The sequence below is a fragment of the Micromonospora yangpuensis genome, from assembly GCF_900091615.1.
GTDB lineage: Bacteria > Actinomycetota > Actinomycetes > Mycobacteriales > Micromonosporaceae > Micromonospora > Micromonospora yangpuensis.
In genome coordinates, this window is sequence record NZ_FMIA01000002.1 from 2799558 (window position 1) to 2857228 (window position 57671).

General features: G+C 70.1%; 47 protein-coding genes, 2 pseudogenes and 1 CRISPR repeat array (2 of these 50 cut by a window edge). Of the genes and pseudogenes, 39 read left to right on the forward strand and 10 right to left on the reverse strand.

Translation table 11 applies throughout. The annotated features are described in order from the left end of the window. From GA0070617_RS12800 to yicI, 10 genes are all read left to right on the forward strand, one after another. A protein-coding gene (locus GA0070617_RS12800) for an NAD-dependent succinate-semialdehyde dehydrogenase (RefSeq protein ID WP_091436774.1) crosses the window boundary here: on the forward strand, window positions 1-692 show its end. Its footprint begins 757 nt before the window's first position; the window shows 692 of its 1449 coding nt (coding positions 758-1449); its start codon lies beyond the left edge, outside the window; the stop codon is at window positions 690-692. Window positions 693-728: 36 nt separating this feature from the next. After that, window positions 729-1982: an iron-containing alcohol dehydrogenase gene (locus tag GA0070617_RS12805; protein ID WP_091436776.1), complete on the forward strand. Its 1254-nt coding sequence runs from the start codon at window positions 729-731 to the stop codon at window positions 1980-1982. After that, the gene (locus GA0070617_RS12810) at window positions 1963-2208 is read left to right on the forward strand and encodes a hypothetical protein (RefSeq protein ID WP_091436778.1); all 246 of its coding nucleotides are present in this window, start codon (window positions 1963-1965) and stop codon (window positions 2206-2208) included. Before GA0070617_RS12805 ends, GA0070617_RS12810 begins: the two co-directional genes overlap by 20 nt. Before the next feature lie 56 nt (window positions 2209-2264). Continuing rightward, complete coding sequence (locus tag GA0070617_RS12815; RefSeq protein ID WP_175440509.1) at window positions 2265-2738, forward strand: NUDIX hydrolase; 474 nt, start codon at window positions 2265-2267, stop codon at window positions 2736-2738. Window positions 2739-3193: 455 nt separating this feature from the next. Further along, a complete protein-coding gene (locus tag GA0070617_RS12820) occupies window positions 3194-4243 on the forward strand; it encodes a LacI family DNA-binding transcriptional regulator (RefSeq protein WP_091436784.1) in 1050 nt (349 codons plus the stop codon). Continuing rightward, the gene (locus tag GA0070617_RS12825; RefSeq protein ID WP_091436788.1) at window positions 4240-6345 is read left to right on the forward strand and encodes a beta-galactosidase; all 2106 of its coding nucleotides are present in this window, start codon (window positions 4240-4242) and stop codon (window positions 6343-6345) included. The genes GA0070617_RS12820 and GA0070617_RS12825 overlap by 4 nt, the downstream gene beginning before the upstream one ends. 112 nt (window positions 6346-6457) lie before the next feature. Further along, window positions 6458-7765 (forward strand): ABC transporter substrate-binding protein, encoded by a 1308-nt coding sequence (locus GA0070617_RS12830; protein WP_091436882.1) that lies wholly within the window; start codon window positions 6458-6460, stop codon window positions 7763-7765. 20 nt (window positions 7766-7785) lie between these two features. After that, window positions 7786-8724, forward strand: a complete 939-nt coding sequence (locus tag GA0070617_RS12835; protein ID WP_091436884.1) for a carbohydrate ABC transporter permease — start codon at window positions 7786-7788, stop codon at window positions 8722-8724. Beyond that, the gene (locus GA0070617_RS12840; protein WP_091436887.1) at window positions 8721-9701 is read left to right on the forward strand and encodes a carbohydrate ABC transporter permease; all 981 of its coding nucleotides are present in this window, start codon (window positions 8721-8723) and stop codon (window positions 9699-9701) included. The genes GA0070617_RS12835 and GA0070617_RS12840 overlap by 4 nt, the downstream gene beginning before the upstream one ends. A 33-nt stretch (window positions 9702-9734) precedes the next feature. Next, on the forward strand, window positions 9735-12095 hold the full coding sequence (gene yicI, locus GA0070617_RS12845) for an alpha-xylosidase (RefSeq protein ID WP_091436888.1): 2361 nt from the start codon (window positions 9735-9737) through the stop codon (window positions 12093-12095). A gap of 197 nt (window positions 12096-12292) precedes the next feature. On the opposite strand, the gene GA0070617_RS12850 is transcribed toward yicI, so the two are convergent. Next, window positions 12293-12517, reverse strand: coding sequence for a hypothetical protein (locus GA0070617_RS12850; protein WP_139135641.1), 225 nt, complete (start codon window positions 12515-12517; stop codon window positions 12293-12295). Window positions 12518-12683: 166 nt separating this feature from the next. On the opposite strand from GA0070617_RS12850, the gene GA0070617_RS12855 reads away from it, so the two are divergent. Then, window positions 12684-15386, forward strand: a complete 2703-nt coding sequence (locus GA0070617_RS12855) for an AAA family ATPase (protein ID WP_091436893.1) — start codon at window positions 12684-12686, stop codon at window positions 15384-15386. 81 nt (window positions 15387-15467) lie between these two features. On the opposite strand, the gene GA0070617_RS12860 is transcribed toward GA0070617_RS12855, so the two are convergent. Then, on the reverse strand, window positions 15468-16148 hold the full coding sequence (locus tag GA0070617_RS12860) for a S1 family peptidase (protein WP_091436895.1): 681 nt from the start codon (window positions 16146-16148) through the stop codon (window positions 15468-15470). Window positions 16149-16366: 218 nt separating this feature from the next. Here GA0070617_RS12860 and GA0070617_RS12865 point away from each other — a divergent pair, with 218 nt between their 5' ends. Continuing rightward, the gene (locus GA0070617_RS12865) at window positions 16367-17461 is read left to right on the forward strand and encodes an alkene reductase (RefSeq protein WP_091436897.1); all 1095 of its coding nucleotides are present in this window, start codon (window positions 16367-16369) and stop codon (window positions 17459-17461) included. Window positions 17462-17560: 99 nt separating this feature from the next. On the opposite strand, the gene GA0070617_RS12870 is transcribed toward GA0070617_RS12865, so the two are convergent. From GA0070617_RS12870 to GA0070617_RS12880, 3 genes are all read right to left on the reverse strand, one after another. Next, window positions 17561-21934 (reverse strand): glycoside hydrolase family 9 protein, encoded by a 4374-nt coding sequence (locus GA0070617_RS12870; RefSeq protein WP_139135642.1) that lies wholly within the window; start codon window positions 21932-21934, stop codon window positions 17561-17563. Window positions 21935-22096: 162 nt separating this feature from the next. Next, window positions 22097-22522 carry a hypothetical protein gene (locus GA0070617_RS12875; RefSeq protein ID WP_229688660.1) on the reverse strand — a complete coding sequence of 142 codons (426 nt, stop codon included), beginning with the start codon at window positions 22520-22522 and terminating at the stop codon, window positions 22097-22099. A 169-nt stretch (window positions 22523-22691) separates the two neighbouring features. Continuing rightward, entirely contained in the window at window positions 22692-23492 is an 801-nt protein-coding gene (locus GA0070617_RS12880; protein WP_091446327.1) for a helix-turn-helix transcriptional regulator, read from the reverse strand. Window positions 23493-23595: 103 nt separating this feature from the next. Between GA0070617_RS12880 and GA0070617_RS12885 the strand changes: the two genes are divergently transcribed. Together GA0070617_RS12885 and GA0070617_RS12890 are read left to right on the forward strand one after the other, a co-directional pair. Then, entirely contained in the window at window positions 23596-24063 is a 468-nt protein-coding gene (locus tag GA0070617_RS12885; protein WP_175440510.1) for a VOC family protein, read from the forward strand. Between the two features lie 222 nt (window positions 24064-24285). Beyond that, window positions 24286-25788, forward strand: coding sequence for a multicopper oxidase family protein (locus GA0070617_RS12890; RefSeq protein WP_091436906.1), 1503 nt, complete (start codon window positions 24286-24288; stop codon window positions 25786-25788). Here GA0070617_RS12890 and GA0070617_RS12895 read toward each other — a convergent pair whose 3' ends face one another. Together GA0070617_RS12895 and GA0070617_RS12900 are read right to left on the reverse strand one after the other, a co-directional pair. Then, entirely contained in the window at window positions 25789-26826 is a 1038-nt protein-coding gene (locus tag GA0070617_RS12895; RefSeq protein ID WP_091436909.1) for a medium chain dehydrogenase/reductase family protein, read from the reverse strand. A gap of 16 nt (window positions 26827-26842) precedes the next feature. Further along, window positions 26843-27283, reverse strand: a complete 441-nt coding sequence (locus GA0070617_RS12900) for a hypothetical protein (protein WP_139135643.1) — start codon at window positions 27281-27283, stop codon at window positions 26843-26845. 387 nt (window positions 27284-27670) lie between these two features. Here GA0070617_RS12900 and GA0070617_RS31040 point away from each other — a divergent pair, with 387 nt between their 5' ends. Beyond that, entirely contained in the window at window positions 27671-30475 is a 2805-nt protein-coding gene (locus GA0070617_RS31040; RefSeq protein WP_217628793.1) for an McrB family protein, read from the forward strand. A 76-nt stretch (window positions 30476-30551) separates the two neighbouring features. Next, window positions 30552-31667 (forward strand): McrC family protein, encoded by a 1116-nt coding sequence (locus tag GA0070617_RS12910; RefSeq protein ID WP_175440511.1) that lies wholly within the window; start codon window positions 30552-30554, stop codon window positions 31665-31667. Window positions 31668-31679: 12 nt separating this feature from the next. Here GA0070617_RS12910 and GA0070617_RS12915 read toward each other — a convergent pair. Continuing rightward, window positions 31680-31934 (reverse strand): annotated as a pseudogene (locus GA0070617_RS12915) (DUF4291 family protein); the annotation flags it as partial. Between the two features lie 378 nt (window positions 31935-32312). After that, on the reverse strand, window positions 32313-32918 hold the full coding sequence (locus GA0070617_RS12920) for an AAA family ATPase (protein ID WP_091436913.1): 606 nt from the start codon (window positions 32916-32918) through the stop codon (window positions 32313-32315). Window positions 32919-33526: 608 nt separating this feature from the next. Between GA0070617_RS12920 and GA0070617_RS12930 the strand changes: the two genes are divergently transcribed. After that, the gene (locus GA0070617_RS12930) at window positions 33527-34162 is read left to right on the forward strand and encodes a class IV adenylate cyclase (protein WP_229688661.1); all 636 of its coding nucleotides are present in this window, start codon (window positions 33527-33529) and stop codon (window positions 34160-34162) included. A gap of 551 nt (window positions 34163-34713) precedes the next feature. Continuing rightward, complete coding sequence (locus tag GA0070617_RS12935) at window positions 34714-35628, forward strand: IS5 family transposase (RefSeq protein WP_091436915.1); 915 nt, start codon at window positions 34714-34716, stop codon at window positions 35626-35628. Here the strand turns inward: GA0070617_RS12935 and GA0070617_RS12940 are convergent. Continuing rightward, window positions 35625-36149 carry a YfbM family protein gene (locus GA0070617_RS12940; RefSeq protein ID WP_091436917.1) on the reverse strand — a complete coding sequence of 175 codons (525 nt, stop codon included), beginning with the start codon at window positions 36147-36149 and terminating at the stop codon, window positions 35625-35627. The genes GA0070617_RS12935 and GA0070617_RS12940 overlap by 4 nt on opposite strands. A gap of 83 nt (window positions 36150-36232) precedes the next feature. On the opposite strand from GA0070617_RS12940, the pseudogene GA0070617_RS12945 reads away from it, so the two are divergent. The 21 genes and pseudogenes from GA0070617_RS12945 to GA0070617_RS13040 form a co-directional block, all read left to right on the forward strand. Further along, window positions 36233-37094, forward strand: a pseudogene (locus GA0070617_RS12945) (Mu transposase domain-containing protein); the annotation flags it as partial. Next, on the forward strand, window positions 37074-37331 hold the full coding sequence (locus tag GA0070617_RS30540) for a hypothetical protein (protein ID WP_175440380.1): 258 nt from the start codon (window positions 37074-37076) through the stop codon (window positions 37329-37331). The pseudogene GA0070617_RS12945 and the gene GA0070617_RS30540, both read left to right, overlap by 21 nt. A 499-nt stretch (window positions 37332-37830) precedes the next feature. After that, window positions 37831-38787 carry an ABC transporter permease gene (locus tag GA0070617_RS12950; protein ID WP_091436919.1) on the forward strand — a complete coding sequence of 319 codons (957 nt, stop codon included), beginning with the start codon at window positions 37831-37833 and terminating at the stop codon, window positions 38785-38787. Window positions 38788-38840: 53 nt separating this feature from the next. Then, entirely contained in the window at window positions 38841-39617 is a 777-nt protein-coding gene (locus GA0070617_RS12955; protein ID WP_373868379.1) for an ABC transporter ATP-binding protein, read from the forward strand. Continuing rightward, the gene (locus tag GA0070617_RS12960; RefSeq protein ID WP_091436923.1) at window positions 39614-40435 is read left to right on the forward strand and encodes an ABC transporter permease; all 822 of its coding nucleotides are present in this window, start codon (window positions 39614-39616) and stop codon (window positions 40433-40435) included. The genes GA0070617_RS12955 and GA0070617_RS12960 overlap by 4 nt, the downstream gene beginning before the upstream one ends. A 19-nt stretch (window positions 40436-40454) precedes the next feature. Further along, the gene (locus GA0070617_RS12965; protein WP_217628794.1) at window positions 40455-41633 is read left to right on the forward strand and encodes an ABC transporter substrate-binding protein; all 1179 of its coding nucleotides are present in this window, start codon (window positions 40455-40457) and stop codon (window positions 41631-41633) included. Between the two features lie 112 nt (window positions 41634-41745). Further along, window positions 41746-42537: an IclR family transcriptional regulator gene (locus GA0070617_RS12970; RefSeq protein WP_175440512.1), complete on the forward strand. Its 792-nt coding sequence runs from the start codon at window positions 41746-41748 to the stop codon at window positions 42535-42537. Between the two features lie 58 nt (window positions 42538-42595). Next, on the forward strand, window positions 42596-44080 hold the full coding sequence (locus GA0070617_RS12975) for an NAD-dependent succinate-semialdehyde dehydrogenase (RefSeq protein WP_091436928.1): 1485 nt from the start codon (window positions 42596-42598) through the stop codon (window positions 44078-44080). Continuing rightward, window positions 44074-44943, forward strand: coding sequence for a nitrilase family protein (locus tag GA0070617_RS12980; protein WP_091436930.1), 870 nt, complete (start codon window positions 44074-44076; stop codon window positions 44941-44943). The genes GA0070617_RS12975 and GA0070617_RS12980 overlap by 7 nt, the downstream gene beginning before the upstream one ends. 129 nt (window positions 44944-45072) lie before the next feature. Continuing rightward, the gene (locus GA0070617_RS12985) at window positions 45073-45636 is read left to right on the forward strand and encodes an amino acid synthesis family protein (protein WP_217628795.1); all 564 of its coding nucleotides are present in this window, start codon (window positions 45073-45075) and stop codon (window positions 45634-45636) included. Window positions 45637-45666: 30 nt separating this feature from the next. Next, window positions 45667-47028: an aminotransferase class III-fold pyridoxal phosphate-dependent enzyme gene (locus GA0070617_RS12990; protein WP_091436931.1), complete on the forward strand. Its 1362-nt coding sequence runs from the start codon at window positions 45667-45669 to the stop codon at window positions 47026-47028. 48 nt (window positions 47029-47076) lie between these two features. Further along, on the forward strand, window positions 47077-48492 hold the full coding sequence (hydA, locus tag GA0070617_RS12995; RefSeq protein WP_091436934.1) for a dihydropyrimidinase: 1416 nt from the start codon (window positions 47077-47079) through the stop codon (window positions 48490-48492). Between the two features lie 42 nt (window positions 48493-48534). Further along, on the forward strand, window positions 48535-49542 hold the full coding sequence (locus GA0070617_RS13000; protein WP_091436936.1) for an LLM class flavin-dependent oxidoreductase: 1008 nt from the start codon (window positions 48535-48537) through the stop codon (window positions 49540-49542). 4 nt (window positions 49543-49546) lie between these two features. Further along, entirely contained in the window at window positions 49547-50242 is a 696-nt protein-coding gene (npdG, locus tag GA0070617_RS13005; RefSeq protein WP_091436938.1) for an NADPH-dependent F420 reductase, read from the forward strand. Continuing rightward, a complete protein-coding gene (locus tag GA0070617_RS13010) occupies window positions 50239-51069 on the forward strand; it encodes a carbon-nitrogen hydrolase family protein (protein WP_091436941.1) in 831 nt (276 codons plus the stop codon). Before npdG ends, GA0070617_RS13010 begins: the two co-directional genes overlap by 4 nt. Continuing rightward, on the forward strand, window positions 51066-51764 hold the full coding sequence (cofC, locus tag GA0070617_RS13015) for a 2-phospho-L-lactate guanylyltransferase (protein WP_091436944.1): 699 nt from the start codon (window positions 51066-51068) through the stop codon (window positions 51762-51764). Before GA0070617_RS13010 ends, cofC begins: the two co-directional genes overlap by 4 nt. 69 nt (window positions 51765-51833) lie before the next feature. Next, complete coding sequence (locus GA0070617_RS13020; RefSeq protein WP_091436946.1) at window positions 51834-52826, forward strand: DMT family transporter; 993 nt, start codon at window positions 51834-51836, stop codon at window positions 52824-52826. Between the two features lie 157 nt (window positions 52827-52983). Further along, on the forward strand, window positions 52984-53268 hold the full coding sequence (locus GA0070617_RS13025) for a hypothetical protein (RefSeq protein WP_091436949.1): 285 nt from the start codon (window positions 52984-52986) through the stop codon (window positions 53266-53268). A gap of 148 nt (window positions 53269-53416) precedes the next feature. Beyond that, a complete protein-coding gene (locus GA0070617_RS32385) occupies window positions 53417-54592 on the forward strand; it encodes a metallophosphoesterase (protein ID WP_425312179.1) in 1176 nt (391 codons plus the stop codon). A 51-nt stretch (window positions 54593-54643) separates the two neighbouring features. Beyond that, window positions 54644-55203: direct repeats of the CRISPR family, unit length 30 nt; unit sequence GTTGCGATCCCTCCAGGGACGATGAGCGAC. Between the two features lie 590 nt (window positions 55204-55793). After that, window positions 55794-56372 carry a metallophosphoesterase family protein gene (locus tag GA0070617_RS13035; RefSeq protein ID WP_091446338.1) on the forward strand — a complete coding sequence of 193 codons (579 nt, stop codon included), beginning with the start codon at window positions 55794-55796 and terminating at the stop codon, window positions 56370-56372. Further along, on the forward strand, window positions 56257-57671 hold the 5' portion of the coding sequence (locus tag GA0070617_RS13040; RefSeq protein WP_091436952.1) for an RHS repeat-associated core domain-containing protein. The gene runs 796 nt beyond the window's last position; 1415 of the gene's 2211 nt are visible here — the first part of the coding sequence; it begins with the start codon at window positions 56257-56259; its stop codon lies beyond the right edge, outside the window. The genes GA0070617_RS13035 and GA0070617_RS13040 overlap by 116 nt, the downstream gene beginning before the upstream one ends.

Below are 57671 nucleotides of genomic sequence, written 5' to 3' on the forward strand. Positions count from 1 at the left end.
TGGAACTGGGCGGCAACGCGGCCCTGATCGTGTGCGCCGACGCCGACCCGGACGTCGCGCTCGACGGTGCCCTGGTGGCCAAGATGCGCAACATCGGGCAGTCCTGCGTCGCCGCCAACCGGATCTACGTCGAGGAACCGGTGCGCGAGGAGTTCGCGGCGCGTGTCGCCGAGCGGATGGGCGCGCTGTCGGTGGGCCACGGCCTCGACGACGGCGTGGACGTCGGGGCGTTGATCGACGAGGCCTCGGTCACCAGGCTCGACGAGCTCGTCGCCGACGCGGTCGACCGCGGCGCCCGGGTCCTGGTGGGCGGCGCGCGTGCGGACGGGCCGGGCCACTTCTATTCCCCCACGGTCCTCGTCGACGTGCCCGAGGATGCGCGGCTGCTGAAGACGGAGATCTTCGGCCCGGTGGCGCCGATCATCTCGTTCACCTCCGACGACGAGGTGCTCGCGAAGGCCAACGACACCGAACACGGCCTGGCCGCCTACGTCTTCACCCGTGACCTGCGGCGGGCGCTCCGCTTCGCCGAGGGGCTGGATACCGGGATGCTCGGCATCAACCGTGGTCTGATCTCGGACCCGTCGGCGCCGTTCGGGGGCGTGAAGCAGTCCGGGATCGGCAAGGAGGGGGCGCACGAGGGCATCCTCGAGTACCTCGACCTCACCTACGCCGCGATCGACCTGCCGTGAGACGGCCCGCCGCCGACGTGCCAAGGAGGCACCGACATGCTTGAGACCGTCCGCGGGCCACGCCAGCTGATAGTGGGCGAAGGGGTCGCGCAGAACATCTCCCGCGTGGTGGCCGAGAGCGGCTCGCGGGTCCTCGTCGTGACCGACCGGGTGCTGCTGCGGCAGCCGGGCGTGGCCGAGATCGTGGCCGCCGTACGGGAGAAGGCCGAGGCCGTCGAGGTCTTCGCCGACGCGACCCCAGACGTGCCACTGACCGATGTCGCCCTGGCCGTCTCGGCCGCCGCCGAGGTGGACGCCGACGTGATCCTCGCCGTCGGCGGTGGCACGGTGATCGACCTCGCCAAGATCGTCGGCGTCATCCGGCGCCATGGTGGGACGCCGCGCGACTTCTACGGCGAGTCGAAGGTGCCGGGGCCGACGATGCCGCTCGTCGCGGTGCCGACGACGGCCGGCACCGGCTCCGAACTCACCCCCGTCTCGGTGCTGACCGACCCGGACCGCGAGCTGAAGGTGGGGGTCTCCAGCGTCCACATCGTGCCCGACTTCGCCATCGTCGACCCCGAACTCACCTACACCTGCCCGGCGACCGTCACCGCCCACTCCGGCATCGACGCGTTCTGCCACGCGGTGGAGAGCTACACGGCACGACCCCGGGCCCACGGCCCACGCGACCCGGTGGAACAGGTCTTCCTCGGCCGCAATTCGATCACCGACCACTACGCGCTGCGGGCCGCGCAGCGGATCGCCGGTAGCCTGCGGCGTGCGGTCAGCGACGGCGGCGACCAGGACGCCCGCGCGGACATGTCCTACGGGTCCATGTTGGCCGGGATCGCGTTCTCCCACGCGGGCAACGCGGCCCCGCACGCTCTCCAGTACCCCATCGGCGCGGCCACCCACACGCCGCACGGCCTGGGCGTCGGGCTGCTCCTGCCCTATGCGCTGGACGCGGCCAGGGATGCCGTCGGCGACCGGCTGGCCATCCTCGCCGGAGTGTGCGGGCTCGACGTGACCGACGCCTCGGAGGCCGAGGCCGCGGAGGCGTTCCTCACCTGGCTCGACGGGCTCCTCGCCGACATCGGCATCCCCGCCAGCCTGGCGGAGATCGGTGTGGCCCGCGCCGACCTCCCGCGTTTCGCGGAGCTGGCCGGTGGCGTCACCCGCCTGATCCAGAACCATCCGGGCCCGACCGACACCGCCAGCCTGACCGCGATCCTCGAAGCGGCCTGGGCGGGGGAACGGGCCCGACCCGTCCCGACGCCGCCCAGCGACAGTGACCGGCCTTCGCGATGATCTCCGCCAGCGGCCGGGCTGGCAACGGACCGACACCACCATCGTCGAGGCGGCGGCCCGTGGGCTCGATCGGTCGTCTCCTGGGCTGCCGGCGGAGGACGTCGCCGTGGTCGGCGCCCACCTCGAGAAGGTGGCCGCCCGGTTCGCCGCCGCGCTCGGCCGCGACGCCTCGGCCGGTGTCGTCCACGGTGACTTCATCGGGCAAAACCTGGTCCCTCTACCGTAGGTCAGGGCCGGCTCGGTCGGTCGCCCCGGCGACTGAGGTGTGCGAAAGGGAGTGACGTGGACGAGAACGACATCGCCTGGACGGGTGCGCCGGGATCGTTCAAGTATCGGGCGGCAGCGGCGGTACGGGACGGTGATCGACTGCTCGTGTGCGCGGTGGACCAGGTCGACGGCTGGTTCCTGCCGGGCGGCAAGGTTCATTTCGGGGAGGGCTCGGCGGCTGCGTTGGCGCGTGAGCTGCGCGAGGAGCTCACCGTGGAGTGTGCCGTTCCCGCGGTGCCGATGCTGATCGCCGAGGGCATCCGCGACGGCGACGGATCACCCTGTCAGGAGGTCTGCTTCTATTACTCGGTTGCCTGGCCGCAGGACGTCCCGCCCGAGCTGGTCGATGGTCTGGAAGGCCACCGCTTCCGATGGGTCCGCCTGGCCGAGCTGGCCGGGGTGGACTTCGTACCGCCGGAGATCGTCAAGATCCTGATGGCCGAGACCCCTGGGGTCCGTCACCTCGTCTTCGATCGCCGTCGGCCTTGACGAGCGGACACCGCGCGCACGAGGGCCCGGCCTCGGCTGCTGGGTAGGCGACGTCTCGTAGGCGGATGGTGGGGTGTTCGCGTCCGCTGGGCGTCGTCGCGGACCTCAAGTGCTGCCGCGCATGCGGCGCGACGCCCGGGGTGGGCGGAGTGCGGCGGAGCAGCTGAGCGCGGACGTTGCGGTCCGGAACGTCCGCGTTCATCAATCTATTGGACGAGGCGGTGCCAGGACGACCGACCCCGGCGGTTCCATGGTGGGATCAGGTTCTCCGGTCGGGCTGGCTGATTACTCTCTGTATGCATATCTCTGGTATCCGGTTGTCGTCGCAACCTTCTGGAAGTCCTTTCGCAACACCCTTGACATCTCAGTCCAGGCAGCTCTAGCGTTTGCGAAACGTTTCGACCCGAGCGTCGCGGAACCCCGCGGCGCCGTCGAGGACAACTCGCCGGAGCGGCATGTCATCGTTACGCGAAGTAGCTAAGCAGGCGAACGTGGCCGTCAGCACGGTCTCCGCGGCCCTGAACGGAACCCGCCCGGTCGCGGCTGCGACCCGGGCCCGGATCGAGCTGGCCGCCGCCGACCTGGGCTACCGTCCCAACCTGCTGGCCCGGGGCCTGGTGAGCAAGCGGACCGGGATCCTGGCCCTGCTCTACCCGGCGCCGAACCGGGGCTTCGGCCTGACCGAGATGCAGTTCGCCACCAGCGCCGCCGAGGCCGCCAGCGAGGCCGGCTACCACCTGCTCCTCTCCCCGGAGAAGTCCGACCCGGTCGCCGAACTGCGACACCTCACCGGCCTCGGGCTGATCGAGGGGGTGCTGCTGATGGAGGTCCGCCTCGACGACGAACGGGTCGACCACCTGGTCGCCGCCGGAACGCCGTTCAGCATGATCGGCCGGACCCGGCAGCCGGCGGGGATCAACTACGCCGACATCGACTTCGCGGCGACCGCCCGGGACGCCGTCGACCACATCGTCGGCCTCGGCCACCGTACGCTCGCCTTCCTCAACCACTCGCCGGACGCCTACGCCGCGCTCTACGGCCCGACCGTGCGCTGCGCCGAGGAGTTCGCCGTCGCCGCCCGCGACCGGGGCGTGGAGTACGTGGGCGACCTGCACGCCGACTCGGTCGAGCAGGGACGGGCCGCCTTCGAACGGCTGGTCACCACCCGCCCCGACGTGACCGCCGTCGCGGTGATGAACGACCACGCGGCGGTCGGGGTCCTCGGTGCCGTGGCCGACCGGGGCTGGCGGGTCCCCGACGACCTGACTCTGCTGCTGGTCCTCTCCTCGGTGGAGGTGGCCCGGATGTTCCACCCGCAGCTGACCACCCTGGAGCCGCCCAGCACCGAACTGGGCCGGCTCGGCGCGCGGATGCTGATTGACCAGCTCCAGCCGGACGCCGGGAGGACGGAGACGCCACGGCAGCGGTTGGTGCCCTGCCGACTGGTGGTGGGGGAGAGCTCGGGGCCGCCGCGTCGCGGTGCGGAAACGGGGGTGCCGGCATGACCGGCGACAGCCCGCACCCCGACGCGGCGCCCGGGCGCCGACCCGGCCTGCACACCCTCACCGCCGGGCGGGGCATGCTCTTCGGCGGGGACTACAACCCGGAGCAGTGGCCGGAGGAGGTCTGGGTCGAGGATGTCGCGCTGATGCGCGCCGCCCACGTCAACCTGGTCACCGTGGGGGTCTTCAGCTGGGCCCGGATCGAACCGGAACCGGGCATGCGGGACTTCGGCTGGCTGGACCGGGTCCTGGACCTGCTGCACGACGGCGGGATCGCCGTCGACCTGGCCACCCCGACCGCCTCACCGCCGCCCTGGCTCGGCCACCGCTGGCCACAGACCCTGCCGGTGGACGAGTCCGGCCACCGGCTCTACTACGGTGCCCGCAACCAGTGGTGCCCCTCCGCACCGGTCTACCGGGAGCGGGCCCTGGCGCTGGTGACCGATCTGGCCGACCGGTACGCCGACCACCCGGCACTGGCGATGTGGCACGTCGGCAACGAGTACGGCCAGATCTGCCACTGCGACGACACCGCCGCCGCCTTCCGTGACTGGCTGCGGGAGCGCTACGGCGACCTCGTGACGCTCAACGAGGCGTGGGGGACCACCTTCTGGAGTCAGCGCTACGGTCAGTGGGACGAGATCCTCACCCCCCGTCGGGCGCCCTACCTGCGCAACCCCACCCAGCTGCTGGACTTCCAGCGGTTCTGCTCCGACGCCCTGCTCGCGCACTACCGTGCGGAGCGGGACATCCTGCGCCGACGGACCCCGTCGGTCCCGGTCACCACGAACTTCATGGGCTTCTTCAAACCCGTGGACTACTGGGCCTGGGCGCCGCACGAGGACGTGGTGAGCAACGACTGGTACCCCTTCCCGGGCGACCCCCGGTCCCCGGTGCGGGCCGCGCTCACCCACGACCTGATGCGCGGGCTGGCCGGTGGCGGGCCGTGGATGCTGCTGGAACAGGCCACCGACGGGGTGAACTGGCAGAAGCACAACCTGCCGAAGCCGGCCGGCCAGTTCCGGTTGGAGTCGCTGCAGGCGGTGGCCCGCGGCGCGGACGGGCTCTGCTACTTCCAGTGGCGGGCCTCCCGGTTCGGCGCCGAGCGGTACCACGCCGCCATGGTGCCGCACGCCGGGGCGCAGACCCGACTGCACACCCGGGTCCGGGAACACGGCGCGGAACTGCGGCGACTGGCCCCGTTGGTGGGGCAGCCGGTGCCGGCCCGGGTGGCGCTGGTGCACGACTGGCAGAGCTGGTGGGCCTGCGAGTCCGACGGCCGCCCCAGCGACCGGCTGCTCGTCACCGACCAGCTGCTGCGCTTCTACGAACCACTGTGGCGGCGCGGGGTGACGGTGGACCTGGTGCCGCCGGCAGCGGAGCTGGGCGGCTACCGGCTCGTCGTGGTGCCGAACCTCTTCCTGCTCTCCGAGGCCACCGCCGAGTCGCTCACCTCGTACGTCCGTGACGGCGGGGTGCTGCTGGTGGGGCCCTTCTCCGGGGTGGCCGACCCGCTCGGGCACATCCACGCCGGGCGGTTCCCGGCGCCGCTGCGCGAGGTCCTGGGCGCCTCCGGGGAGGCGTGGCTGCCGGTGGCCGACGATCCACCACTGCGGTGCCGCTGGATCGCCGACGCCGAACAGCGCGGTGGAGCCCACGATCCGGCCGGTGCCGTGCCCGCCGACCCGGGCCCGACCGGTGCCGAGTTCACCGCCACGATCTGGTCGGAGCTGATGCGCGCCGAGTCGGCGCGTCCGGTCGCCACCTTCCTCGACGGTGACCTCGCCGGCGCCCCGGCGGTGCTGCGCAACGAGTTCGGGACCGGTCGGGCCTGGTACCTGGCGACCGTCCCGCAGGAGGCGGCGATGGCCGCGCTGACCGACCGGGTGCTCGCCGACGCGGCGGTCACCGGGATGCTGCCCGACCTGCCGGACGGGGTCGAGGCGGTCCGCCGGGGAGACACGTTGTTCCTGCTCAACCACGGCGCCGGGCCGGCCCGGGTCACCCTGACCGAGCCGGCCGGTGACCTGCTCACCGGAAACCAGGTCGAGGGGGCACTGACCCTGGCGGCGCGCGATGTCGTCGTACTGAAGCCGTTGGCCTGAATCCCCGACGCCACCCGTCCCGGTGGGTCCGCGCGGCACCCCCACCCCGTACCCGCCGGGAAGACACACACCGCACATCCAACTGAGACAGACGTAGCTGGAGGAGACCCCCATGCGCAGGAGGACCCTGCTCGCCACATCCGCCACCGCCCTTCTTCTCACCGCATGCAGCAACGACGACGCCGACAACGGCGCCGACACGGCGATCGAGGGCGACGAGAACGCCCCGGCCAACCTGGTCTTCTGGGCCTGGGCCGAGAACATCCAGCGGGTCGTCGACCTCTGGAACGAAAAGAACCCCGAGCAGACCGTCACCCTCAGCGGCCAGGCCGCCGGCGACGAACTGGTCTCCAAGTTCCTCGCCGCGGTCAAGGCCGGCAACGCCCCGGACCTGGTCCAGGCCGAGTACCAGGCACTGCCGACCATGATCACGAACAACGCGTTGCAGGACCTCAGCGGCTCCCTCGGCGACGCCCAGGGTGCCTTCCCCGAGGGGACCTGGAACCTCACCTCGTTCAGCGGCGCCACCTACGCCATCCCGCAGGACGTCGGGCCGATGATGCTCTTCTACCGGGCCGACATCTTCGACCAGATGGGACTCAAGGTCCCGCAGACCTGGGAGGAGTTCGGCGCCCTGGCCCGCACCGTGCGCGACCGTGACGCCCGGCGCTACCTCACCACCTTCCACCCCGGCGACGCCGGCTGGCTCGCCGGCTTCGCCCAGCAGGCCGGCGCCAACTGGTGGACCAACGACGACGGCACCTGGTCGGTCGACATCGACGACGAGGCGACCCGCAAGGTCCTCGGCTTCTGGGGTGACCTGGTCAACTCCAAGGCCGTCCTCGGCGACCCGATGTACACCCCGCAGTGGAACAGCCAGATCAGCGACGGCACCATCATCGCCTGGCCCAGTGCGGTCTGGGGCGTCGGCGTCCTGCAGGGCATCGCCGCCAACGGCTCCGGCAACTGGCAGATGGTGCCACTACCGCAGTGGTCGGCCGGAGAGAACTCCACCGGCTTCTGGGGCGGCTCCTCCACCGCCGTCTCCGCCTCCTCGTCGAACAAGGCGCAGGCGGTCAAGTTCGCCCGCTGGATGAACACCGACCCCGAGGCGCTGAAGATCCTCGTCGAGATCGGTCTCTACCCCTCGGCCAGCGCCGGACAGGGCGGCGACGTGCTCAAGACGCCGCCGTACATGAGCAACCAGCCCAACTACTACGAGTCCGCCGCCGAGATCGCCAAGGGCGCCCGGGGCTTCAGAAGCTGGGGTCCGAACACCAACGTCACGTACGGCGCCTTCGAGGACCGGCTGCCCACCGCGGTCCGCTCCGGTGCCGACTTCGCCGCCGTCGCCGCCCAGGTCCAGCAGGTCAGCGTTGACGACCTCAAGCGACAGGGCTACCAGGTCGCCGGCGACTGAGCCGGTCGAAAAGGACGATGATGAGCACTGTCAACCCGGTGCTCGCGCGCCGCCGCCAGAAGCGGCGGCGCGCGAGCACCGCCGCGCCGTACCTCTTCACGCTGCCCGCCGCCGCGCTCTTCCTCGTTTTCATCCTCGTGCCGATCGGGTACGCCGTCTGGCTGAGCGTGCACGCGATGCGGGTGCGCGGCGCCGGCTTCGGTATCCGCAGCGAGGTCTTCGTCGGGCTGGAGAACTACGCCCAGACCCTCGGCGACGGCGCCCTCTACGGTTCCCTGCTGCGGATGCTCGGCTACGGCCTGATCACCGTGCCGACCACCATGGGGCTCGCGCTGCTCTTCGCGCTCCTGCTCGACGCCCCCCGCGTCGGTGGCCGGCGCTACGCCCGGCTCGCGATCTTCCTGCCGTACGCGGTGCCCGGAGTGATCGCCAGCCTGCTCTGGGGCTTCATGTACCTTCCCGTGGTCAGCCCGATCACCAACGGGCTGGAGGCGATCGGGCTGCCCGCGCCGAACTTCTTCGGCGACATGTCGATCTTCTTCTCGGTGGCCAACATCGCCATCTGGGGTGCGATCGGCTTCAACATGGTGGTGCTCTTCACCGCCCTGCGGGCGATGCCGGTCGAGCTCTACGACGCCGCCCGCATCGACGGCTGCACCGAATGGCAGATCGCCTGGAAGATCAAGATCCCGCTGTTGCGTCCCGCGCTCGTGATGACCTCGACCTTCTCCCTGATCGGCATGCTCCAGGTCTTCAGTGAGCCGACCACCCTGCGGCCGATCACCAACGCGATCACCGCCGACTGGGTGCCACTGATGAAGGTCTACCAGCAGGCGTTCGTGGAGAACGACATGTACCTCGGCGCCGCCACCTCGGTGCTCCTGGCCGGCGCGACGGTCCTGTTCTCCCTCGCCGTACTGGCCATCTTCCGGATCCGCGCCGCGAGGAGCGAACGATGAGCCCCACCCCGCAACCCGCGCCGGCTCCTTCCCCCCGGCCGGGGCCCACCCCGCCCCCGGGCCCGGGTACCGCTCAGACGCGACGTCAGGTCTCGGCCCGACCCGCCGACCCGCCCCGGTCGGGCCGCTCCCGGAACTCCCGGGACCGGGCCAAGATCCTGCCCACCCTCGTCCTCGCCCTCGGCGCGATCTACTGCATCCTGCCGGTGGTCTGGGTGCTGATCGCCGCCACCAAGAGCACCGACGAACTCTTCGGCACCTACTCCGGCTGGCCCAGCTTCAACGGCGGTTTCACCGAGAACATCAGCACCCTGAGCACCTACGCCGACGGCCGGTTCTGGTGGTGGACCCTGAACAGCCTGATCTATGCCGGCGGCGGGGCGCTGCTGACCGTCATCGTCTCCTCGATGGCCGGCTACGCGATGGCGAAGTTCCGGTTCCACGGGCAGAAACTGCTCTTCGGCGCGCTTCTCGCCGGGGTGCTCATCCCGCAGATCACCCTCGCCATCCCGCAGTACCTGCTGCTGTCCGAGATCGGCCTGGCCGGCAGCTACTGGTCGGTGATCCTGCCGAGCATCATCAGCCCGTACAGCATCTACCTCTGCCGGGTCTACGCCGCCGCGGCGATCCCCGACGAGATGCTGGAAGCCGGGCGGATGGACGGCGCCAGCGAGTTCCGGCTCTTCCGGTCGGTGGCGCTGCCGGTGATGGTGCCCGGACTGGTCACCGTCTTCCTGCTCCAGTTCATCTCGATCTGGAACAACTTCCTGCTGCCGTACATCATGCTCGCCAACGACGACCGGTTCCCGCTCACCGTGGGGCTCTACTCGCTGCTCAACCGGGGTGCCTCGCAGCCGGCGCTCTACACCCTGGTGATCACCGGCGCACTCCTGTCGATCATCCCGATCTTCGCGCTCTTCCTCTTCCTCCAGCGCTTCTGGCGGCTCGACCTGGTCGCCGGGGGACTGAAGGGCTGACACCACCCACTCCGGACACCGAACGGGGAGACAATGAAGTTCAAGGACGGCTACTGGCAGATGCGTCCCGGGGTGCGGGGCAGCTACGCCACCGCCGCCCACGACGTCACCGTCGGCGCGCAGGCCATCCGGGTGCTCGCCCCGGCCAAGCCGATCGGCCGTCGCGGCGACACGCTGGACGGGCCGGTGCTGCGGGTGGACCTTGCCGCACCGATGCCCGGCGTCGTCCGGGTCCGGGCCACCCACTTCGCCGGCTCCGTACCGGCCGGTCCGTCCTTCGTACTCACCACCGACGGCACGCCGATCGGCACCGACCCGGCCGGTGCCGGACCGCTCGCCCAGGTCGACGACGCACACGTCAGCCTCACCAGCGGTGAACTCACCGTCCAGGTCGGCCGCAGCGCGCCCTGGGGGCTCACCTTCCGCGTCGACGGCCGGGAACTCACCCGCAGCGACCACAACTCCCTCGGCGCGATGACCGACGCCGACGGCGGGCACCACATGGTCGAACAGCTCCACCTCGGCGTCGGTGAACTCGTCTACGGCCTCGGCGAACGCTTCGGGCCACTGGTCCGCAACGGACAGGCCGTGGAGATCTGGAACGCCGACGGCGGCACCAACAGCGAACAGGCGTACAAGAACGTCCCGTTCTACCTCAGCAACCGCGGATACGGCGTCTTCGTCAACCACCCCGGCCGGGTCTCCTTCGAAGTGGCCTCCGAAACCGTCACCCGGGTGCAGTTCAGCGTCTCCGGCCACGAGCTGGAGTACCTGGTCATCCACGGCCCCACCCCGGCCGAGATCCTGCGCCGCTACACCGCCCTCACCGGCCGTCCCGCGCTGCCGCCCGCCTGGTCCTTCGGGCTCTGGCTGAGCACCTCCTTCACCACCGAGTACGACGAGGCCACCGTCACCTCGTTCGTCGACGGCATGGCCGAGCGCGACATCCCGCTGAGCGTCTTCCACTTCGACTGCTTCTGGATGCGGCAGTTCCGCTGGTGCGACTTCGAATGGGACCCGGAAACGTTCCCCGACCCGCCCGGCATGCTCGCCCGGCTGCACGAGCGCGACCTCAAGGTCTGCGTCTGGATCAACCCGTACATCGGCCAGGCCTCCGCCCTCTTCGACGAGGGCGCCGCGCGCGGCTACCTGCTACGCCGTCCCGACGGTCGGATCTGGCAGGACGACCACTGGCAGGCCGGCCGCGCCCTGGTCGACCTCACCGATCCCGGGGCCCGCGACTGGTACGCCGGCAAGCTGCGCGACCTGCTCCGGATGGGCGTCGACTCCTTCAAGACCGACTTCGGCGAGCGGATCCCCACCGACGTGGTCTGGGCCGACGGCTCCGACCCCGAACGGATGCACAACTACTACAGTCTGATCTACAACGAACTCGTCTTCGACCTGCTGGAGGAGGAACGGGGCACCGGCGACGCGGTCCTGTTCGCCCGCGCCGCCACCGTCGGCGGCCAGCGCCTGCCGGTGCACTGGGGTGGCGACTGCGAATCCTCGTACGAGGCGATGGCGGAGAGCCTGCGCGGCGGTCTCTCCCTCGGCATGGGCGGCTTCGGCTTCTGGAGCCACGACATCGGTGGCTTCGAGGGCCGCCCCGACCCCGCCGTCTTCAAACGGTGGGTCGCCTTCGGGCTGCTCTCCTCGCACAGTCGGCTGCACGGCAGCCGCTCCTACCGGGTGCCGTGGCTCTTCGACGAGGAATCCGTCGACGTGCTGCGCGACTTCACCCGCCTGAAGGCCCGGCTGATGCCGTACCTCTACGCCGCCGCCGTGACCGCCCACACCGAGGGCATGCCGGTGATGCGGGCCATGGCCCTGGAGTTTCCCGACGACCCGGCCTGCGCCTACCTCGACGCCCAGTACCTGCTCGGCCCGGATCTGCTGGTCGCCCCGGTGCTCAGCACCGGAGGCGAGGTGACCTACTACGTCCCCGCCGGACGCTGGACCCGCTGGCAGGACGGCCGGACCGTCGAGGGACCGGGCTGGCGCACCGAGACCCACGGCTTCGACAGCCTCCCGCTGCTCGTCCGCCCCGGCGCCGTCGTCCCCGTCGGCGCCCGCGCCGACCGACCCGACTACCCGTACGCCGACGGGGTCACGCTGCGGGCGTACCAGCTCGCCGACGGCGTCCACCGGGTGGTCACCGTGCCCGCCACCGACGGCACCCCGGCCGCGGTGTTCGAGATCAGCCGGGACGGTGACCGGATCCGGGTGACCCGCGACGGTCCGGTGCGGGCACCCTGGCACCTGGTCCTCGTCGCGGTCACCAGCCACGGGTCGGTCACCGGTGGCACCGCCGAGACCGTCACCGACGGCACCCGGATCAGCGCCGAAGCGGAGACCGACCGGCTTGAGATCGTCCTGCCCACCCAGAGGTGACCAGGCCCGGAGCCTCCCGACATCCTCCGCTGGGGCACGGCCACCGCCGCCGGTACGCGGGTGGGCCCGCTCGACGCCGCAGGGCACCGTCGACGGTTACGGCGACGGGGAGCGGCGACTGGTCGTAGTACTCGCCCCGGCGCATCCGCTGCCCGGCTGAGGAGACACCGGTCGTCTCCATGACGGCATTCCTCCGGTCAGCGATTGTCGTTGGGTCCCAGCGCCCCGCGGTGCCAGGTGTGCCAGCCACGGCACAGCAGGTAGCCGGCGATGGTGGTCGTCGAGACGAGCCCGTCGGCGATCAGGGTCAGGAGTGCGTTCGGGACGTCGAGGATGAAGGCGGCCTGGATGGTGACCGCGATCTTGTGGATGAGCAGGAGTTCCCACATGCCGCGTTGCTTTCGGGGTGCGAGGGCCAGCATGGCCCACATTCCGGCGAAGACGATGTAGGCGCAGGTGTGCCAGTACTCGGGAGGGTCTGCAGCCGGTCGGCCTGGCCGCCGGCGGGAACGGGCCGGGTCCGTCGGTCGTGGACGGTGTGACTTCCGGACGACCGTGGTGGGTGGGGGCAGGGGTAGCCTGTCCGGCGTGCGATCCGCAGCCGTCTCCCGGGGCTCACTGGTTGGCAGGTCAGTCGAGCTCAAGGTTCTCGACGAGCTGATCGAGGGCGCGCGGTCGGGCCGGGGCGAGTCGCTGGTGGTGCGCGGCGAGGCCGGCATCGGCAAGAGCACGCTGCTGGCACACGCCCGCGACGCGGCGTCCGGTGCGCGGGTGATCCAGGTGTCCGGGGCGGAGTTCGAGCGGGAGTTGCCCTACAGCGCGCTGCATCAACTGTGTGTGCCGGTGCTGGGCCACCTCGCGGACCTGCCCACCCGGCACGCCGACGCGCTCCGGGTCGCGTTCGGGCTGGCGGCGGGCACGCCCGACCTCTTCCACATCGGCGCGGCGACCCTGGGCCTGCTGGCTGCTGCGGCCGGCGTGCGCCCGTTGCTGTGCGTGGTCGACGACGCCCACTGGTTGGACGCGGCGTCGGCGAAGGCGTTGGCCTTCGTCGGTCGGCGGGTGGCCAGCGAACCGATCGCCATGCTGTTCGCGCTGCGGTTGCCCGCCTCGGACGACCTGCACGAGCTGCCCAGCCTTGACCTCACCGGCTTGGCGGACGCCGAGGCACGGATGCTGCTCGCGGCCCACCGTCACCTCCTCCTCGACGAGCAGGTGCTCAGCCGGCTGCTCGCCGAGGCCCGGGGAAACCCGTTGGCGTTGCTCGAACTGCCCGAGGCGGGCGGCTTCGGGCAGCCGGACACCGCTGCGGTACCGACCCGGATCGAGCGCAGCTTCCGACACCGGCTGTCGGATCTGCCGGACGACGCCCGTCTCCTGCTGACCGTGGCGAGCGCCGACCCGACGGGTGATCCCACCCTGGTGTGGCCGGCCACGCGACTGTTGGGCATCGACGTGTCGACCGCCAGCGCCAGCGCGGCAGCGACAGGGCTGGTCGAGTTCGCCGCGGACATCCGCTTCTGCCACCCGCTGGCTCGGTCCGCGGTCTACCACGCGGCGTCGGTGGGGGAACGGCACCGGGCGCATCGGGCGCTGGCCGAGGCAACCAGCGCCGTCACCGACCCGGACCGGCGGGCCTGGCACCGCGCCCAGGCCAGCGTCGGCCCCGACGACGACGTCGCCGCGGAACTCGTACGATCGGCCACCCGCGCCCAGACGCGCGGGGGCGTGGTGGCCGCGGCTGCCTTCCTGGAACGGGCGGCCGAGCTTTCCCTGAACCCCGCCGGCCGAATCGAACGAACGCTCGCGGCGGCGCAGGCCGCCCTCGTCGCGGGCCGTCCCGATCGGGCCGCCGCGTTGATCAGGGCCGTCGAGCACACCGCACTCGACGAGTTCCAGCTCGCCCACGCCGACCTGTTACGGGGCCAGGTGGCGTTCCAGAGCCACCGGGACGACAGCGGCCCCGAGTTCATGATCCGAGCGGGCAGACGCCTGGCCGGGCTGGATCCGGAACGCGCCCGCAGGTGCTTCCTGGACGCGATCGAGACGAGTCTCCTCGTCGGTCGGCCCAGCGGAGTGCAGGACCTGGTGCTGGCCGCCGTGCGATCGGTACCGGTGACCGCGTCACGTCAACCGGACGTTCTGGACGCGCTGGGCCTGCTGAACTCAGCGGGCCATCGCAGCGCGATCCCGCTGATCCAGCAGGTTCTGGAAGACGGGAACGGTTCCTGCAGGCCTGGATGGACCGGATACCCCGCGCTCGCCCTCATGCTCGCGGCAGAGATCTGGGACCCGCACCGGTACTGGACGATCGTCGAGTGGCTGCTGCGGACCGGCCGGGAGTCCGGTTCGCCCCTGCTGCTGCGTCTCGGGCTAGCGCAGGTCGGCTCGTACGGTGCGCTCACCGCCGACCCCGAACTGGCGACGGCTGCAATCGCCGAGGAGGAAGCGATCGCCGACGCGACCGGCGGGCCCCCGGTGCCCTACCCCCGGCTCCACCTCGCGGCCATGCGTGGTCGCCGCGCCGAGGCGCTCGCGTTGTTCGAGAGCGCCACGGCCGCGGCGACCATCAGCGGTAGTGGTCTCCTGACCAGCAACATCGACTGGGCATCGGCCGTACTGCACAACGGCCTCGCCGACTATCCGGCCGCACTGACCGCCGCTCGGCGGGCCGTCGCGGACGGCACCCTCTTCCTCGCCAGTTTCTCCCTGCCCGAACTGGTCGAAGCGGCGGTCCGCTGCGGTGAAACCGACGCCGCCAGGGCGGCGCTGGAGTCACTTGTGGAACGCGCCGATGCCAGCGGGACCGCCACCGGCCTGGGCATCGCGGCGTACGCCCGAGGGCTGGTCACCGGTTCCGAGGAGCACTATCGGACCGCCATCGCGTACCTCGAGCGGAGTCCGCTGTCGGCCTACCGAGCCAGAGCCCATCTCGTGTACGGGGAGTGGCTGCGGCGCGAGGGACGCCGGCTCGACTGCCGAACGCACCTGCGTACCGCGCACCGCCTGCTGTCCGAGGCGGGGTTCGACGGGTTCGCCCGGCGGGCCGCCACCGAACTACGCGCCACCGGGGAACGGCCACGCCGACGGTCACCACACACCTACGACCAGCTCACGATCCAGGAGCTGCACATCGCCCGGCTGGTCGCCGCCGGCGCGACGTCCAGCGAGGTGGCCGCCCAGCTGTTCATCAGCCCACGTACGGTCGACGCCCACCTGCGCAACATCTTCCGCAAGCTCGGCATCAACTCACGGCGGCAACTCCGGCACCGGCCCGATCTCGGCGCGTGAAAGTGCCGGGCGGCTCGACGCTGCGCCCTCTACCACGAACGCCGCCCCCATCAGGGCGCCACCAACACCAGCGGCCCGGGATCAGACACCGCTGATCTCGGTGATCCAGCTGCGGCTCGCGATCACCGATGAGTAGTTCTGTGAGGTCGATCCGTTGCCGTTGAAGGAGACACCGACCTGCCGCCCGTTGTGGAGCTGGGGTCCGCCGGAGTCGCCCTGCCAGGACACTCCGTTGCCCCGGGTGCTGCGGATCACCGGGCCGCCGTCGGCGTCCTCGCCGCTGATCGCGGTCACTCGGACGGTGGCGGTCTTCAGCTGTTCGGACGGCTCACAGGTCAGGCAGGTCCGGCCCCAGCCGTAGATGTCGTTGCTGGCGCCGACCGGCGGGTTGGTGTCGGCCAGCGTGACATACGTGGTGGAGATCGACGTTCCCAGGTGTAGCAGGGCGAGGTCGTGCCGGGTGTGGATGGCGCTCACCGTGGCGGTGGTGCCCCCGGAGGAGCGGTACACGCTGCCGACCCGTACCGAGATGGATCCGCGCAGGCAGTGGGCGGCGGTCAGCACCCAGCGCGGAGCGATGATCGAGCCGGAGCAGGCGAACGAGCCGTTCTGGAACACGGCGGTCGCCCACGGTGCCGACGCGACGAGGCTGCCGCCGATGATCGGCTGCGGTCCGGTCGGTGCGGCGGTCGCCGTGGCCGGGGCGACGAACACACCGGTGAGGACGGTCGCGACGAGCGCCATGGTGAGACGGATGCGCACGGAATGACTCCTTACCGAGGCGACTACTGACACCGACGATTATCGATCGCGCGGCCGTCGATGTGAATGGCATCGGTGTCGCGATGCTGTTCTGCGGACGACCCCGACCAGATGGCCAGCGGCCAGGCAGGCCCACGGGTGACGTGGACGGTGAGCCGCACCACGTCGGCCACCCAGGACTTGCATCTGACAGTGGCGTCAGATCCTACGGTGCAGTCATGACATCACTGTTCGACAATGTTTCTCTCGGCGGGCTCCGGCTTCCCAACCGGGTCGTGATGGCGCCGATGAGCCGGGTGCGATCCGACCGCGAGGGGCTCGCGACCGCGTCGATGGCGACGTACTACGCCCAGCGGGCGACCGCGGGTCTGATCATCACCGAGGGCACCTACCCCAACCCCGTCGGACAGTCCAACCCGCTCACGCCGGGGCTGTACACCCCGGCGCAGACCGACTCCTGGCGGCAGGTCACCTCCGCCGTGCACACCAACGGGGGCCGGGTCTTCGCGCAGCTCATGCACGGTGGACGGATCAGCCACCCGGACACCACCGGGCACCAGCCGGTCGCGCCCTCCGCGGTCGCGCCCCGCGAGGTGTACGTGTTCACCCCCACCGGACCACAACTGGCGCCCACGCCACGGGCGCTCTCCACCGCCGAGGTGGAAGGCGAGGTGGAGTCGTTCGCGGCAGCCGCCCGACGGGCGATCGTGGCCGGCTTCGACGGCGTGGAGCTGCACGGCGCGAACGGGTACCTGATGAACCAGTTCCTCTCCGGCAACACCAACCTCCGCACGGACCGCTACGGCGGCTCCGTCTCCGGGCACATCCGCTTCGCCGTGGAGGCGGTCGCCGCCACGATCGACGCGGTCGGCGCCGACCGCGTCGGCCTGCGGTTGTCGCCCGGCGCGGGCGTCGGGGACACCGTCGACACCGACATCCCCGCGGTGTACGGCGCGTTGCTCGCCGAACTCGTCCCGCTCGGACCGGCCTACGTACACCTGGCCGGCACCGACGACGAGATCCTGCTCGGGCTGCGCCGGGCCTGGCCCGGCACGCTCATCGTCAACCCGTCGATACCCGGCACCCCGGTCCCGTCGAACCGCGCCGACGCCGAGCGTTGGTTGGCCCAGGGGGCGGACCTGGTCGCGTTCGGCCGCGCCTACCTCGCCAACCCCGACCTGGTCGAGCGGTTCCGGGCGGACCTGCCGCTGGCGGTCGCCGACCTGGACACCTACTACACCGGCGGCGACGACGGCTACCTCACCTATCCGGCGTACGCCCACCCGCCGCTGACCGCGACGGCATCGGTGTGACCTGGGTGTAGTACCGCTGCAGGGCCGCGTCGGACGCGCTCGCATCCGGATCGGGCTCCGCACCGGGCGTACCCGCCACGACCGAAGGGCGGCCTGCGCTCACCGACGACCAGCCACGTCGGCCGCGAACGCAGCCACCCAGGTCAACGCGGAGTTCCAATTGATGGTGATTTCGTTGACCGACCAGGCTTCCAGGTTGTCGACGTAGCAGAGCTGGGGAGCGCATCCCTGCAACCAGCTCGCCGAGAGCGGGTCCTGGAGGCTGGAGTTGGGGCCACCGGCAACCGATCCCACCGGCGGATTCGGCAACCGGGCGTCGAAGGACTTCGCATACCACCGGCTGTGCTGGTTCTTCGCGTCGTTGACGCCGTAGCCGGTGATGTACGACTGCCCGAGGGCGTTACGGCCCAGCAGGTAGTCGAGGCCCTCGAAGACGGCGTCGGCGTACCTGTCGGCGCCGGTGAGGTCGTAGGCGGTGGCCAGGACGACCTGGTTGTTCAGCATGGACGCGTTAGAGCCCCAGTCGTACCGTCCCGTGGTGGGGGTGTACGTCTGGCCGAAACGCTCCGCCTTCTGGAACGAGATCAGGCGGTCCGCGGCGGCGACCACCCACCCCTTGATCTGGTCGCGGTCGCTCAACTCGGTGCCGAACCGCGCCAGGTCGAGTTGGGCCAGCGCGGCCACGGAGCCCCAGTAGAAGCCGTTCTGGCTGAACGCCGTGCCGGCGGTGTGGAAACGACTGATCCGGACGGTGGCGAGATAGGAGGCGTTCTTGGTGGTCAGGTACAGCTCGGCCGCGGCCCAGTAGAACTCGTCGGACACGTCACCATCGTTGTAGGGCCCCCCGCCGCTGCGGTCCTCGTACGGCGCGAAGAGCGCCGGGTTCGCCCGGGCCGCGGCGTACGCGCGTTCGGCCGCCGCGCGCAGTCGGGCGGCGAAGCCGGCGTCGTACGGCTGGTAGATCCGCGATGCCTGGGCCGCCACGGCGGCGAGGTTCAGGGTGGCCGCGGTCGACGGGCGGTGCAGCTCCCGGGGCTTCTTGTCCTGGTGCGGCAGCATCGGTGGTCCGGTCCAGGTCTCGTCGTGGACCTTGTGGTGGACCATGCCGGCCAACGGGAGACCGTCGGGCACCTGCATCTTCAGCATGAAGTCGAGATTCCAGCGGGCCTCGTCGAGGATGTCCGGTATGCCGTTGCCGCGTTCCGGCACCGCCAGGGTGCCGTCGCCGAGAGCCGCCGGCCGGTTGCGTTCCCACGCCGACAGGAGTTGGTATGTGGCGATGCCCCCGTTGACGACGTACTTGCCGTGGTCGCCGGCGTCGTACCAGCCGCCGGTGACGTCCAGCCGATAGGAGCAGGTCCAGTTGTTCAGGAACGACTTCGGCTGCTGGCACGGCACCTGGGTGTCGCCACCGTTGGGCGAATCCGCCACGTGCCCGGCCGGGCGGGCGTACGCCGCCCCGGCGATGCCCCCGTCGATCGCGATGCCACTGCGGTTGGTGTAGAAGAAGCGGGTCGCGTCGGTACGCAGCCGGTCGTAGAGATCCGCGCGGATGTCGAACGGGTGACTGGGACGGTCGACCCAGCCGTCGTACACCAGCTCGAACCGGCCGGTCGTCGTGACGTGGCTGAAGTCGATCACATGGGTGATGGCGCCGGCCGACGCGTCGAACCCGGTCGGGGTGGTCCGGCCCGTTGCCACCGTCGCACCGCCGCCGGCCCGGCGCAGCGTCCACGGCACCGATGAGGACGCGCCGTACAGCAACGTCGCGCGTTTGGGCCCCCTGGGCAGGTAGCCGTGCTGGTTCACCTTCAGGTCCGGGCCGGCATCGGCCCGGTACGCGTACTCGGCGCCGGTGAGCGTCACGTCGTCCATGCAGAACTCGTACGGTGCGCTGGATTTGCCGAGCCGGAACTGGAGCTGCGCCAACCGGTACGGCTCGGGGTAGGCCGTGCTGATGCTGTACTCGTACTCCTTCCAGGCGGTGCCGGTGGTGAAGCCCTTGTTCAGGTAGGTGACGTTTGTCGGGTTGTCGAAGGGGGCGAGGTAGACGATCGGATTCGCGGCGGTGTTCGTCCGGGCCCGGAACCGCAGCGTGTACGTCGCTCCGCCGGGCAGGTAGATGCTGTTGTGTCCGACCAGGACGTCCCACGGGTTGGTCGACGCGGGCGCGGTCACACAGAAGGTGCCACCGTCCAGCTTCGGGGTCATCCCGGCGTTCGTCCACCATGGTTTGTCCGTGCCGGTGAACGTGCTGTTCTGCAACAGCCGGCCGTCGAGCTGCGGCCGTGGTGTGCCACCGCCGTACGCCGGCAGCGTCCCCGCCGGCAGCTCCTGTCCGCCGCCCTGGCCGGGCTGTCCGGGGCCGGGCTCCGCAGTGCCGTACCGGGGCAGCAGCCAACCGTCGAGGCCACCGGAGACGGAGTTGAACAGGACGAAGTCGCCGACCCGGTCGGCGTCGAGGTCGGCGAACAGGTTGGTGGTGCCGGTGAACGGGCCCTCGTCGCGGATCGCGCCGAGCGGTCGCCAGCCGGTGGTGCGGCTCCAGGGTGCGCCGATGTTCTCCCAGGCCCGGACCTCGCCGCCGGGATGGACGACCCGCACCACGTCGACCCGGAGGTCACCGGTGATGTCCGTGAACGACACGTCGTTGAAGCCGTCGGCCGGCGTCGCGAAGCCCGTGACGCTGTGCCAGTCTCCCGGACCGGGTAGCCGGCCGGGTGACCGGTTCTCCCACAGGCTGGCGTTGTTGATCCGGTCCAGGTTGATCAGGTCGTCGTCCCCGTCGCCGTCGATGTCGACGAACCGCGAGTTCTCGTAGAGCAGGTTGTTGGCCACGATGGTGGGCGCTCCCCACCTCGTCTGCCCGTCACCGGACTCGTTGCGCGACACCCGCATGGCCCGGATCCCGGTCGGTGACTCGTCGGCGGCCAACAACCTGAGGTAGTCGTCCCGGCCGTCGCCGTCGAGGTCGCCGAAGTGCACCGTCTTGGGCTGCCCCCGGTCCGCGGGGGTGATGTCGCCGAGCGCGGTCCAGGTGGACCGGGCGCCGTCGTTGCGCCACGCCAACACCTGACCGTCGGGCCGAACGATGACATGATCGGCGTCACCGTCGCCGTCGAGGTCGGGCAAGTGGGTCTCCGAGCCGATCGGGGCGGCGTCCCGGAACTCGCCGATCGGCTCCCAGCGCGGGCCGATGCCGTTGCGGGGCTCCGCTCGCCACTGGTAGAAGTCCTGCGCGACCACCAACCGACCCCCGAGCGCGTTGGGGGAGGGCTGTAGGGAGCCGCTGAGCCCGGGCGTGAAGATCTGCCCGTCCTTGAACTGCCATCGGGAGACCTCCGCCTGCTCGGAGCAGGGCGTCGTGCCGGTGTTCCGGGAGTCCGGGTCCCAGGACAGGCATCGCTCGTCCGCCGGGTCGGTCTGCGGCCAGGCGAGCTGATACTGGCCCGGGGCCATGCTGAAGCGCACCTGCAGGGCCTCGTCGAGGCTGCCGCGCGGCGTCCTGACGTGCGGCCCGATGTCGTCACCGTCGTTCGTCTTCAGCGCGATCACCGCGTCCACCGGAATGTGGCGGGCGTAGAAGCGGTAGGTCTCGCCGGGGACCGGGGCGTAACAGTCCCGCTGCGCGGTGGTCCGGGGGCCAATGCCGCCGCCGGCGCCGCAGCCGGCGTTGACGACGTAGCGGACGTAGGAGTGGTCGGAGTTGCTGGGGCCGACCTGGGCGTCGATGGTGTTGTTGTTCTGGTTGCCGACGTAGGCCCAGTCGAGCCGACCGCCACCCTGATGGGTGGGCTGGTCCGGCGCGACGATGTTGCGCTGCAACCGGGCGGGCATCTGAGCCGGATCCTGGTTGAAGTCGGCGAGCAGCATCCACTCGTCGCTCGGTCGGCCTGCCATGAACTGCCGGGCCGTGTCGACGATGTCGGCGGCGTCGTTGGTACGGGTCGGGCCCATCGACAACGCGTGGGCGTCGAAGTACCAGTCGCTGCCGAGTTGGACGCCCGCCAGCGGCCGCGAGTTGAACTGGCTGTTCACCTGTAACGCCACGGCGTCCTGCGCCCTTTCCCGGGTCACGATCGCCAGGCCGTTACGTTGCTGACCGGGGTTGGTCCAGTAGATGAACACCCGATCCGGGCGGCTGCTCGTGCCGAGGTTGTACTCGTGTTCGGTGATCTGCAGCTGCGCGAAAGTCCGTGCCGTCTGGGTCGCCGATACCGGGGGTGCGTTGCCTGCCTCCTGGAGCGCCAGGACCTGCACCCCGTGTTCGTTGAGGAGTTGCCGGACGGTGGTGGTCCAGCGTGACTCCGGCGGCCCTCCGGTCCCGTCGCTCTGGCCCTGCATGTTCCAGGACGCGGTGATCCTGTCCTGCGGGGCCGCCACCGCCGGTGTCGACGGTTTCATGACGGACAGCACGGTCGCCGCCGTCGTCACCGCGATGGTCGCGGCCAACCACTTACGTGCAACGCCCACGTCGGATCCTCCAGACCTCGGACACAGACCATCCGGTAGCGGCTCTCGACATCGCGTCGGTAGGAATTACGTAGCCGTCTGGTCCGACGTCGGGCAACCGGGTGTGCGGCGTGCCCGCCACCGGATCGCCCATTGTGTACAGCGACGGCTGGATACAGCCGGTCATGTACTGTTGCCCTGCTGCACGCTGTCCGCCACCGATGCGGCGCCCAGGCGGTCGGTCGCCTCGGCGACCACGCTGGCCGGTTCGACCCGCGTGGACAGGGCGACCAACAGCTCGACGACGTCGCGGGCCCGCTGCGCGACCGAGGCGTCGTCGGTGCCGAATCCCAGGTCCACCAGGTGGGCGTGGTGCCGGCCGACGAGCACGTTCGCGGCGTCGCCGTGGATCGGCGCCAACCGTGCCACCTCGATCCCGCGCCTCCGCAGCGCCGCCCGCAGGGCGGGCACCGACCGTTGCGGCCCGACGTCGCCGACCACGAGCCGAGTCAGACACACCGCGAGCCAACCGACGAGGACGCCGCCGACCACGTCGATCGGCAGGTGCGCCCCGACGTGGATCCGGGCGACGGCGACCAGCCCGATCACCGTCCAGGCCGCGCGGCGCCACCGCGGGCCGCCGGCCCGTGCCGCGACGAGCGCCAGGGCGGTACGACGGCGACGTGTCCCGAGGGGTACCCGAGCCGTCCGGTGATCGTCTCGCGCAGGACCAGCCAACCCGTTGGTGGCGACGCTCGTCGGGCTGCCGCCGGCGTCGTCAGCTCAGTCGATCCAGCTTCTCGCGAGCGGTGGTGTCCGGTCGGGGGGTGAGGACCACGACGCGCAGGTCCGTGTTCTGCGTGGTCAGGACGCAGGTGTCCAGCGGGATGGCACCCACGTCCGGATGGACGGCGGTCTTGTGCGCGCTTTCGTGACTGGCCACCGCGCGGAGGTCCCAGAGGCGGCGGAACCGGTCGTTGCCGGCCATCCGCGCGACCAGCGCCGCCACGTCGGGGTCGTTCGGATAGCGGGCGCTGGTGGCGCGCAGGTCGGCCACCAGGGACTGCTCGAAGTAGGCACGCTCGGCATCGGTCTGACGGACGCGGGGGTTCCGCGATTCGAACTGGACGATCAGGGCGTTGCGCTCGTCGGCGGTCGCGCCCGCGGGATCGCCGAAGACGGCCGCGAACAGCCGGTTCCAGTGCAGAAGCCGCCACCCGGCGTCGTAGACGGCCGCCGGGGTGTCGCCGAGGTGGCCGACGAGGCGGTGCAGGCTGTCGGGGATCAGGCGGGGTATCCGGTCCGGAGCCGCGGCGAAGCCGGCGAGGCGCATCAGGTGCGCCTCCTCGTCGTCGGAGAGTCGCAACGCGCGGGCCAGAGAGGCGCACACCTGCGCCGATGGCGTGGCGGCCCGGCCCTGTTCGAGACGGGCCACGTATTCGGTGGAGATCCCGGCCAGCGCCGCCAGCTCGCCGCGCCGTAGCCCGGCGACCCGGCGAGGGGACGCGTTCGTGAGCCCGACCGCGGCCGGGTCCGTGCGATCCCGCCAGGCCCGCAGCACAGCTCCGAGATCATTCATCATCACATGGTCCGCCATTCGTCGAGCGGGCTGGGTGGTACCAGCGGTACGCGGAAGATCTGTGTCTTCCACCACGGCGACCCCGCCCTTCAGGATGGGGATCATGAGCAGAGTGACCAGAATGAACCATATTGGTGTGCCAGTCAGCGATCTGGCCCGGTCGGTGAGGTGGTACGAGGACGTCCTCGGCATCGCGCCGAACGGCGTGACGATCTCGGCCTCGAACCCGGCGATCGGTGCTGTCGTCGAGGTCGAGAACGCGTCGATGCGGGCATCGTTCGCGCTGGCCGGTGACAACGTCCTCCTGGAACTCATCCAGTACGACAGCCCGCAGCCGAAGCCTTTCACCGGACGCAACAGCGACGTCGGGGTGATGCACCTGTGCTTCGAGGTCGACGACCTCGAGGCGGCGCACCGCGATCTGGTGGAGCGAGGCGTGCACGTCAACGCCGATCCGGTGGTGCTCCAGGACGGCGACGGCGTCGAAGCGGGGGCGCTGGCCGGCACGAAGATCCTCTATCTGCGCGACCCCGACGGCATCCAGCTGGAGTTGTTCGAGCTGCCCTCGTAGCCGCGTCGGCCCTCCGGGCCTCAGCCGACGGACGGGCAGGCGGCCGACCGCCTGCCCGTCCGTCGCCCCGCGATCCCGGTGAGCACCCGGCCGAGAAGCAGGCCATCGTCGACCGGCACGGTCCGTCATCGACGGCCAGGGCGACGGCCGCGCGGGGCCGCACCCGCGGCTACGCAGTTGTCGCCGATGCGACGACACCACCCACCACGAAACGGTTGTCCCATGAGGCGTCGTGCGGTGCTGAAGGCATTCGGGTGGGGAATCGGGGGCGCGGTCGCCCTGGGTGGCGGAGGCTTCGGCGCCTACTACCTGAGCGCGAAGCGGGACACCGTCGGGAAGATCGCCTTCGACACGGCACTGTCGATTCCCGCCCTGGCCGAGTCGAGGACGGACGCCTCGGGGACCCGTGTCTTCACCCTCGACATCCAGCCGGGCGAGACCCGGTTCAAGGCCGGGAAGGCCACCCGCACCTGGGGTGTGAACGGCACCTACCTGGGCCCGACGATCCGGGCTCGACGCGGCGAGCGGATCGAGTTCGCGGTGCACAACGGCCTCGACGAGGAGACCTCGCTGCACTGGCACGGCATGCACCTGCCGGCGGTGATGGACGGTGGCCCGCACCAGACGATCGCGGCCGGGGCGACCTGGGAACCGCGATGGACGATCGACCAGGCCGCCGCGACGCTCTGGTACCACCCGCACGTGCACGGTGCGACCGCCGACCACATGTACCGGGGCCTGGCGGGCCTGTTCATCGTCGACGACGACCGGGTCGAGGCGCTGAACCTGCCGTCGGACTACGGTGTCGACGACGTCCCGATGATCGTCCAGGACCGCGCGTTCGACGGAGACCAGCAGTTCGAGCAGCGGGAACCACTGGCGGGCTCGCTCGGGGTGATCGGCGACGAGATCCTCGTCAACGGCACGATCGGGCCGTACTTCGACGTCACCACCCGGCTCGTGCGGCTGCGGCTGCTGAACGGTTCCCACGCGCGCCTGTACCACTTCGGATTCTCCGACGACCGGCGTTTCTCGCTCGTCGCCACGGACGGTGGCCTGCTCGCCGCGCCGTGGGAGACCGACCGGCTGTACCTCTCGCCGGGGGAACGCGCGGAGATCGTGGTGGCCTTCGAGCCGGGAGAGCGGGTCGAGCTGCGTTCCTATCCGGCGGAGCACGGCGGGGTGCTGGGACGGCTCGACGGCTTCGACGACCGCTTCGACATCTGCCAGTTCCGGGCCGCGGATTCGCTGTCCGGCGACGCCGCCGTGCCCGCCGTGCTCGGCGTCGCCCCGGACCTCGCCGCCCGGCCGGTCGCCCAGGAGCGTTCCTTCGTGCTCGCGTCGAACCGGATCAACGGACGGTCGATGGCCATGGACCGCATCGACTTCGGGGTCCGGGAGGGCACCGTGGAGGTGTGGGAGGTCACCAACGACAACGGGTATGTGCACAACTTCCACGTCCACGACGTCCAGTTCCAGGTGCTGACGGTCGACGGCAGGGCGCCGGAACCACCGCTGCGCGGCTGGAAGGACACCGTCCTGCTCGTTCAGGGGAAGCGGTACCGGCTGGCGCTGCGCTTCCGGGACCACACCGACCCGAACATGCCGTACATGTACCACTGCCACCTGCTCGCCCACGAGGACGACGGCATGATGGGCCAGTTCGTCGTCCTGGGCGAGGGCGAGCAGGTCGGCGTCCCACCGGGCCACCACCGGCACCCGTGATCAGGGCACCAGGATGACTTTGCCGGCGACGGTGCGGGACTCGGCGAGCATCAGCGCCGACGCGGCCTCGGCCAGCGGGATCTCCGCGGCGATCTGCGGGTGGAGGACGCCGTCGGCGAGCAACCGGAACACCTGGGTCAGGTCCTCGGCCAGGTTCCGCCGGAAGGTCGCCAGATCGCGGTGGCCCGCCCAGAAGTTGTAGAAGTAGGCGCTGCGGTGGTTGGGCAGGGTGTGCCAGAGCTTCAGCTGCGCGAACAGCTTCAGCACGGGCAGCCGCGAGTTGCCCGTCTCGTCCTTCGTCGCCGCCGTGCCGTAGGACACCAGCGTGCCGCCCTTGCGGAGCAACTGCCAGGACCGTTCCACGCCGGGGCCGCCCACGTGGTCGAACACCGCGTCCACCCCGTCCGGCGCCAACGCCCTGATCCGCTCGTACATGCCCGGGTCGCGGTAGTCGACGGGGGTGGCGCCCAGCGCGCGTACCGCGTCGTGGTGTCGCGTCGACGCGGTGCCGATCACGCGGATGCCGGCGTGCCGGGCCAGCTGGACGAGCGTGGAGCCGACCCCGCCGTTGGCCCCCAGCACGACGATGACGCCCCCGGCGCGGACCGTGGCCAGCCGGTGCAGCATCTGCCAGGCGGTGATGCCGTTGACGACCACGGTCTCCGCGGCGGCGGGGGACACCCCGTCCGGCACCGGGACCAGGTCGGCGGCCTCGATGAGCACATGGGTGGCCCACGCGCCGATCTTGGTGACGGCGGCGAACCGGCGTCCGGTCAGGCTCGCGTCCACGCCGGGCCCGCCGGCGGTGACGGTGCCGACCAGGTCGTACCCGGGTACGAAGGGGAACGGCGGCTGGTCGTAGTACTTGCCCCGGCGCATCTGCTGTTCGGCGAACGACACACCGGTCGCCGCCATCCGCAGGACGACCTGTCCCGCAGCCGGCGCAGGCAGCTCGCGGGTGCGCACCTCCAGCCCGGTCGGGTCGACCACGCCCGGTAGGACTATCTCGGTCGTGCTCGTGGTGACGGCGTTGGTCATGACGGCATTCCTCCGGTCAGCGGTTGTCGTTGGGTCCCAGCGCCCCGCGGTGCCAGGTGTGCCAGCCACGGCACAGCAGGTAGCCGGCGATGGTGGTCGTCGAGACGAGCCCGTCGGCGATCAGGGTCAGGAGTGCGTTCGGGACGTCGAGGATGAAGGCGGCCTGGATGGTGACCGCGATCTTGTGGATGAGCAGGAGTTCCCACATGCCGCGTTGCTTTCGGGGTGCGAGGGCCAGCATGGCCCACATTCCGGCGAAGACGATGTAGGCGCAGGTGCGCCAGTACTCGGTCAGGATCAGGTCGTCGGAGAGGCCGCCGAGGCGGTAGACGCCGTCGACGAACGGCACCAGGGTGGCGGCTGCCGTGATCGCCATCAGGATGCGGCCGGTCCGATCCTGCCAGCGAGGCGGCGCCGCGGCCGGCGCTTCTACGGCGACCTCAGTGTGGGCTGTCATGGAACTCTCCCGTTTGCTCGATCATCTGTGGGCAGACAGGGAGACCATCCGTCACCGGCGTTCGGCCTCGCATCGGTGGGAATTGCGTAGCCGCCCGCGTGGTCCGGGGCGCTCCGGGTATGACCTCCGGACGTCAGGGGCGGAGTTCGAGCGGGTTCACACTCTCTGAAGCGGCCATCGCGTCCTCATCTCCTTCTCTGACTTGGTCGTCTTGACGGATCGACGCGATGGCCGTCTCTCATCTACGCAACACGCCCAACACGGGCAAGTCGTACACCACTCCCGTGGACGCAACCGTTTCGTCTGTTAGCTGGCGGAACGATCGTGGGATGCTCTCGTGTGCCGTGGTTGCGGCATGGAGCCGATGACAAGGACGAGTGAACTTTGGTGATCCATCCCGACGACCTGCCCCGGTGGCGGCGCAAGCTCGATCAGATCGAGGCGGCCGTGGACCTCGACGAGGAAGTGAAGCAGCGCTGGGCCAAGGCGGATGCGCTGCGGCCCACCCGAGATGCCGAGGCCCGCTATCTGGTTTCGGAGCTCATCGCCAGCCGGGATTTCGCGGCGTTCCGGGCAGGCTCGGATAAGTGGTCGCGCCAGGAGGGTCCGTACAACGCCTTCTCGGGTTTCGGTCAGATGTGGCTCAACCAGGTCGCCAACAACCTGCCCGATGACCCCGAGGCGCTGAACGTGCTGGTCCGCGCCTTCACCACGCCGGCCACCGTGGATGAGGCGCGCTCCCGGTTCGCCGAGGTCGAGCGGGTGACCCGAGACCTGGCGAGCAAGGGGCAACCGGCCGTCGGGCGAATCCCGTACGTCTTGTCGGTCTTCTGGTCGACGGACGATGTGCAGCCGGGCTGGCCGGTGATGTGGAAGAGCGCGCCGGAGCGGATGTGGGCGCTGGGTTGGCTGCGGACGTGGGAGAACGCCGACCGCTACCTAGCGGTGGTTGAAGCGGCACGCACGTTCTATCCCGACGATGTCCACCGGTTCGAGCGATTGATGTGGTTCCTATCCGAGCGCCAGGGGTTCGTGGGAGTCAACCCCGCCGTGCGGGCGATGTGCGACGAGGCTGCCGGCATCATGGCCACCTACGAGGTGGGCGCGCGCTATCCGGACGAGGAACGTTCGAGTCGGGCAGCCGCTCTCGCCGCCCAACTCAAGGGTGAGCTGCACATCGCCGCCAAGGGGCTTCTGGCGGACTTACGGGCCGCCACGGGACTCGAGCTGGAGACCTCGCAACCGCAGGACCGGATCGCCTCGGACAAGGGGGCTGCGTATCGCGCAGACGCCTACGCCACCTGGTCGCTGCCCGGGGCGGTGTCTGCGGCCGGCCTACGGCTGTGGGCCACGCGGTCGGGGCTTGCGGTCGGCCTGTATGACTGGCGGAACCCGGGCGCCGGTGCAGCGCTTGCCACGGGTCCGCTCCCCTCCGGTCACCGGTTCTTCGAGATCCGGCTCCACCTCACCGGAGACCGGCTCGTTCCGGTCGACGCCGATCCGGGTGGAAGCACGTTCGTGGGGAAGTGGTGGCCCTGGTCCGAGGTTCCCCGGGGCGGTGACCTGAGGGACGCGATACTCGAGGAGGTGGGTCGGCTCAAGCCTCTGGTGAGGCTGGTCGCCGGCCAGGGAGAGGCCGTGCCGGCGACGACCCCCGAGGGGGAGGATCTGGCGGCGGCGCTTGCCAGATTCAAGGCTGAGCGCCCTTACCCGAACGACAAGGACGAGTGGCATGCCGAACAGCGACAGCAGTTCGCTGAGGCCCTCTCACCCGAGAACCTGACCATCTTTGACTTGGACCAGTTCCGGCTACTCGTCAACGGCAAGCGCTACGGCAACCCGGGTCCCCAGTCGGTACTCAACGCAAGCCTTTCGGGCATGGACTCGGTCGCCCTCGACGCCTTCGCCAACAAACTGCGTGAGATCCTCTTCGGTGACGGGGAGGTCGCCACCCGCATCGACCGAGGCCTGGATTGGAAAGACCTCGGCACGAAAGGGCTGGGCGAGAGCGTGCTGCTGAAGCTGTTCGCCGTCACCGATCCCCGGCGCTTCCTGCCGATCTTCCCGCTGACGGGTCCAATGGGAAAGATCGCCATGCTTCGCCGGTTCGGGCTTACGGAGCCGGACGGCGCGCTGAGCCGCGGTCAGCAGCACGTCGAGGCGAACGATCGGCTGCGGGCAACCCTTGAGCAGTTGCTGCCCGGCGATCCCTGGGGGCAGGGCCAGTTCGCCTACTGGATGCTCAACCACGACGTCGTGGAGCCGGTCGAGGAGGAGGACCACATCGCCCGGACCGCGCAGGATCTCCTCTTGCCTGAACCGTTCCTGCGCGAGCTTGCTGAACTGCTCCACGAGAAGGGACAACTCATTTTCTACGGCCCTCCGGGCACCGGCAAGACCTACCTGGCGGACCGGCTCGCCGGCGCCTTGCAGCAGGACCCGGAAAGGCGGATGCTCGTCCAATTCCATCCGTCCACCTCGTACGAGGACTTCTTCGAGGGCTACCGGCCACGCACCGATGAACGGGGGCAGCTGACCTACGAGCTTCGCTCCGGGCCGCTTGCGCTGATGGCAGAGAAGGCCGAGAGCAACCCCGGCGTGCCGCACTACCTGATCATTGACGAGATTAATCGGGCCAACCTGCCGCGTGTCCTCGGCGAACTGCTGTTCCTGCTGGAATACCGGAACAAGGCCGTACGTACCGCCTATCGGCCCGACGAACCATTCGAGCTGCCGCGCAATCTCTTCTTCATCGGCACCATGAACACCGCTGACAGGTCGATCGCGATGGTGGATGCGGCCCTGCGTCGACGGTTCCATTTCATCCCGTTCATGCCGCACGAGGGAGCGATGCGGTCGCTGCTCGCCGACTGGTTGAAGAAGAACGGGGAGCCGGTGTGGGTCGCCGGACTGGTGGATCAGGTAAACGAGCGGCTCCGGGTCCTCCTGAAAGGGCCGCACCTGCAGATCGGTCACAGCCACTTCATGAGACAGGGCCTCACCGGCGAGCGACTCGCACGCATCTGGGATTACGACGTCTACCCCTTCATCGAGGACCAGTTGTACGGTCGGCCCGACCAGCTGGAGCAGTTCGCCTGGGCGAAGGTGCACGCCGCGTACGGGCCGTCCTCCGCTTCGGGGAGCGCGGCCGTGGATGCCGCCTCGGACGATTCCGATGAGTCTCCCTTCTGAATCCCGGGCCGCTGGCGTAGTGAGGCTTCGCGAGTACGAGACCTTGCCGCGGCCCGTAGCTCTCAACGTCGCGGAGGTGTCCCTGCTCCGCGGCCTCCCCGGCGGCCGCCTCGAACTCACCCCGTCGGACGAGCCCGGTTCGTACTTCCTCCAGGCCACCTCCTGGGTGGGCGCCGTAGTTCTACCTCGGCTGACCATTCAGATCCTGCCCAAGGTGCGTGACCTGCGGACCGTTCTGACCATGTTCACCTCCGGCGTAGGCCTGGTCGAGTGGGGAACCGACGCGGCGGCGTACGACCGAAGTGACTTCGTCGAAGGCGTCGCGGAACTGGTACTACGGGCGATCAACGGGGCGACCCTCCGTGGTCTCGTCCACGGCTACCGTGCTGTCGACCAGCGACTCCCAGTGATCCGTGGACGCCTGGACGTCCAGCAGTTGGCCGCACGGCCGTGGGACTCCTGGCCAGTGCCGTGCCGCTTCGACGACTTCACCGCGGATATCCCCGAGAACCGGATCCTGCTGGCGGCCGTTCGGCATGTCGTGCGGTGGCCAGTAGGCCCCGTCCTTCGTCGCATGGGGGGTGAGCTGCTCCAGCGCCTTGAAGGAGTGGGTGACTCACCGGTCGCGCTGACCGAGTGTGACCTGATCCGGCGCACACCGCTCAATGAGCACTACCAACCGGCTCTTGCCCTTGCTCGGCTGGTCCTTGAGAGCTTCGGCCTCACCCAGGGCGCGGGTGGACTGACAGCGCAGAGCTTCCTGGTCGACATGAACAAGCTATTCGAGAAGTGGATCGGGGACGAGTTACGCGCAAGGCTCTACCCCACGATCGAGGTCCTTGAGCAGTTGCCCGTTCCCCTGAGCGTCTCGCCACGCGTCACCATGAACCCCGACCTGCTCTTCCTACGAGGCGCGGAGGTCGTTTTCGTTGCGGACGTCAAGTACAAGCTGACCGGGGGAGGTCTAGCGCGTACCAGCGACTATTACCAGCTGCTGGCCTACACCACGGCCCTGCGACTACCGCACGGCATGCTCATTTACTGCCGTGCCGACCTCGCTCCGGACCGAGTCATCACAGTGGTCGGAGGCAACCAGCGCCTGCACACCCATCCCATGGATCTGAGTGGGTCGCCTGAAATGGTGGCCGAGGCGCTTGACGTGGTCGCGGAGTCGATCAGAAAGCTGGCCTGACGGCCTACACGGAAGCGCCCACTCGAAGCCGTCCCGGGTGATCTCGACGGCCAGGACGTGTTCCTGTCCGGGTTTGGTGGCCCAGCCGCAGCGGTACATCAACCACAGGAACGACGGCTTGATCCAGGTCATCCGTTCCCGCTTGAACGGGGCCACGAACCGCCCGGTCGCCACCGCCGGCACCGCTATCTGCGGCGGGTACGCCTGGTAGACGGTGATGGAGTCGGCCGAGTAGCGGGCGCGGACCTGACGCACGGGAACAGACACGACCCGATCCTCACCGACCAACGCCGGGCCGATCCACTGAGATTCGGCGTCGAAGGCCGGCCTGCGGATCGGGGACTGGGTGTACGCGACCAAGGCGGCGTCGTGGGTGAACTCGCGCTGCTTGTGCCGTGGCTGATCGATGGCGGCCATACCCCGCGGCAGGCGGAGGACTGGTTGGCCGGGTTCTCCGCCTGGTCCGCGACCGACGCCGATGTGCTGGACGGTTTCGCGTCGAGGAACGCCTCGAAGTGGTCAGTCCGGTCGAAGCGGAGCACCGAGCCATGGATACATGATCTTGCGGTCTGGAGTGGCCGGTGGGCTGTCTTCCGGGCGTGCCGGCGGTGAGCAGGCCGCGCGGACGGGACCGGTGGGTTGGTCTCAGGGTGCGGTGGTGCTGTCCGCCCGGTCGGGTGCGGTGCAGTGTCGGCAGCGTCGTGGGCAGGGTGTGTGGGCGGGGGTGGTGGTGAGGCCGCTGGTGTGCAGGATCGTGGTGACGGTCTGGTCGAGGGTGTGGTGTTCGGGGATGGTGATCTCGTCGGGGGTGCCGAGGAGGTCGAGGTGGGTGTACCAGTGGCGCATCTGGTCGGGGGTGACGGGGATGGGTTCGGTGCGGGTGGCGTGTCGGCGGAGGGTTTCGTCGTAGGAGACGTCGAGGTAGTAGACGGCGGTGGGGCCCGGGTGGTGGTGGATGAGGTGGTGGAGGGCTGGTGCGTAGCGTTCGGTGTGCAGGATGCCTTCGAGGATGACGTGGTAGCCGAGGTCGAGGGCGGTGCGGGCGGTCGTGGTGATGAAGGTGGGGGTGACCGGGTCGATGTGGGTGCTGTCGTGTTCCCGCAGGATGATCCGGCGGAGGTAGTCCTGTTCGAGGAGGGCGGCGCCCCGGCCGTAGCGGCGGCGTACCTCGCGTGCGGTGGTGGTCTTCCCGCTTCCTGAGTTACCCCGGATGATCACCAGCGTCGGTGCGGTGGAGTCGGGTGGTTCCATGTCGATCCTTATGCGATATTGGCGCAGCTGAGCGCGACGGCTCGTCCGGAACGTGGCCGCGGGCTCGGGACTCTACGAATAGTGGCGTTAGTCAGTGCCTGCATCCGCAAGGCCGTCCGCGACGGTGCCGACATTGTCCACCCGCTGGCTGCGTTGCGGGGTCACCGGCCGCCAGCTCGACATGGGTTTCTGGTCGGGTCTTCGTGAAGGCGGCTTCCCGCGACATGGGCGTCCGGTCGTTGCGCTACGAGGTGGCGGCGACGAGGGCTGTCGGCGGATGTGCGCCTACGGTGCTGTGGGATTCCGACTGGTCCGCGACCGACGTCGATGTGCTGGACGGTTTCGCGTCGAGGAACGCCGCGAAGTGGTCCACCAGGTCGAAGCGTAGCGTCGAGCGCTGGGTGCATGATCTTGCGGCCTGGGTCAGCGGGTGGGCGGTCGACCGGGCACGGCGGCGGTGAGCGGGAAGCGTGAGATGGTTTCCGCTTCGCAACGCGGAGCGCGAGATGACGGAGGCATCTGCCGCGAGATTGGGATGGCTCCTTGGCGCGCGGCTGTCGGCGCGGCAACAACCTGCCCAGTGGATCTCGGGCGTAGGGTGCGACGACGTGACGGGCATCGACACACTCCTGACGGCGGACATTCCCGAGCCACCCGCGTGCGAGGTGGAGGTCAAGTACCGGATCGGTGACCTACCCGCGGTGGAGGAGGCTCTCGGGGCGTGTGGTGCCGTCCTGTCGCCGCCGGTGGTGCAGGACGATCAGGCCTACGCTCGGGTCGGGTGGGTGTACGGCCAGTCGAAGATCGGGGTTCCGTTCGCCCGGCTGCGCACCGAGCGGGGGCGGCATCTGTTGACGGTCAAGACGCCGGTCGCCAACGAGCTGTCGTGTGTCGAGCATGAGACCGAGGTGGCCGACCGGCAGCAGATGGACGCCGCGCTCCGGCAGATGGGCTTCTATCCGACGGTACGCATCCGCAAGTCCCGCCGTACGGCGGCGCTCGGACCGATGTCGTTGTGCCTCGACGAGGTGGACGACCTCGGGGCGTTCCTGGAGATCGAGCAGATCGTCGCCGCCGGTGAGCAGGGCGAGCGGGTCCAAGCCGACCTCGACCGGTTCGCCGCCACGCTGGGCGTGTCCCTGGAACGCATCACCGATACCTACGATTCGCTGATCAGGGCTGGACGAGCCGGGCCCGGTGAACTTCGTGGTCAACCCGTTAGACCGCCTCAAGTCGTCCGGTAGCTCGGCCGTAGAGCGCAGGTGTGCTCGTTGGCCTCGTCGTGGGAGACATCGAGGAGATCCCGGCTCCTCGTACACCAGGAGATCTGGCCCTGGCTGCTGGTCCACTCCGCGATGAGCGTGCTGACCACCCGCGCAGCCAAAGCCGACATCGGCCCGGTCCGGACCGGACCAAGTTCACCACAACCCTGCGCATCGTGCGTCGTACCGCCACCGGTACGGGGACCATTCCCCCGACGGACTGGACTGACGCCCTACCCGCCATCCACGCCCAGATCCCGAGCAAACTCACCGCCACCAACCCCGCAGCGCGGGGGCATGACCAGCGACTACGACCCGCGAGCCTTAGTGGATCATGAAGCGGATGTCCTGTTGGAATGCTTGGCCGCAGCCAGCTGGTACAGCCACTTCAGGATCGCCTCGGTCGTTTCCTCCGGGGGCCCTAGGCCGTGTTTCGTAGGGCGGCGTTGTTGGGGCGTGGCGGTGGTCGCTAATGGGAGAGGTCTCCGGTAGTTGGTTCAGCGACCAAGCTGGAACTTCACACCGGAGACCTCGTGCCGAGCGTAGCGGCAGCGAGGCGACATGACCTGACCGACGTGCAGTGGGCGGTCCTCGAGCCGTTGCTGCCTGCGGGAACGGGTCATGCTCGGCCGCGCAGATGGACCATGAGACTGATCATCGACGGGATCCGGTGGCGGGTCCGGACCGGATCACCATGGCGGGACGTGCCCGCGTCCTACCCGCCGTGGCAGACCTTGTACCGGTGGTTCCGGCGCTGGCAGCGCGACGGCGTCTGGGCGCAGATCCTCACCTCGTTGCAGGCCCTGGCGGACGCGGCGGGGTTGATCGGCTGGACGGTGAGCGTGGACTCGACCATCAGCCGCGCCCACCAGCACGCCGATGGGGCCCGCCGTGACGGGCAGGCGCAGAAGGAGCCACCCGGTGGTGTGCAGGCCGAACCGGCAGATCACGGCCTCGGCCGGTCAAGGGGCGGCTGGACCACCAAGACCCATCTGGCCTGCGAGCAGGGCCGCAAACTGATGGCCATGGTGGTGACCGCCGGACAACACGGCGACAGCCCACAGTTCATCCCCGTACTGGCCAAACTACGTGTCCCCCGCGCCGGTGGCGCCCGGCCCCGGACCCGCCCCGACATGGTGCTGGCCGACAAGGCGTACACGTCCAAAGCCAACCGAGCCCACCTACGATCCCGGGGCATCCGAGCGTGCATCCCGAGCAAGGCCGACCAGGACGCCCACCGCAAGGCCAAAGGGTCCAAAGGCGGACGCCCACCCGCCTTCGACCCCGAGGTCTACCGCCTGCGTCACGCCGTGGAGTGCGGCATCAACCAGCTCAAACACCACCGCGCCATGGCCACCAGATACGACAAACTCGCCGTGCGCTACGAAGCCACCCTCACCATCGCCGCCATCAACCAATGGCTCCGCGCACTACGAAACACGGCCTAGTCAAGCCAGCAGATCACTCCGTCGCCATCGGTGGCGGCTGCGGCGAAGAAGCTCCGGACGTCTGGCAGGTAGTGGGTCACCCACGCGAGGGTGCCAGGCCTTTCCCAGTTCCCGGGGTAGATCTCGGCCTGGTTCAGCTCCTGCGGATCGACGTCGTGGATGAGGTCGCTTTTAGTGAGCGTGGCCAGTTGCGTGGCCGCGGCCGTTACCTGGGTCGGTGTCAGATAGGACGGTGGCCCGTAGCCCCAGTCGTCGTCCAGGTTGTCCAGGAAGTCGAACATCTCGTCGCTGTCGGGTTCGACATCTGGCAGTTCCACGAAGTCCTCCGCTCCCAGGACCAGCGGGATGTCGACGCCAAGCCGGTCGAGCAGGAAGTCGAGTCCGTTCCATGCCTTGTCGGTGGCGCTCCAGCGGTCGGAGTCGTCGTCCCGATGCGTCATGGCCAACCCGTACGCCCAGGCGAGGTCAGCTCTGGCCTGCTCCAGCTCGGCCGGGGTGACACGCAGCCAGTTGCCGTTCATGCTCACGCCGCCAGCCTAAGGATCGATTACGACAGTTCTCCCTGCCAGGACGCGTCGACCGTGGCGAGCCGTCGGCGGCATCCGGACCTGCCGCAACGCCAGTGATCAAGAACCCGTGGGCGGTCGGTAGGTCGGTGATGGTGTCGGGGTATTCGCGGTGGTTGTCGGCGGTGATGATCCCGTCGCGGCGGTCGACGGATCTGCTGGGCGGGCACTGGACGTTGATCTCCGGCTGGGGGCGGGTGCCGAAGGCGTTGGTGTGGGACAACGAGTCCGCGGTCGGGCAGTGGCGGGCCGGCAGGCCGCAGCTGACGGAGGCGATGAACGCCTTCCGCGGCACTCTCGGCATCAAGGTGATCCGGTGCCGGCCGGCGGATCCGGAATCGAAGGGCCTGGTGGAGCGGGCCAACGGCTATCTGGAGACGTCGTTCCTGCCCGGACGCCGTTTCGCCTCACCTCAGGACTTCAACGCCCAGCTCACCGACTGGCTGGTGCGGGCGAACCACCGCCAACACCGGATGCGGGGCTGCCGCCCGCTGGACCGGTGGGACGCCGACCGGGCCGCGATGCTGTCGCTGCCGCCGGTCGCGCCGGTGGTTGGCTGGCGGCAGACCACCCGCCTGCCTCGGGATCATTACGTCCGGTTGGACAGCAACGACTACTCGGTGCACCCGGCGGCGGTGGGCCGACGAGTCACCATCGTCGCCGACGCCGACCGGGTGCAGGTGTTCTGCGAGGACCGCCAAGTCGCCTGGCATGACCGGTGCTGGGCGAAAGCATCAGAGCATCACCGATCCCGCTCACCGCCAAGCCGCCGCCGATCTGCGGACAGCGGCCCGGCAGGCGCCAGCGCGGGCAGTCACGACCGAGGTGGAGCACCGCCAGCTGGCCGATTACGACCGCCTGTTCGGCCTGGATGTCGAGGTGGCCGTCGGCGATCCATCGGGTGACGACTGCGGGGTCTGCGCCGGTGTCGAGGGCTGCGCGGTAGCGGTCGAGTCGGTTGGTGCGGGTGGTGAGGTTCTCCCGGGCTGCGGGGATGCGCTGCTCACCGCCCGGGGTCGGGCCTGGCTGCCGTTCCAGATGCTGGCCGCCGCCCACACGTACGGGCTGCTGTTGAACCTCTGGTTCTGGCCGCCCTGGTTCTGGCCGCCGGCCGGGCCGCGTTCGACGCCCCGGTGACCTTCGCCGCGCCGGCCGCCGCCTCCCGGTCGGCGGTCAGGCCGGTACGCCCGGCGGCGGGCACGGTGTCGGGCCCGACGCGGTGCGGACCGCCCCGCCGGGAGGAACCGGGGACGGGGCGCCACCCGAACGATGGGCCGGGGTGCCCGGACGGCGTACGGGTCTGCCCGGGTGCGGTCCGGGGCCGACGTCACGGTGCCCGCAGCGTCAATGACCTCCCGGCGTCCGGCGCCGGAGAGGTCATCTGCACGCGTGGTGCAGGAGGCGTCGCGGAGTGTGGCGGCGGTGGGTGGGCGAGGGCCCGGATTGCGGTATCCGCAGGTGAGCGTGGGTTGCGAGGTCGTAAATCGTGATCCGAGGTCGGCTCAGAACCGTTGACGTGGCCTGGCTCACGCTCCTAGGGTGAACCACCAGTTCACTGAGTGATCCGATCCGGGGTGATGGAAGCCGGGGGATCCCACGCCAGACGACGCTTCCGAGGGATTCGGAGAGTGCCTGCATGACCGCGACAAGAACGACCACCGCCGCGGTGGCCGCCCAGGGCGGACCCACCGGTCGGGTGGACCCACCGACACCACGCCGCCGAAACGCCCGACTGGCCGCCGTGGGCAGACGCGGTCGCGACGGCGTCGGAGCCGTCCTCGTGGTGGCAGCGCTCGCCGGCCTGTGGGAGGGCTACAAGGCGGTGGGCCGGGCCGTCGGCGACGTCGTGCCCGGCACTGGGATCGCCTTCCCCGTCGCCACCGACGACCTGTCGATGCCGCACGTGTGGACGATCCTCGGCGCACTCGTCGAACCGGCCCGGCGCGGCGACGCGGCCACACTCGGCGTCTATCTGCTCGGCGAGACCAGCGTGACGCTGCGCGAGGCGTTCTACGGCCTGGTGGCCGGCGCGTCGCTCGGTCTGCTGCTCGCCGTCCTCTTCCTGAACGTGGTGCCGCTGAGCAAGGGGCTGATGCCCTGGCTGGTGGCGTCGCAGACGGTCCCCCTGGTGGCCATCGCACCGATGATCGTGATCTGGGGCGGCCAGGCCGGCGCACCCCCCTGGGTGGCGGTCACCGGCATCGCCGCCTACCTCGCGTTCTTCCCGGTCACCATCAACACCCTGCGCGGTCTGAAGTCGCCGCCGAAGGTCCAACTGGAGTTCATGCGCAGCGTCGGTGCCGGCCGTTGGCAGGTACTCGGGTGGCTGCGGATGCCCGCGGCGCTGCCCTTCGTCTTCGCCGGCCTGCGCCTCGCGGCGACCGCGAGCGTGGTGGGCGCGATCGTCGGTGAGCTTTCCGCAGGCACCGGCCGGGGCATCGGCCGGGCCATCCTCACCTTCGCCTACTACTACTCCAACGGCCCCGAGAAGTTGTACGCGGCCGTCCTGGTCGCGGCGGCGGCCGGCATCGTCTTCGTGCAGTCCCTGGCACTCATCGAGCGCATCGCGCTCCGGAACCGGCAGACCCGGTGACCACCCCTTCCGCCTCCACAAGACCTGGAGAGACGCTGATGTCCGAGGCCGCGATCATTTCCGTGCGAGGAGTCACCAAGCAGTTCACCGGCGGAGACCGCACGGTGACGGCGCTTGAGGACATCGACCTGTCGATCGAGCGGGGTGAGTTCGTGTCCCTGCTGGGTCCCAGCGGCTGCGGCAAGAGCACGCTGCTGCGGATCCTGGCGGACCTCACCGAGCCCACCAGCGGCACGGTGTCGCTCAACGGCAAGACGCCGGCCGCGTCCCGGTTGGACCGGGACTACGGGATGGTCTTCCAGCAGGCCGGACTCTTCGAGTGGCGGACCGTGCAGCGCAACGTCGAACTGCCGTTGCAGGTGGCCGGAGTGGACAGGTCGACCCGGCGGGCCAAGGCCCACGAGATGCTGGAGCTGGTCCGGCTCACCGACTTCTCCCGCCACTTCCCCTGGCAGCTCTCCGGTGGCATGCAGCAGCGGGTGGCGATCGCCCGCGCGCTGTCGGCGGACCCGGAGATCCTGTTCATGGACGAGCCGCTGGGCGCGCTCGACGAGATGAACCGCGAACGCCTCCAGGGCGAGCTGCTCCGGATCTGGTCGGACACCCGGACCACCGTCGTCTTCGTGACGCACAGCATCTCCGAGGCGGTCTTCCTGTCCTCGCGGATCGTCGTGATGTCCGCCCGGCCCGGCCGCATCGCCGCCAGCATCGACGTCGACCTGCCGTACCCACGGACCGCCGCGACCCGGACCACCGAGGCGTTCTTCGCCAAGGTCACCGAGGTACGCGCGGCGCTGCACGGCGCCCCGGCCGAGCAGGCGGCCCGATGAGCACCACGCCTCTCGCGCGGCGGACCCCGGCCGCCGCCGGGCTCCGGACGGCCGTCGGCCGGTTCCTGCCGGTCGTGCTCACCGCGGTGCTGATCCTCGGCTCGTGGCAACTGGTCGTCACGATCTTCGACGTCCCGTCGTTCATCGTGCCGGCGCCGGTGGAGATCTCGTCCGCGTTCCGCTCCGAGTTCGGCACGATCATGTCGGCCTCGGTGGTCACCGTGCGGGCGGTGCTCCTCGGCCTCTTCCTCGGCGCGGTCGCCGGGGTCACGGTGTCGCTGGCGCTCAGCCGCTTCCCGGGTGTGTCCGGCCCGGTGCTGACCGCCGCCGTCATCATCAACTGCGCCCCGATCGTGGCTCTCGCGCCGATCTTCAACAACTGGTTCGGGGTCACCAACCCGATGTCCAAGGCGGGCGTGGCTGCGGTGATGGTCTTCTTTCCGGTCCTGGTCAACACCACCAGGGGCCTCCTCCAGGTCTCACCCCTGCACCTGGAGATCATGCAGTCGCTCGCGGCACAGCCCCGACAGGTGGCGCTCATGCTGCGGCTGCCCAACGCGTTGCCGTACCTGTTCAACGCGCTCAAACTCGGCAGCACGCTCGCCGTGATCGGCGTGATCGTGACCGAGTACTTCGGTGGACCGAGCAACGCGCTCGGGGTGTACATCGCCTACCAGGCGGCCCTGCCCCGCTTCGAGTTCGCCTGGGCGGGGATCGCCGTGGCCAGTGCCCTCGGTCTGCTGCTGTTCGGTGCCACGTCCCTGCTGGAACGCCTCCTGATGCCCTGGCACGAGTCCCTGCACGACAGCGACTCCTGAGAGCCCGGATCCCCACGAAATGTTGGAGTCAGATATGGCCCTGCACCTACGGCGGACCTCGCGGAGGAACCGCCCGATCACGATCGCCGCCACCCTCACCGCCGTCCTGCTCGCCGCCTCGGCCTGCGGTGGCATGTCCGACGGCCCGAGCGAGTCCGCGGCCGAGGCCGCCAAGAACTGCGAGACGACCACCAAGGTCCGGGTGGTGCTCCAGTGGGTCGCCCAGGCCCAGTTCGCCGGCTACTACGCGGCCAAGGAGAAGGGGTACTACGCCGAGGAGTGCCTCGACGTCACCATCCAGGAGGGCGGCGTCAACATCGTCCCCCAGCAGGTGCTCTCCGCCGGCAACGCCGAGTTCGCGGTCAGCCACGTCACCAAGACGATGGTCACCCGGGAACAGGGCGCGGACCTGGTCAACATCGGCCAGGTGTTCCAGCGCGGCGCGTACCTCCAGGTCGCCTGGGCCGACTCCGGCATCAAGGAGCTGACCGACCTGAAGGGCAAGAAGGTCGGCAGCTGGGGCTACGGCAACGAGCTGGTGCTGTTCGCCGCGATGAAGGACGCCGGTGTCGACCCGACCAAGGACGCCGAGATCATCCAGCAGCCCTTCGACATGTCGCTGCTGCTGCGCAAGGAGGTCGACGCCGCCCAGGCCAAGACCTACAACGAGTACGCCCAGTTGCTGGAGACCAAGAACCCCGACACCGGCCAGCTCTACCAGCCGTCGGACTTCTCCGTGATCAACCTCCAGGACGCCGGCTACACCAGCCTGGAGGACGGCGTCTACGCCCGGGGCGACTGGCTCAACGAGCAGGTCAACCAGGACACGGCGGTGAAGTTCCTCAAGGCGTCCTACCGGGGCTGGGGCTTCTGCCGCGACGAACTGGACGGCTGCGTGGACATCGTGCTCAACGCCGGCAGCGCCCTGGGCAAGGGCCACCAGACCTGGATGCTCAACGAGATCAACAAGCTGATCTGGCCGGCCGCCAACGGCGTGGGAATGATGGACCAGGCGGCCTGGGATCAGACCATCAAGATCGCGATGGGTGGCGGGGTGCTCAAGGGCGTGCCGGACTCCGACGCGTTCCGCACCGACCTGTCGAAGCGCGCCAACGACGAACTCGGCGCCGACGGCTTCGACGCCAACGGGAACTCCTACACACCGGAGACCGTGACGATCACGGAAGGCGGCAGCTAGGCGGGCGGCCGGGTGCCGGCGGCTCCCGCCGTTCGGCACCCGGCCGCAGCCGGTGGCTTCTGCCAAGATGTGGGCCGTATCCCACGGCTGACGGCGATTGATGGAGGTAGCGATGGCGCCCAGTGAGGCGGGCCTGGTGCGACGTACGATCTGGCTCCTGCGGGCCGTGGCGGCGCACCCGGAGGGTGTCGGGCTCAGCGAGGTCGCCCGCGAGGCGGGTATTCCCAAGGCCACCTGCTACCGCGTGCTCACGGTGCTGGAGCGGGAGAGCTGGCTCACCCTGGATCCGATCACCCGCCGCTACCGGGTGTCCCTCGGTCTGCTCTCGATCGTGGGGGGACTGCTCGACGGCGGTGGCGCCTACAGCCACATGCGGGAGGTGCTGCGCAACCTCGCCGAGGAGACCCGGGAGACCGCTGGCTTCGACGTGCTGCTGCCGCCGCAGGTGATGGTCGTGGCGCAGGTGCCGGGTCCGTCGCTGATCGGGCAGACGCTCAAACCGGTACCCCGTACCCAGCCGGTCTGGGCCACCTCCACCGGCAAGGTGCTCCTGGCGGCGCTGAGCGCGGAGTCGGTGTGGGAGGACTTCACCGAGGAGTTCGCCGAGCACGCCCCGCCGGAGGTGGGCGACCTGGAGTCCTTCGTGGCCTCGTTGGACGCGGTCCGGGAGCGCGGGTTCGCCTTCGCGTACGACGAACTGGAGGTCGGGGCGGCGTCGGTCGCGGCGCCGGTGCGGCTGCGCGGCAACACGCCGTACGCGGTCTGGATCGGCGGGCCGACGTACCGGATCACCCGCGAGCGCATCGACACCATGGCGGAGTCGGTGATCAAGGCGGCCCGGCAGCTCACCGAACTGCTCAGTAACGCAGACATCGACATTCCGAGTGCCTTCGCCAGACGCTAGGGCACCCGCCGACCGCACCGGCTCGTCCACGGCGAGGTGTGCGGTGAAGGAGGAGACAATGGCCGTACCAGCCGAGGTGTTGGCGGCGGCACTGACGGTGGTCGACAGGACCCCCAAGGGACTGTACGTCGACGGCGAGTGGCGCGCGGGTCGGGACGGTGCCGTCCTGCCCGTGGAGGATCCGGCGACCGGAACGACCGTCGCCGAGGTGGCGGACGCCTCGGTCGAGGACGGGCGGGACGCGTTGGCCGCCGCCGCCCGGGCCCAGGCCGGGTGGGCCGCGACCGCGCCCCGGGAGCGGGGCGAGGTGCTGCGCCGGGCGTTCGACCTGATCATCGAGCGCCGTGACGACCTGGCCCGGATGATGACCCTGGAGATGGGCAAGGCGTTCGCCGAGTCCCAGGCCGAGGTGAGCTACGCCGCCGAGTTCCTGCGCTGGTTCGCCGAGGAGGCGGTCCGCATCGACGGTGGCTACCTGCCGGCGCCGGGCGGCAACTCGCGGGTCGTGGTGATGCGCCAACCGGTCGGCCCCTGCCTGCTGGTGACCCCGTGGAACTTTCCGATGGCGATGGGCACCCGCAAGATCGGTCCCGCCCTGGCAGCCGGGTGCACCGTCGTGGTCAAGCCGGCCAAGCAGACCCCGCTGTCCATGCTGGCGCTGGTGGGGATCCTGGAGGAGGCCGGCCTGCCCCGGGGCGTGGTCAACGTGATCACCACCTCGCAGTCCGGGCGGGTCACCTCGGCCCTGCTCACCGACGAGCGGCTGCGCAAGCTGTCGTTCACCGGTTCGACTCCGGTCGGCCGGACCCTGCTGGCCCAGTCCGCCGACCGGGTGCTGCGGACCTCGATGGAACTGGGCGGGAACGCGCCGTTCCTGGTCTTCGCCGACGCCGACCTCGATCTGGCCGTCGAGGGGGCGGTCCAGGCCAAGATGCGTAACGTGGGTGAGGCGTGCACCGCCGCGAACCGGTTCTACGTGCACCGCTCGGTGGCGCCGCACTTCGTCGAGGCGCTCGCCGAGCGGCTGGGTGGGCTGCGGGTCGGGCACGGGCTGGACCCGTCGACCGACGTGGGGCCGCTGATCGACGGCGTCGCGGTGACCTCGGTCGCCGAGCTGGTCACCGACGCCACACAGGCCGGTGCGGCGGTCGTCACCGGTGGCGGGCCGGTCGGGGGAGCGGGACACTTCTTCGCGCCTACCGTGCTCTCCGGTGTGCCGGACGATGCCCGGTGCGTCCGTGAGGAGATCTTCGGCCCGGTCGCCCCGGTGGTGGCCTTCGACGACGAGGACGAGGCGGTCGGCCTCGCCAACGCCTCCGAGTACGGCCTGGCCGCGTACGTCTTCACCGAGAACCTGGGCCGTGGTCTGCGGGTGACCGAGCGGCTGGAGAGCGGGATGGTGGGGCTCAACCAGGGCGTCATCTCCAACCCGGCGGCCCCGTTCGGCGGCGTCAAGCAGTCCGGTCTGGGACGTGAGGGCGGGACGGTCGGCATCGACGAGTACCTCACCGTCAAGTACGCGGCGGTGCGGGCGCCATGGTGACCCGCTTCCTGCTCGCCGGGGTGCAGATGGCCCCGGTCTTCGGTGACGTCGCGGCGAACGTCGCCAGCACGTCGGCCTGGATCCGGGCGGCGGCCGACCGGGGTGCCCGACTCGTGGTGCTGCCCGAGGCGGCCTCGGCGGGGTACGTCTTCGCCGACCGGGCGGAGGCCGCCCGGTACGCCCAGCCGGTGTCGGACGGGCCGACGGTCACCGCGTGGGCGCGGCTCGCCGCCGAACTGGACGTGTGGATCGTGGGTGGGGTGACCGAGCGGGACGGCGACGCGGTCTTCAACTCGGCGGTGCTGCTCGGTCCGACCGGCCTTCTCGGCACGTTCCGCAAGGCCCACCTCTGGAACGACGAGAAGGAGATCTACGACCGCAACGACGACGGCTTCCCGGTGTTCGACACGCCACTGGGTCGGATCGGCATCGGGATCTGTTACGACGCCTGGTTCCCCGAGACGTTCCGCAGCGCCGCGCTGCAGGGCGCCGACCTGGTGGTGCTGCCGTCGAACTGGGTGCCGGTGCCGGGGCAGCCGACCGGGACGCCGGCGATGGCGAACCTGATGTGCATGACCGGGGCGCACTCCAACCAGTGCTACGTGGCCGGGATCAGCCGGATCGGGGCGGAACGCGGCCAACCCTTCGTCGGCCGGTCCGTCCTGGTCGGACCGGACGGCTGGCCGATCGCCGGCCCGGCCAGCGGGGACCGCGAGGAACTGGTGCTGGCCGAGGTGGACCTGATCGGTACGCGGGCGCACCGGCGGCACAACCCGTTCAACCAACCGCTCGCCGACCGGCGGACCGATCTGTACGTGACCGACGGACCGGCCGTGCCCACAGCGTTCTCGTCGCGGCCCTGACCTGGGCGGACGGCGAGAGATGAACCTCGCCGGATAGCCGGATACGTCCCTCGGAGCTATTGACTCGCACCCGCAGCAACGCCAGTATATGAACCAATGGTTCATCCAGTGAACCACTAAGGAGTGATCGTGAGCATCCGGGTTCGCAAGCTGATCCGTCACCTCGAAGAGACGCGGCTGGAGAACGGCAGAGCGGTGCAGCCGGTGCACCGGGTCGCCTTCGCCGGCGTGGTCATCGAGAACCCCTACCCCGGCGAGTACGTGCAGGACCTGGTCACCCTGGCCGACGAGATCGGCCAGGAGATCGGCGAACTGGTCGGCCCCGCCTGCGTGGAACTGCTCGGCGCCGAGGTCGAGGCGTTCGGCAAGGCCGCGCTCGTCGGCATCGACGGCGAGGTCGAGCACGGCTCGGCGCTGATCCACAACCTGCGCTTCGGCAACGTCTTCCGCACCGCGGCCGGCGGCACCGAACTGCTCCCCGCCGCCGAGAAGGTCGGCCTGCCCGGCAGCCCGATCGACATCCCGCTCAAGCACAAGCTGGACTCCAAGACCCGGTCCCACCACCAGACGGTGACCCTCCAGGTGGCCGACGTGCCCCGGCCCCGGGAGATCCTCGTGGTCTGCGCCGCGTCGAACACCGGACGCCCGCTGGCCCGCCTCGCCGCCTTCGGCGCCGAGCTCAAGAGCAACTGACCTGAGCGCGCGACGGGACGGAGCCAGCCGATGACCATCACCGACACCGACACCACCACCTGGACCAGCCAGCGGCTCAAGGAGACCGACAAGGAGTACGTCATCCACTCCTGGTCGGTGCAGGGCAAGCTCGACCCCATCCCCGTGGCCGGCGGATCCGGTTCGTGGTTCTGGGACTACGACGGCCGCCGGTACCTCGACTTCCAGTCCCAACTGGTCAACCTGAACCTGGGTCACCAGCACCCCCGACTGGTCGAGGCGATCCGCGCCCAGGCCGAACAGCTCTGCTACATCGGACCCGGCTTCGCCGAGCGGTCCCGGGCGGAACTGGCCGAGATGATGGCCGGGATCACCCCCGGTGACCTCAAGATGACCTTCTTCACCACCGGCGGCGCGGCGGCCAACGAGAACGCCGTCCGACTGGCCCGGCACGTCACCGGCCGACAGAAGGTCATCGCCCGGTACCGCTCGTACCACGGCGCCACGGCGGGCGCGATGTCGCTGACCGGCGACCCGCGCCGGTGGGCGGCCGAGCCGGGGATGAGCGGCGTGGTGCGGATGCTCGACCCGTACACCTACCGCTGCCCGGCCGGGCACCCCGACCCGTGCCCGGTCTGCTCCGGCGGCCCGCACCTGGAGGAGATCCTCCGCTACGAGAACCCGGAGACCGTCGCCGCCGTGATCGTCGAGCCGGTCACCGGCACGAACGGGCTGCTCTACCCGCCGGACGGCTACCTGCGCTCGCTGCGGGAGGTCTGCGACAAGTACGGCATCCTGCTCATCTTCGACGAGGTGATGGCGGGATTCGGGCGTACCGGGGAGTGGTTCGCCTGCGACCACTGGGACGTCGTGCCGGACATCCTCACCACCGCCAAGGGCCTGAACTCCGGGTACGTGCCGCTCGGCGCGATGACCGTCTCCACCCGGATCTCCGAGTGGCTGCGCGACAACATGTTCTGGGGCGGCCTGACGTACGCCGGGCACCCGCTCGCCTGCGCCTCCGGCGTGGCGTCGCTGCGGATCATGCAGGACGAGGGCGTGGTGGAGAACGCCCGGACGATGGGGGAGCGGCTCGGCGCCGGTCTGGCCACGCTGGCCCAGAGACACCCGAGCATCGGCGAGATCCGGGGCCGGGGGCTGTTCTACGGCGTGGAGCTGGTCCGCGACCGCGACACCCGGGAACCGCTCGTGCCCTTCAACGCCAAGGGTCCGGCCGCCGCACCGGTCGGCCGGCTGCTCAAGGCCGCGATGCAGCGGGGCGTCTACCTGACCGCCAACTTCAACGTCCTGCGGCTGACCCCACCACTGGTCATCACCGCCGACGAGATCGACCTGGCGCTCGGCGTCCTCGACGAGGTGCTCGACCTCGCCGACGAGCACTACCAGAACTGAGCGACGGCGCGGCGGGTGACGGACCCGCCGGGGGAGAGGAGAGGCACGATGCCGACGACGCTGATCACCAACGGCACGGTCGTCAACGCCGACGCCGCGGTCCGCGCCGACGTGCTGGTACGCGACGGCCGGATCGTCGCCCTCGGCACCGGGACGGACTGGACCGCCGACGACGTGGTGGACGCGACGGGCAAGCTGGTCCTGCCCGGTGGCATCGACGCGCACACCCACCTGGAGTACCCGGTCGACGGCTTCAGCACCCACACCGCCGACGACTTCCACAGCGGGACGGTCGCGGCGGCGTGCGGCGGCACCACCACGGTCATCGACTTCGTCAAGAAGGAACCCGACCGGACGCTGTACGACACGTACCTGCGGCGGCGGGACACGGCGGCGGCCAAGGCCGTGGTGGACGTCGGTCTGCACGCCATCGTCCCGCCCCGCGCCGCCCAGCCGGACGTCCTCGCCGACCTGCGCCGGCTGGTCGGCGAGGGCGCCACGAGCTGGAAGTTCTTCATGGCCTACCCGGGCCAGATGGTCGCCGACGACGAGCTGCTCGACGGCTTCGAGCTGGCCCGCGACCTCGACGTGCTGCCGATGGTGCACGCCGAGAACGGACACATGGTGGCCCGTGAGGTGCGGCGTCTGGTGGACAGCGGCCGGACCGCCGAGAGCTTCCACCTGCGGGCGCACGGGCACGACTCCGAGGCCGAGGCGGTGCACCGCGCGGTCGTGCTCGCCGACACCATCGGCACACCGCTGTACGTGGTGCACGTCTCCAGCGCGGAGGCGGCCGACGAGATCAGTCGGGCCCGCGCCGCCGGGTCCCGGGTCTACGGCGAGACCTGCCCGCAGTACCTGGTGGTGGCCTACGAGGACTACGCCGACCTGGGGGAGCGGGCCGCCGCGTACGTCTGCTCCCCGCCGATCCGGGAACGCAGCAACCAGGACGGTCTGTGGCGGATGCTCGCCACCGGCGCCCTGTCCACCGTCGCCACCGACCACGCCGGCTTCTGCCTGCACCAACCCGACGACCTGCCGCCGCAGAAGCTGCGCAGCCCCGGCTACTTCCCGAAGGTGCCCAACGGTGTCCCCGGCGTCGAGGACCGGCTGATGGTCCTCTGGCAGTCCGGCGTGGTGAGCGGGGTGATCGACCCGTGCCGCTTCGTGGACCTGGTCGCCGCCCGCCCGGCCAAGCTGTTCGGTCTCTTCCCCCGCAAGGGCGTCGTCGCGGTCGGGGCGGACGCCGACCTGGTGGTCTGGGACCCGGCCGCCGACCACGTGATCACGGCGGCGGGGTCGCACACGCGCACCGACTACAACATCTACGAGGGCATGCGCGTGACCGGTCGACCGGTGCACGTCTTCTCCCGGGGCGAACACCTGGTCGACGCCGACGGCCTGCGGACCGACACCCCCGGCCGGGGCGCCTTCCTGACCCGCGACGCGCCGCGTCTCCTCTGACCCACCGAATCCCCTGCACCACGTACGAGCGGAGCTGGACAGATGACACTTCCCCTGGGTATCCACGTCGGTGAGCGACTCAGCCTGGAACAGACCTACGGGCAGGCCGAGTTCGCCGACCAGAACGGGTTCGAGTCCGTGTGGGTCGCCGAGGGACGACTCGCCCGCGACGGCATCGTCCCGGCGGCGATCATCGCGAGCCGGACCCGGAACGTGAAGATCGGCACCGGTGTGGTCAACAACAAGAGCCGCAACGCGGCCCTGATGGCCGTCACCTTCAAGACGCTGGACGAGGTGGCACCGGGCCGGGCGATCCTGGGCATCGGCGCCTGGTGGGAGCCGCTGGCGACCAAGGTCGGCCAGCCGCTGTCCAAGCCGCTCAAGTCGATGCGCGAGTACATCACCGTCCTCCAGACGTTCTTCCGCAACGAGGTCGTCAACTTCGACGGCGAGTTCGTGCAGATGCAGGACGTGCGCTTCGACAGCATGTACCGGGAGAACAAGCCGGTCGACATCCCGATCTACATCGGCGCGGTCGGTCCCCGGATGCTCGAACTCGCCGGTGAGATCAGCGACGGCGTGCACATGGACTTCCTGCTGCCACCGTCGTACATGGTGGGTGCCCGGCAGGCGATCGACCGTGGCGTGGCCAAGCGGACCGACGGCCGCGACGGCATCGACCTGACCCAGATCGTCTCGTGCAGCGTCAACGACGCCGACCCGCAGGAGGCCATCGACGCCTGCAAGGCGTTCCTCACCCTCTACCTGTGCCAGCAGCCGCACATCGCCGAGCACTGCGGGGTGGAACGGGAACTCGTCGACCGGTTGCAGGAGATCGCCGGCTGGCCCGCCACCCCGGAGGACATCAAGCGGGCGATGCACCTGGTCCCCAACAGTCTGGTGCAGAACGTCACCGCCTGCGGCACCACCGATGACGCCTTCCAGAAGCTCCAGGCGTACCAGGAGGCCGGGGTGCGCTGCCCGATCATCTCCACGCTCGGGGACAAGGAGCAGACGCTCACCCGGCTGGCCCAGGCCGCGAAGGCGTGACCCGATGACCGCCCATCCCTCCTGTCGCATCGCCGTGGTCGGCGGCACCGGCCCGCAGGGCCGTGGCCTCGGCTACCGCCTGGCCCGCGCCGGACACCTGGTCGTTCTCGGCTCCCGCGACGCCGGACGCGCCGAGGCCGCCGCCGAGGAGCTGTCCCGCCAGGTCGGTGCCGCCCGCGTCACCGGCGCCACGAACCTGGCAGCGGCGACCGACGCCGACGTGGTCCTGCTCGCCGTGCCGTACGACGGGCACGCCGACCTGGTCACCGGTCTCGCCCCGGCCCTGGCCGACTCGCTCGTGGTGAGCTGCGTCAACCCGCTCGGCTTCGACCGCCACGGCCCGTACGGCGTCGCCGTGCCGGCCGGCAGCGCCGCCGAGGAGGCCGCCGAGCTGGTCCCCTCGGCCACCGTGGTGGGCGCGTTCCACCATCTGGCCGCTCCCCTCCTGCTCGACCCGGACGCGGACCTCAGCCACGAGGACGTCCTGGTCTGCGGTGACGACGTCGTCGCCAAGGAGCGGGTGATGGCCCTCGCGGTGGACGTGACCGGTGGCCGCGCCCTCGATGCCGGCCGGTTGCGACTGGCCCGCCAACTGGAACCCCTGACCGCAGTCCTGATCAGCGTCAACAAGCGGTACAAGACCCGCTCGGGGCTGGCTCTGACCGGCCTCGCCCCGGCGGTCGGAAAGGTCCCCGCGTGAAACTCGCCGCCCTGCAACTCCGCGCCACCGACGACCGGACCGAGACGATCGGCCGCGCTGCCGACCTGATCGACGCCGCCGCCGACCAGGGCACCCGGATCCTGCTGCTGCCGGAACTCTTCGCGGTGCCGTTCGTCCAACCCGAACCCGACCTGGACTACTTCCGGTACGCCGAGGGCCTCGACGGTCCGTCGAACCGGATGGCGGCCGAGCGGTCGAAGCGGCACCGGATGACGGTCGTCTCCTCGATCTTCGAGGCGGGCCAGGTCCCCGGCGTCTACCACAACACCGCCTGCACCTACGTCGACGGTGAACTGAAGTCGGTGTACCGCAAGTCGCACCTGCCGTTCTCCAACGGCTTCCCGGAGAAGTTCTACTTCCAGCCGGGCGGCACCGAGCCCGACGTGGTGCAGACCGGGGAGACCGGGGTCGGCACCATCATCTGCTACGAGCGGCACTTCCCCGAACTCAGCCGCGTGGTGGCCCTGCGCGGCGGCTCGGTGCTCTGCGTACCGGTCGCCTCGGCGAGCGCGCCGATGCGCGAGGTGTTCCAGTTGGAACTGCGGGCCCACGCGGTGTTCAACGGGCTCTTCGTCATCTGCGCGAACCGGGTAGGCACCGAGGGGACCAAGGAGTACTTCGGCCTCAGCGCGGTCTACGGCCCCGACGGCGACGTGCTCGCCCAGGCCGCCGACGACCGGGACGACGTCGCGGTTGCCGAGGTGGACCTGGACCTGGTCGACCGGTCCCGCCGTCGCCGCCCGTTCCTGCGCGACCGCCGGCCCGAGTTGTACGGCCGGGTGACCCGGATGGAGCCGGAGACGTGACATCCGGCCCGTGGGTGGTGGTCGTCCCCGCCAAGTCCTTCGCGGCCGCCAAGACCAGGTGCGTGGGCCTGGCCGCCGCCGACCGTGCCGCGCTGGCCCGGGCGATGCTGACCGACGTGGTCGGTGGGCTGACCCGGGCCCGTCGGGTCCACGCCGTGGTCGTCGCCACCACCGACCCGCAGGTCACCGGTACGGCGTTGGCCTGCGGCGCCGTGGTCGCCGGCCGCGTCGGCCCGCCGGACCTGAACGAGGAGGTCCACGCGGCGCTCCGGCTCGCCGGCGAGGCGTACGGCGACGCGCGCCTGGCCGTGGTGATGGCCGATCTCGCCGCGGCCCGGCCGGCGGAGTTCGACGCGGCGCTGGCGGCGGCGGGACCGTACCCACGGGCGGTCGTGGCGGACGCCGACGGCACCGGCACCACTCTGCTGGCACTCACCGAGGCCGCCGACTTCCGTCCCTACCTCGGGCCCGGCTCGCGCCGTCGCTTCCTCGCCGACGGCTACCACGACCTGCCGGTGCTCGCGCCGGGACTGCGCCGGGACGTGGACACCGTGGCCCACCTGCTGGACCTGCGCGTCGGTGACCTCGGGGCCGGCACCCGCGCGTGGGCCGCGACACCGCCGCCCGCCGGACCACCCGGCGTCACCCGGCCCGATCGGCTGGCCCACCCGCAGCGCACCCGGCACCCGGCCTGAGGCCGTCTCGGCCCGGACCGTCGAGAATGATCCACTGATCACGAGGTCGGCACCCACCGGAGGAACACGATGAGCCCGCCCACCAGCCGGGCCACCGGCGATCGCACCTGGCTGGTCGCCGTGGCCGCCAGCCTCTGGGGCTTCTCCAGCCTGCTGCGGGAACCGCTGGCCCGGGAACTCCCCGCGTTGAGCGTGGTGCTGGCCGAACACGTCGTGCTGGTGCTGTTGGTGTCACCCTGGGTGGTCCCGGCCCTCCGCGCGCTGGCCCGGTGCTCGGTGCGGACGAAGCTGGCCGTGCTGGTGATCGGCGCCGGTTCCTCGGCGCTGGCCACCACGCTCTTCACCGCCGCGTTCCGGCTGGGCGACCCGATCACCCCGCAGGTGTTGCAGAAACTCCAACCGGTGCTCGCCCTGGTCCTGGCCGCGCTGCTGCTGGGGGAGCGGGTCGGTCCCCGGTTCCCGCTGTTCGCGGTGCCCGCGCTCGTCGGCGCCTGGCTGCTGGCCTTCCCCGACCCGCTGTCGGCGCAGCCGCGCGGCCTGGCCGCAGCCGCACTCGCCCTCGGCGCGGCGGCGCTCTGGGCGGCCGGGACCGTCCTCGGCCGGATGGTCAGCGCCGAACTCTCCTTCCTGCACGTCACCACGCTGCGGTTCAGCGTCGGCCTGGTCACGCTGGCCACCTTCGTGGCGGCCACCGGCACCCCGGTCGGCGTGCCGATCGAGCTGGTGCCCCGGCTGGTGCTGCTCGCCGCGGTTCCCGGCCTGCTCGCCCTGACGCTGTACTACCACGCCCTGCGTCGTACGCCCGCGTCCAACGCGACCCTCGCCGAACTGGCCTTCCCGCTGACGGCCGCCCTGGTCGGGCTCACCCTGCTCGACGGGCGGCTCGGTGCCAGCCAGTGGGTCGGCCTGGCGCTGGTGCTGGCCTCGGTGGTCCTGCTCGCGCTGCACGAGAACCGCAGCTCCCGGCCGGCGGTGCGGCACCCGGAGCAGCGGGTGCCGCAGGCCGTCGGCACCTTCGGCAGCACCGCCGGGAGGTCCCGTCCGGGCGCAGCCGGCCGGTGAGGTCGATCGCCTCGTGGCCGTTCCCGCACTCGCCCACCACCGGTAGTCGGATTGTGGACCGACGAACAGTGCTCCTCCCCGGCTTAGCATGTACCGCAACGTTTCATCGACGGACGCCCACGGTCGAACGTTGGGCCTGGGGCGTGGGAGGAGCCTGATGCGCAAAAGATCCCTGCGGCAGCGACTGGCCCAGGCCATGGTGGTGGTCACCTTGGTGGCCAGTGGCCTGGGCATGACGGTCGGGGCTGCCCAAGCCGCCCCGGTGCCCGCCGTCAACGCGGCTTCGAGTGTGGTTCCCGTCTCGATGGCGGCGGGTGGGTGGGGGCTTCAGGGTGTCTTTCCCGACCCGATCACCTGCCACATCGCCGGAGTCGCTTCCGGGCGGGAGTACGTCTGCGTCTGGTACGTCCTGGCCTGGGCACTGAACGTCTGGCAGGACTAGGTCAAACGGCTCTTCACGGTCGTACCCGGGTCGTGGTGCTCCCGGGTCGCGGATCGATCTCCTACGGGCCCAGTCCGTTCCGGTTCTCGGGCGTGGTCGATGCGGTCCGGTTCGTGTCATGCTGCACGGACCCGACGGGAGGACGGCGATGGCTGCTGGCGATGCCGTACAGGTGCGGCCGACGCGGGGGTTGCTGCGGCCGTTGGTGTTCGGGGTGACGCTGGTCGGGGTCCTGGCGTTGCTGTTCGGGTTGCCATGGTGGACGTTGACGGTGGCGGCGCGGTGGCCGGCGCCGGTGGTGGCTGCCGGTACGGGCGTGTTCGTCGTCGCGTTGGTCGCGTTTCCCGTTCTGATGTTTCTCGGGCATGGCCGGCGGCGGTTGGACGCGGCGGCCCGTGCGGGGGACACGCTGCTTGGGCTGGTGTGGATCCTGTTCGTCTGGGCGTTGGTCGGTAATGTGGCCCGGCTTCCGCTGGCCGCGGTGGGGGTCGCCGAGCCGGTGCGGTCGCGGTACGTGGCTGCCGGCGCGGTGGTCGTCTCGGTCGTCCTGGCTGTCTGGGGTTACGCCGAGGCGATGCGGGTGCCCCGGGTTCGGCGGGTAGACGTCACCATCGGCCGGTTGGGAGCCGGTCTCGACGGGGTTCGGGTGGTGTTGCTGACCGATACCCACTACGGCCCGATCGACCGGGCCCGCTGGTCCGCCCGCACGATCGAGGTGGTCAACGGCTTGGCTGCCGACATCGTCTGCCACACCGGCGACATCGCTGACGGTACGGTCGACCAGCGCCGGGCGCAGGCAGCGCCGCTGGGTGTCGTCCGGGCCGGGCTGGCCCGGGTGTACGTGACGGGCAACCACGAGTACTACGGCCAGGCGCAGGGCTGGGTGGACCACATGCGGACCCTCGGCTGGGAGCCCCTGCACAACCGGCACCTGGTGGTCGAGCGGGACGGTGCCCGGCTCGTCGTCGCCGGGGTGGACGACGTGACCGCCGCCTCGTCCGGCGTCGCCGGTCACCGCGCCGACCACGCCGCGGCGCTCGCCGGCACCGATCCGCGGCTGCCCGTGCTGCTGCTGGCGCACCAGCCGAAGCAGATCGACGACGCGGTCGCGGCCGGTGTGGATTTACAGCTGTCCGGGCACACCCACGGCGGCCAGATGTGGCCATTCCACTACCTGGTCCGGCTCGACCAGCCGGTCGTGCAGGGCCTCAGCCGGCACGGCAGGACCCAGCTCTACACGAGCCGGGGCACCGGTTTCTGGGGTCCGCCATTCCGGATCTTCGCGCCGAGCGAGATCACCCTGCTCACCCTCCGGGCAGGGTAGCCCGGACGATGAGCGACGAGCCACCGCCGGGAACCGCTCGCCGAGATGACCGTTGCGATCCCTCCAGGGACGATGAGCGACTGGTGGTAGATCACGCTGAGGCCAGCCAGGACGCAGCGTTGCGATCCCTCCAGGGACGATGAGCGACACGTACGGCACGAGGCACGCCGTCGGAGGGCACGGGTTGCGATCCCTCCAGGGACGATGAGCGACCTGCCGCACCCCCTGGGGATGGGACCCGGAGCACACGTTGCGATCCCTCCAGGGACGATGAGCGACGTACGCAGCAGCCGATCGGGGCCACGAAGCTCTACGTGTTGCGATCCCTCCAGGGACGATGAGCGACCCTCGACCTGGACGGGGCCGACCCCTCCTACGATTTGTTGCGATCCCTCCAGGGACGATGAGCGACTCGACGCGGTGCCCGCCCACGGCCAGCTCTGGGCCACGTTGCGATCCCTCCAGGGACGATGAGCGACTCGACGCGGTGCCCGCCCACGGCCAGCTCTGGGCCACGTTGCGATCCCTCCAGGGACGATGAGCGACGTCGAGAATCTGGCGAGCGCCCTGGTCTCCGACATGTTGCGATCCCTCCAGGGACGATGAGCGACCCGAACCTTAAGTTGCAGGTCAGGGTAGGTGTCGATGCGCCTGCTGGTGCCATTTTTGCAGCGGACCGGCGGTTGTGCATCTGTGCTGGTGAGAGCGCTGACCAAGGTGAGTCCGGTCAGGTGGAACCCCAAGCCGTCCGGGGCGCCGCCGGCCAACCTCCGCCCAATTGGACCTTCACTGCCGACGCCGAGGGTGGCAGAACAGCGATGGACTGATGACGATGCGGCATTGGTGATCACCGGGAAGTGGCCGTACCCGATCTTCTCTGCTCGGTGAGCGTCGAAACGTGGGCGCTCGGGTTGGCTCTCGTCGTGCGCTCGTGAACTGCCGGCCGGTAGGTGGCGACCTGCATCGCCCCCTCACGAAGCTGGATCATGCCGGCTGGATCAACACCGCAGCAGCCTCTGTCGACTAACCGACAACCCGTCGCGCTGCTGGCGAGGTGAACCGGTGGGCTTGCTACGTTTTCCTGGCGCGGGATACCAGAACCGTCGTGTTCGGACTGCCCGGACACGCTCGATTTTCGGACGGGACTGTGGTCGGCTGGGTTGATGTGCGGCGGTCGATGGGTGTCCTAGCGTCACCGCTCGTGCGTTTCCTTCACACCTCGGACTGGCATCTGGGTCGTCAGCTGCACGGCCTCAGCCTGCACGATGCCCATCAGGCGTTCGTCGATCACCTGGTGGACGTCGCCCGCAGTGAACGGGTCGATGCGGTGCTTATCGCCGGTGACCTCTACGACCGGGCGGTGCCACCGCCTGACGCTGTCGGTCTGTGGGACCAGGCGCAGACCCGGCTGGTGGTGGAAGCGGGGACCTCGGTGGTGGTCATCGCGGGGAATCATGATTCGCCGGCCCGGCTGGGGGTTGGCTCCCGGTTGTTGGAACGCGCCGGGGTCCACGTGCGGGTGGGCACGGCGGCGGTGGGTACGCCGGTGCTGTTGGAGGACGACGAGACCAGGGTCGCGTGTTACCCGATGCCGTTCCTTGAGCCCGCGTCGGCGGTGACCGAATGGGCGGTGGAGGAGCGCAGCCACCCGGGAAACGAAGGGCATGCAGATCGACGGCTACCCCGACGCCGACGTACGGGTCACCAAGACCAGTTACCAGGCCGCTCATGGAGGGGTGTCCGGTTGGACGTTGAAGAAGGCCACCAGTCGGACGGTTGACGCCGTCACCGGCGGCGAGAACCTCACCTCCCACACCGTCCACGATGCTGCGGGGCGGGTAATCAAGCTGCTGGAGGTCGGCTCAACGGGAAGCGATGCGAAGACACGGGAGACCATCTACTACACGGCAGGGGCGAACGGGTCGGACAGCGCCTGCGGCAACCGGCCGGAGTGGGCTGGGCAGCCATGCCTTACGCGTGCAGCAGGGGCGGTCACCGGACATGATCCGGCAAGGATGGCCACCCATTTGCCGGTCCGGCGGGTTACCGCCTACAACCGTTACGCCAACGAAGCCGTCGTGACCGAAACTGCGGCCGGCAAAACCCGAACCACCACCACGGCCTACGACACGGCGGGACGGACGACCAGCAACGCGATCGTCTCCGACGAAGGGGCGGCAGTCGGCACGATCACGACCACCTACCACCCGGAGAACGGACAAGTCGCCACCACGATGGGAACCGGCACCATCAGTCAGCAGTACGACAACCTCGGCCGGCTGGTGTCGTACACCGATGCCGACGGGGCGACGACCGTGACGGAGTTCGACCGTTTCGGCAACCAGGTGAAGGTGTCGGACCCTGCCGGGCACAAGACATACGCCTACGACAGGACGGCCGAGCCGCGCGGCCTGCTGACCAACGTGACCGATAGTGTTGCCGGAGCCTTCGCCGCCAAGTACTCACCCGACGGACATCTGACTGAGATGACCTACCCCGGCGGACTGACCCGCACGGACCGCTTGGACGCGAACCTGCAGCCGGTGGAGCGGACCTACACCCGCGACTCCGACGGCGAAGTCATCTACTCTGAATCGGTGGTGGAGAACACTACGAGCCAGTGGGTGAACCATACGTACACCGGTGGTAGCAAGCAGCATCGGTACGACCGGCTGGGTCGCCTGACGCGCACGCAACACGACACCGCCCTGACCGAGGGTTGCGTCACCCGAACTTACCGCTACGACGACCGCTACAACCGGCGCGACGTATGGGCCTACTCCCCAGGCGAGGGCGGCGAGTGCCAACAGGACACCGGCGCCGAGTACGAGCAGGCTGGCTACGATACTGCCGACCGCCTGACCAACGCTGGATACGTCTACGATGCATTTGGCCGTACAAGCGAAATTCCAGGCGGGTTGAGTAACTCCTACTTTGCCAACGACTTGGTGCAGCGGCAGCAACTCGGTGACTCGCGCCAGACCTGGTTTCTGGACCCTGCGCTTCGTTTCCGGTCGTCAACCACGGAAACGCTGGTGGATGAGGAGTGGGGTGACGCAATAGCCAAGGTGAACCACTA

What these genes read in the sequence shown, in the direction of transcription:
- GA0070617_RS12805 (WP_091436776.1), top strand. Translation starts at nt 729, where the DNA reads ATGCTTGAGACCGTCCGCGGGCCACGCCAGCTGATAGTGGGCGAAGGG.
- GA0070617_RS12820 (WP_091436784.1), top strand. Translation starts at nt 3,194, where the DNA reads ATGTCATCGTTACGCGAAGTAGCTAAGCAGGCGAACGTGGCCGTCAGC.
- GA0070617_RS12825 (WP_091436788.1), top strand. Translation starts at nt 4,240, where the DNA reads ATGACCGGCGACAGCCCGCACCCCGACGCGGCGCCCGGGCGCCGACCC.
- GA0070617_RS12830 (WP_091436882.1), top strand. Translation starts at nt 6,458, where the DNA reads ATGCGCAGGAGGACCCTGCTCGCCACATCCGCCACCGCCCTTCTTCTC.
- GA0070617_RS12835 (WP_091436884.1), top strand. Translation starts at nt 7,786, where the DNA reads ATGAGCACTGTCAACCCGGTGCTCGCGCGCCGCCGCCAGAAGCGGCGG.
- GA0070617_RS12840 (WP_091436887.1), top strand. Translation starts at nt 8,721, where the DNA reads ATGAGCCCCACCCCGCAACCCGCGCCGGCTCCTTCCCCCCGGCCGGGG.
- yicI (WP_091436888.1), top strand. Translation starts at nt 9,735, where the DNA reads ATGAAGTTCAAGGACGGCTACTGGCAGATGCGTCCCGGGGTGCGGGGC.
- GA0070617_RS12850 (WP_139135641.1), bottom strand. Translation starts at nt 12,517, where the DNA reads ATGCTGGCCCTCGCACCCCGAAAGCAACGCGGCATGTGGGAACTCCTG.
- GA0070617_RS12865 (WP_091436897.1), top strand. Translation starts at nt 16,367, where the DNA reads ATGACATCACTGTTCGACAATGTTTCTCTCGGCGGGCTCCGGCTTCCC.
- GA0070617_RS12880 (WP_091446327.1), bottom strand. Translation starts at nt 23,492, where the DNA reads ATGAATGATCTCGGAGCTGTGCTGCGGGCCTGGCGGGATCGCACGGAC.
- GA0070617_RS12885 (WP_175440510.1), top strand. Translation starts at nt 23,596, where the DNA reads ATGAGCAGAGTGACCAGAATGAACCATATTGGTGTGCCAGTCAGCGAT.
- GA0070617_RS12890 (WP_091436906.1), top strand. Translation starts at nt 24,286, where the DNA reads ATGAGGCGTCGTGCGGTGCTGAAGGCATTCGGGTGGGGAATCGGGGGC.
- GA0070617_RS12895 (WP_091436909.1), bottom strand. Translation starts at nt 26,826, where the DNA reads ATGACCAACGCCGTCACCACGAGCACGACCGAGATAGTCCTACCGGGC.
- GA0070617_RS12900 (WP_139135643.1), bottom strand. Translation starts at nt 27,283, where the DNA reads ATGACAGCCCACACTGAGGTCGCCGTAGAAGCGCCGGCCGCGGCGCCG.
- GA0070617_RS12920 (WP_091436913.1), bottom strand. Translation starts at nt 32,918, where the DNA reads ATGGAACCACCCGACTCCACCGCACCGACGCTGGTGATCATCCGGGGT.
- GA0070617_RS12940 (WP_091436917.1), bottom strand. Translation starts at nt 36,149, where the DNA reads ATGAACGGCAACTGGCTGCGTGTCACCCCGGCCGAGCTGGAGCAGGCC.
- GA0070617_RS12950 (WP_091436919.1), top strand. Translation starts at nt 37,831, where the DNA reads ATGACCGCGACAAGAACGACCACCGCCGCGGTGGCCGCCCAGGGCGGA.
- GA0070617_RS12960 (WP_091436923.1), top strand. Translation starts at nt 39,614, where the DNA reads ATGAGCACCACGCCTCTCGCGCGGCGGACCCCGGCCGCCGCCGGGCTC.
- GA0070617_RS12965 (WP_217628794.1), top strand. Translation starts at nt 40,455, where the DNA reads ATGTTGGAGTCAGATATGGCCCTGCACCTACGGCGGACCTCGCGGAGG.
- GA0070617_RS12970 (WP_175440512.1), top strand. Translation starts at nt 41,746, where the DNA reads ATGGCGCCCAGTGAGGCGGGCCTGGTGCGACGTACGATCTGGCTCCTG.
- GA0070617_RS12975 (WP_091436928.1), top strand. Translation starts at nt 42,596, where the DNA reads ATGGCCGTACCAGCCGAGGTGTTGGCGGCGGCACTGACGGTGGTCGAC.
- GA0070617_RS12980 (WP_091436930.1), top strand. Translation starts at nt 44,074, where the DNA reads ATGGTGACCCGCTTCCTGCTCGCCGGGGTGCAGATGGCCCCGGTCTTC.
- GA0070617_RS12990 (WP_091436931.1), top strand. Translation starts at nt 45,667, where the DNA reads ATGACCATCACCGACACCGACACCACCACCTGGACCAGCCAGCGGCTC.
- hydA (WP_091436934.1), top strand. Translation starts at nt 47,077, where the DNA reads ATGCCGACGACGCTGATCACCAACGGCACGGTCGTCAACGCCGACGCC.
- GA0070617_RS13000 (WP_091436936.1), top strand. Translation starts at nt 48,535, where the DNA reads ATGACACTTCCCCTGGGTATCCACGTCGGTGAGCGACTCAGCCTGGAA.
- npdG (WP_091436938.1), top strand. Translation starts at nt 49,547, where the DNA reads ATGACCGCCCATCCCTCCTGTCGCATCGCCGTGGTCGGCGGCACCGGC.
- GA0070617_RS13020 (WP_091436946.1), top strand. Translation starts at nt 51,834, where the DNA reads ATGAGCCCGCCCACCAGCCGGGCCACCGGCGATCGCACCTGGCTGGTC.
- GA0070617_RS13025 (WP_091436949.1), top strand. Translation starts at nt 52,984, where the DNA reads ATGCGCAAAAGATCCCTGCGGCAGCGACTGGCCCAGGCCATGGTGGTG.
- GA0070617_RS32385 (WP_425312179.1), top strand. Translation starts at nt 53,417, where the DNA reads ATGGCTGCTGGCGATGCCGTACAGGTGCGGCCGACGCGGGGGTTGCTG.